The sequence below is a fragment of the Cohnella fermenti genome, assembly GCF_004801405.1.
Classification (GTDB): domain Bacteria; phylum Bacillota; class Bacilli; order Paenibacillales; family Paenibacillaceae; genus Cohnella; species Cohnella fermenti.
Genome location: NZ_SSOB01000043.1, coordinates 1 through 57,671 on the forward strand (window position 1 = coordinate 1; position 57,671 = coordinate 57,671).

Here is a 57,671-nt window from a genome sequence, read left to right on the forward strand (position 1 = left end):
ATTACAAAGGGGTACACGGTAATGAATACAGGATTGAGGATGTCCGTAGCACAACTGCAGAATAGTCTCATGGAACGCAAAACAAAGGACCGTCAGGGAATGAACTCATCCCTGACGGTTTTTCTTATTTGCCTGCTGTTCGCTATTCGTTATCGTCAGCCCTTGCGCGGGTTGTAGTACATCGTACGGCCGTTGAACAGCGTCACTTCCGCCAGAAGCTGCTTGCCGATCCACTTGCCGTATTCGTTCGCCTTGGCCTTGTCCCCGTGCGTGGCTCCGTCCGGCAGGACGATCTGGATGCAGGTTGCTTGCTGCGCGTCCGGCGCTTCGGGGATGGCGGTCGTCCCGAACAGGATGTAACGGTACTTCGGATGATTGCCCTTCAGGTAGAACCAGCGATCCTCTTCTCCCGGCCTGCTCTCGAAGGTGTAGGGGAACGCGGCTTCCGCATACGTCCAGCCGAGCTGTCGGCCGGTTAATTCGGTCTGCTCCCGGTAATGCCTCAGGCTCGTCTTGATGTCTTCCACCGTTACCGAGGAAGCGGCGGACCCTTGCACGAGCTTGATGTAAGCGCTCTGGCTCATCGGCATCTCCCTCCCTGATCCAGATCATACCATTCCGGAAGAGGACTGACAATCCGCAAGAGAGACGGGCAATGGCAACAGAGAATCAGATTGGAAAAAGAAAAGACCGCTAGGAGATAGCGGTCTCTTCGACGATGACTTTGATGTGGCGAACATTGCGGTCTTCCGGTCCCTTGACGGGCAAGCCGACCTCCAGGTGTTCGACGATGTAGTCGATGTTGTCCTGCGAGATGACTTCCCCCGGAAGCAGAATCGGAATGCCCGGCGGGTAGACGTAGATGAATTCCGCGATGATCCGGCCGGCCGATTCGGTGAGCAGAATCGTCTCCGTCTCGCCGTAGAATGCGTCCCGCGGCGTGAGGGAGAGGTGCGGAATCTCCGGAATTCGGATGTTCAGCTCCTTCACCTCGCGGGTATGGAGGAATTCGTCGGCCATCCGTGCGAGCGCGTCGACGAGAATGCCGATCGAGTCCTCGTCGTCTCCGGGAGTGACGAGGCAGAGAATGTTGTACATGTCGCTCATCTCGACCTCGATGTTGACCTTCTCCCGCAGCCAATTCTCGGCATCGTAGCCGGTCATGCCGAGGTGGCGGACGTGGATGGTCACCTTGGTCGGGTCGTAATCGTACGTCGCTTCGTCCCCGAGCAGCTCTTCGCCGAAGCAGTACAGTCCTTCGATCCTGTTGATCGCGTCGCGAGCCTGGCCCGCCAGTGCGACCGCGCGCGCGGCAAGCTCCTTGCCGTGCAGGGCGAGCTGCCGGCGGGCGGTGTCGAGCGACGCGAGCAGCGGATAAGACGTCGAGGTCGACGTCAGCATGCTGAAGATCGTCTGCGCGCGCTGAATGTTGACCAGCCCGGAGCGGATGTTCAAGATGGAGCTCTGCGTCATCGAGCCGCCGAGCTTGTGCACGCTCGTCGCGGCCATATCGGCGCCGGCCTGCATCGCCGAGAGCGGAAGCTCGTCGGAGAAGTGGATCAGGGCGCCGTGCGCTTCGTCGACGAGCACCGGAATGTCGTACTCGTGCACGAGATCGACGATCTCCTTCAGGTTGGCGCAGACGCCGAAGTACGTCGGATTGATGACGAGCACGGCGGCGGCGTCAGGGTGGCGCTCCAGGGCGCGGCGAACCGAACGCGTCGTGATGCCGTGGTCGATGCCGAGATTGCGGTCCCGCGCGGGCGACAGGAACACCGGGCGCGCGCCGGAGAAGATAATCGCCGACAAGACCGATTTATGGACGTTGCGGGGAACGATGATTTTGTCTCCTTGGCTGCACACGCTCATGATCATCGTCATAATCGCGGTGCTTGTGCCTTGAACGGAGAAGAAGGTCGCATCCGCGCCGAACGCGTCGGCGGCGAGCTGCTGCGCTTCCAGGATCACACTTACCGGCTGGTGCAGGTCGTCGAGCGGCGCGATGTTGATCAGATCGACATCGAGCACGTTCTGGCCGACGAATTCGCGGAACTCCGGGTCCATGCCTGAGCCTCTTTTGTGGCCGGGGATGTGGAACTGTATCGGATTGTGCTCCGCATGGCGACGCAATGCGTCGAATAAGGGAGTGCGGGAATGATTCAAGATTAAGCCCCTGCCTTTCCATGCCGTAACATACGGTAAACTGAACAAGCATGAGTATAGCAAAAATAGGGGGGAATGCAACAAGTTCCGCCGGACAAGCCTGCCTCGCCCCGAATTCCCCCCGCTGAACGGATTTGGAACAGGCTCGCGATTATGCTACCATATTTTATTGAACCGTATGTTAACTGGAGATCAATTAAGGAGAGAAAATTTACTTGCGCACCAAACTCGCGATCGTATCCCTTATGCTGATTACAACGTTCATCGGCTTCGGCATCATCATTCCCGTGCTGCCTCAAGCCGTATCCGACATCGATCCCGAGATGGCGAACTGGCACACCGGGCTGATGCTTGCGCTGTATTCGCTCGTCTCCTTCCTGCTCTCGCCCGTGTGGGGAGCCGTCTCCGGCAGGGTCGGCCGCCGCCCCGTCATTATGACGGGCGTTCTCGGCTTCAGCGTCAGCTTCCTGCTCTTCGGCCTGGCGGGGGACAGCCTTGTCCTGATGTATGTCTCCCGGCTGCTCGGCGGCCTGTTCTCGGGAGCGGTGACCGCTTGCATCGTCGCCTACGTGGCCGACATTACGACGAATGAAGAGAGAACGAAGGGGATGGCCGTCGTCGGCATGAGCATCGGCCTCGGCTTCACCTTCGGCCCCTTCGTGGGCGGGCTGCTCAGCGAGATCTCGCTGTCCGCGCCGTTCTATGCGGCCGCCGCGCTCTCGCTGCTCACCTTCCTCGCCGCCCTCGGCATCCTGACCGAGTCGCTGTCCCCGGAGCGCCGCGCCGAGCTGCGCGGCCAGCCGAAGACGTCGCGCTGGACCGCGTTCCAAGGGCCGCTGAAAAATCTGTATGTGCTCGCGTTCTTCGTGACGTTCTCGCTGGCCATCCTGGAGGCGACGATGCAACTGTACGGCATGAGCCGCTTCGACGTGACGCCGCGCCAGGTCGGCATGATGTTCTTCTATTGCGGTCTCGTCGGGGCTCTTATCCAAGGCGGCGTCGTTCGCCGCCAGGTGAAGAAGGGGCAGGAGACGCCGTATATCGCCGCCGGTCTGGTGATCTCGGCGGTCGGCTTCTTCCTGCTCCTGACCGCGGACAGTTGGGTGACGGCGACGATCTGCCTGTGCATCTTCGGCATCGGCAACTCGCTGATTCGCCCTTGCGTAACGTCTCTGATTACCCAGAAGACGACGGTGGAGCAAGGAATCGCGTCCGGCTTAAGCTCGTCGATGGACAGCCTGGGCCGCATCGTCGGGCCGCTGCTCGGCACCGCGCTGCTCGGCGCGGCGGCGTGGATGCCGTTCGTCCTCTCGGGGGCGCTCTCGCTGGCGGCGCTCGGCCTGCTGGCGCGGTTCCGAAGCGCGGACCGGGCATTTGCCCAGGCGCATAACGGCTGAACGGCGGCGCTCCCTGCCGCATGGCACCCAACGGCACGAATCGCCGCACAACGGCACGAACCGCCGCGTGACGGAGGTTCGTGCCGTTGTTTGTGCGCTGATCATATGTCCTCTGGTCTGATCGTTTCTCAGACTTCCGTCCAGGTCGAAGTCCGGTCCGCAGACGTTTCCCCCTTGCCAATCCCTCCCTTTATGATGAGAAGGACTCAATATAGATCATGGAGTGGAAGGGGATATCTGACGGTGAAATCATTGATTCAAGGTGCATTCCGCAACAAGGCGGCGATTATTCTTCTCGTCGTCATGGCGCTGGGGCTGGGGGTCATCAGCTACTTCAAGCTGCCGATGGAGCTGATGCCGGAGGCGGACAATCCGCAGGTGACGGTCAGCGTCATCGGCCAAGGCTACAACGCCGCGACCATGGAGGAGCAAGTGACGAATCCGCTGGAGCAGGCGCTGGCGGGCATCAAGGGCAAGAAGGGCATCTTCTCGACCTCGGGCGAGAACTTCTCGCTCATCAACCTGGACTTCGATTCCAAGACTGACATGAAGGAAGCGAAGGCGGAAGTGGAGCGGGCCGTAGCCAACATCCCGCTGCCCGAACGGGCGTCTCCGCCGTACGTCGTTCAATTCAACACATCGATGATTCCGATCGCCTACGTCGCGCTGACGTTCGACGAAGGAACGGGCCAGGCGGACCGCGAGAAGATCGAGAACCGGATCGTCGACAGCTTCCGCTCGATCGACGGAGCGGGCACCGTCCAACTGTCGGGCAAGTCGCAGCCGGTCGTTCACGTTATTCCCGATCTGGCCAAGCTCGAAGCGAAGGGCGTGCCGCTGCAGGCATTGTACGGCGTCCTGCAGGGCCGGGCCGATGCCTCCTCGGTCGGGCAGACCGCGCTGGACGGCACGATCGTGAACCTGGGGGTCGCCTCCAGCCTGTCGGATGCTCAGATGCTGAAGAAGCTTCCCGTCGCGGGAGGAGTCGCGCTCGGCGATGTCGCCGAGGTGCAAGTCGTAACCGATACGGAGAGCGTCTCGCGGATCGACGGCAAGGATGCCCTCAGCATCGTCGTCTCGAAGGCGGCGAACGCGAACGCCGTCAGCGTCGGGAAGGACATCCAGACGACGATCGACGACTGGAACAAGGAACATGCGGAGGCATCGCTGCAGATGCTGCTGAACACGTCGGATGAGATCGTCCATTCCGTGAACAGCATGATGAGAGAAGTGCTGATGGGGGCGTTGTTCGCGACGCTGGTCATCCTGCTCTTCATGCGCAACGTGCGGGCGACTCTCGTCACGATCGTCTCGATTCCGCTGTCGATGGCGATTACGCTGTACCTGCTGGACCTGTCCGGCATCTCGCTCAACATTCTGACGCTGGGCGGAGTCGCGGTCGCCGTCGGGCGGCTCGTGGACGACAGCATCGTCGTTATCGAGAATATTTTCCGCAGGCTGCAGAAGGAGACGTTCTCGGTCGGTCTCATGATCGACGCGACCCGCGAGGTGTCGAGAGCGATCACGGCATCCACGCTGACGACCGTTGCGGTGTTCCTGCCGATGGGCTTGCTGCGCGGCTCGCTGCAGGCGTTCCTCCTGCCGTTCGCGCTGACGGTGACGTATTCGCTGCTGTCTTCGCTGGCGGTCGCGCTGACGGTCATTCCGCTGATGAGCTCGGGTGTCCTGAAGGGCTCGAGAATCAAGGAGCACAAGCCGTCCGAGCGCTTCACGAGGTTCCTCGAGTGGAACCTGAAGCACAAGTGGCTCCCGCTGCTCGTCGCCCTCGCGCTGCTGGTCGGCTCGATCGGCACCTACTTCAGCCTGCCGAAGGGCGCGGTCGACAATTCGAGCGCAATGAGCATCGACGTCTCGTTGGAATACAAGCCGGATACGCCGGTAGACGACGTGTTCGAGAACGGCAAGAAGCTTGAGGAGTTCCTTCTGCAGCAGGACGGCGGGGAATGGGTGTTCATGGATATGGGCAACAGCGCCGACTCCGCCCAATACGGAAGCGTGAAGTCGCCGACCCTCGTCACCTACATGGTGAAGATTAAGAACGGAGCGGACGCGGATAAGCTCATTGAAGCCGTCGAGTCGCAGCGAACAGAGTATCCGGACGCGGAGCTGACGGTCGGAGCAAGCTCGTTCTTCGGCGGGGGCAGCCAGACCCAAGTGTTCGTCGATATTACCGGGGACAACGAGGGCGGCTTGGCTTCCGCTGCGAGCGATGCGATGGCCGCCATCCAGCCGATCAAGGGCATTCTGAAGGTCGAGAGCAACCAGGACCAGAAGACGACCGTCTACACGCTCGAAGTCGATCCGACGGCCGCGAAGTCCGCGGACATCGCTTCGCAGTTGCAAGCGATGCTGAATCCGGTGCCGATCGGCGCCATTCCGTCGGAAGGGCAAACGCTGAGCGTCGTGCTTCAGCCCGCGCTCGCCGTTGCTTCGGAGGCCGATCTGGGCAAGCTCGAGGTGATGACGGACGAAGGTGCGAAGCCGGTCTCCAGCATCGCGAAGTGGGTGAAGGAAGAGAAGCCGACGACGTTCTATCACAAGGACGGCAAGCCCTACATTCGCGTCACGGCGAGCGTAGAGCCGAGCCAGTTGTCGAAGGTCGGCTCGGAGATCTCGAAGGCGATGGATAAGGTGACGGTGCCGGACGGCGTCAAGCTGAACGTCGGAGGAGCTTCGGCGGATCAATCCGAGGACTTCGCAAGCCTGTTCCTGATGATGATCGTCTCGATCGGCATCGTCTACCTCATCATGGTGTTCACGTTCAAGACGCTGCGGGCGCCGCTCGCCATTCTCGCTTCGATCCTGTTCGTTCCGATCGGCGCCGTCCTCGGCCTGATCATCACGGGCGTCACGCCGGACTTCACCGCGATCTTCGGGGTCGTCATGCTGATCGGCATCGTCGTGACGAACGCGATCGTCCTGATCGACCGGGTGAAGCAGAACGAAGAGCGGATGACGATCCGCGAAGCGCTGCTCGAAGCGGCGGGAACCCGGATGCGGCCGATTCTGATGACGGCGATTGCGACCGTGTGCGCGATGCTGCCGCTCGTCTTCGGCACTTCGGAATCGGGAAGCATCGTCTCGCAGAGCCTTGCGATCGTCGTCATCGGCGGCCTGCTCGTCGCGACGCTGCTGACGCTCGTGCTCGTGCCGTGCCTCTATGAATTGCTGTTCTTCCGCAAGTCGAGGCGCCAGCGCATCGCCGCGGCGACCACGCAAGCCGCTTGATCGCTTAATAGGGAAGCCCCCGGAACCGCATATGCGGCCGGGGGCTTGTTGCTGCGTTGCCTATGCGTTTATACGTGTATGCTGAGCCGCTCAGGCTTGCGCCATTCGATACAAGGGAAGCAACGTCTCGAAGACGGACTTGGCCTTGCTCAGCAGGGCGTCGCCGCTGCCCAGGATCGGGTCGCCGCGCCGAATGTGGATGCCGCAGGTCAATTCGGCAGCCTTCACGCTTCCCAGCCGCTGGAACAGTTGCGCCAGCTCCTCGTCTTGCAGGTCCGCATGGACCGAACCGGTCGGCACCATATGATCCTTGGACCACACGTAAGCGGCCGGGATCGATTGCCGGACGGAAGCAAGCTCCCTCAGCGCATGCTCTGCGAACGCCGCCTTGTTCGGGCATTCATAAATAATCGCGAATTGAATGAACAGGTGTGTGGACCACAGGCCGATCTGGAAGTGCGGGAACGCTTTGTACCCCCGGGCGCTCGGCGACCACGCGACCCAGGTGTCGTCCGGCGGATTGACCGATCTTCTGGCGTGCCTGGCGACATGGGCGAACGTCTCTTCGCCGGTGAGCGCCGACAGAACCGGAACGAGCGCGTCGCCGACGGCGCGCAGCTTCGGTCTTACTTGCGAGATAATGGCTTCCATTCGGCCTTCCAGCCCCGGAACCGACATGGCGTCGAAGTCCGAGTCCGTGAAGCCGACGAAGCCCGTTGTTGCGACGTTGGTCACGATGAATCACCTCTGTTTGTTTTTGCGCGCAGTAAGCTTTTCCTATCACTATATAGGAAAATGTTCGGCAATCCAACCCGTGCGGGAGGACGCTAATTGCGCCGCTTGTCGAATAAAGAATGAACAATCATTGCGACGGTTCGGTCGTAGAGCATGGCCGCTTCCTCGCCGCTGCCCAACTGCCCGGCCAAGTGCAGATGAATGACGCCATGCAGCGCGGCCCAGATCAGCCTAGCAGTCCATTCCGGGGAATTCTCGTCCAGATCTGCGGATGCGATCAGTGCGGTGACTTGGCTCCAAGCGGTTGTCATCCCTTGCATGCTGATCTCGTCCGGCTTGAATTCGGCGAAGGCGCCGCCGAACATCACTTGATAGAAGCTTGCATGCTCTTGGCCGAAGCGCCAATACGCCTGGGCGAGTCGTTGCAGGTCGGCCTCGGGAATTCCGGTTAAGGCTGTCGCTTCGAATTCGCGGCCCAATATGCGGCAGCCTTCGAGGTAGAGCTCTTTGGCCAACCCCTCTTTTCTGTTAAACAGACTATAGATGATCTTGGTCGAGCACTCCATTCTCTCTGCGACTCGCCGCACGGTAACGGCCTCGGGACCATATTCTCGCAGCAACGAAGCCGCGACTTGGACGACGCTTTGCCGCAAGTGCTCCGAATGCTGCTGCCGAGCTTCCTGGAGGGTGGACGCCGTTGTATTTAATCCCGGATTAGTGAATTCGTTCAACGTTAATCAATCCTTTATGGTAGGAATGGAGCGAAGCGGGGAAACGGTGTTTCTATACGTATTTTACTGTTGCCGTCTGAGTCGGGTCAAATTCGGATTCGTTGCAATTGACAATCGGATATCGTTTTTGATACATTGATTCTAATTGGTAACAATGTTACCTAATTATAATGTCGTTACTGAGGAGAGGGTTTTAATGGCCAACACACTGCAGTATCGGGGAAAATGGGTTTTGATCACGGGGGCATCATCGGGAATCGGTCAAGTATTTGCGAGCGAGCTGGCCTCCAGAGGAAGCAACGTTGTCCTTGTCGCTCGTTCCGCTCAGAAGCTGCAGCAATTGGCAGAGCTTCTGAGGGAGAAGCACCAAGTGGATGCGCAGGCAATCGCAGCCGATTTATCGCAGCCCGATGCGCCAAGGCGAGTGTACGAGGAATGCCGGAAGCGGGGGCTTAGGATCGACATGCTGATCAACAATGCAGGCTTCGCTACGCACGGCTGCTTCGAACAGGTGGATGGGCAGCGCCAGCAGGAGGAGATTCTGCTGAACGTGCTTGCGGTTACGAACATGACGCATTTGTTTCTCCCGGATATGCTGGACAGGAACGACGGAGCCGTCATCAACGTCTCGTCTACGGCGGCGTTCCAGCCGGACCCTTATATGGCCGTATACGGAGCGACCAAATCGTACGTGCTGTCCTTCACGGAAGCCTTATATGAAGAGAATCGCAATCGCGGGGTGAAGTTTCTCGCGTTATGCCCGGGCGCCACGGAGACGGCATTCTTCGATGTCGTGAACGCCGAGGAGGCATCGGTCGGCCGCCGGGGAACGGCCGAGGATGTCGTTAAGGCGGCCATGAGAGCGCTGCAAGGCGGGAAGCCCTATGCAGTGCCCGGCTTGCAGAACTATCTGGGGGCGCAGCTCGCCCGGTTGCTGCCGCGCAGAAGAGTGCTGTCCATTGTCGGCGGGATGCTCAGGCCCCGTCATTCCAAGAAGGCTCCCGTCAATCCCGCCGGAGGACAGGAATTTATGTGAAAAATCACATTGGCGCAGCGCGATACCGGGCAGTTGGAGCGATTCTATGTGAAAAATAGCGTACATAGAGGAAATCCCGGTTCGAGTTGCCGTATGTATGTTAAAAACCGCATAAAACGTCCGGATTCCCGCCAATCCAAGCCAATGAATGTGAGAAAGCGCATAAAATCGCAAAGGACATCGGGGACCGATGACATCGGCGCGGAGGTGCGGCGAACATCGGGGGGCTGCGAACATCAAGGTGCGGCGAGCATCAGGTGTATGCGAACATCAGAGGCCTGTCATGCGAACGTGCGGAACGTGCGCTTGGCACATCCTCTGCAAGCAAGCTGCCGACCTGCAGCCCCTCCGGCCTCCCCAGTCCCTCCAGCCCCTCCGGCTCCGGTACGGCCCCTCCGATATTTCCCTTGTCCAATCGAGCGAAAATAGTCAAGAATCCAAGTTGCCAGAACATAAGATGGAGTATAAGATAGAGGTAAGAACAAATATTCTGAACATTCGGTCAACAACTCGAGCCGCGCGTCAAGTGCAGGATGGGGGGGATGGCCGTGAATCGGAGCCACGAGGTGGAATACTGCAACCTGGAACTTCGCTTCGATCGCAAGCAGCTTCAGAATTTGATTCGAGGGCTCATCTCTGAAGGCTACTCCTTGTACTGGAATGAGAACGATCAGCAGTTTCTCATCTCCGTTCGAACGGGACGCAAGCTGCTTAAGCTCCGATTCCAGCGGTCATCGAACCGGTACAAGATGGTCGGCGACTATGTCGTCAAGGATGAGAAGTTGTCGCTCTGGATCGAGAAGCTGATCAACGACTCCAGAGGCCATGCAATCGTCAAGAGGTTTCGCGACCGTCAGGTGCTGATCGAGAACATCATGTTCGGAGAAATTATTCGTCTCGTGGAGGTGTCAGGCATGGAACATCGGATCATTTTCCAGAAGCGTCCTCAAATTACGGTAGAAGATATGGTTCAGGCGTTCAAGTCGAAGAGAGCGGAACTTCGGGCGGGCGTTCTTCGTCTCGAGGTCGATTATGAGCTGGCTGTCCTCCATGAGGCATTGCAGCTCGGTCAGACCGAAGAAGCCGAGAAGAGCAAGGTTCGGCTGGAGGATATGCGCAAGGAGATGCTCCTGCTGGAATTGTAGCCGCACGCGCTTCCGTTACGTCCCATACAACTATTTGGCGCCCTTCGGGGCGCTTTTTCGTCGTCGTCATTTCGTTGTTGAAGAAAAAAGCGATTTCGATATAATGGTAGCAGTTGGTTAAGTGGGGGGAGAATGAGGATGAGACTGGAACAAAGGGACAAGCTGCTGTTTATCGGGGATTCCATTACGGATTGCGAACGCAGTCCGGATGGGGAAGGGTTGTTCGGCGCACTTGGGAAGGGGTACGTATCGGTCGTCGACGGCCTGCTGCAATCCGCTTACCCGGAATTGGGCATTCGGGTCGTGAACAAGGGCACCAGCGGCAACACGGTACGCGACCTGGACGCGCGCTGGCAGACGGACGTGCTGGATCAGAAGCCGGACTGGCTGTCGATCATGATCGGCACGAACGACGTGTGGCGGCAATTCGACCTGCCGTACAAGACGGAATCGCACGTGTACCTGGACGAGTACAAGGCGAAGCTGGAAGAGCTGGTCGTCCGGACGAAGGAAGGCGTCAAGGGCATCGTCTTGATGACGCCGTTCTACTTGGAGCCGAACAAGTCGGATGCGATGCGGGCGACGATGGATCTGTACGGGGAAGCGGTTCGCACCATCGCGGCCAAGCACGGAACGCTGTTCGTGGATACGCAGGCGGAGTTCGACCGGATTCTGGAGCATATCTACCCGGCGACGATCGCCTGGGACCGCGTTCACCCGAGCATGGTCGGGCACGTCGCGCTGGCGCGGGCATTCCTGAAGGCGGTCGGGTTCGACCGATAACGGGCGTTTGGTGTCGAGCGGGCGGGTTTGCTGTTGAAAAAGAAGGTTTTCATGTGTTGGCAAAATAGAGTACAATAGGCATATTGCGTGCAAAAAAGACTGTCAAAAGGATGAAGCGAAAAATGTCTAAAGCAAACATCGGAGTTGTCGGCATGGCCGTCATGGGACGGAACCTTGCCTTGAACATTGAAAGCCGCGGGTATTCGGTTGCCGTGTACAACCGTTCGCGCGAGAAGACGGACGATCTGCTGAACACGGAAGGCAAGGGCAAGAACCTCGTGCCGACCTACTCCGTAGAGGAATTCGTTCAATCGCTCGAAGTTCCGCGCAAGATTCTGATCATGGTGCAAGCCGGCTCCGGCACGGATGCGACGATTGAATCGCTGACTCCATTCCTCGACAAGGGCGACATCATTATCGACGGCGGCAACGCGTACTTCCCGGACACCCAGCGCCGCAGCCGCGAGCTGACGGAGCAGGGCTTCAACTTCATCGGAACCGGCGTATCCGGCGGCGAAGAAGGCGCGCTGAAGGGCCCCTCGATCATGCCGGGCGGACCGGAAGCGGCTTACAAGCTCGTTGAGCCGATTCTGACGGGAATCTCCGCGAAGGTGAACGGCGACCCTTGCTGCACATACATCGGACCGGACGGCGCGGGCCACTACGTCAAGATGGTCCATAACGGCATCGAATACGGCGACATGCAGCTCATCTGCGAGGCTTACCAATTGATGAAGGATGTGCTGGGCGTCTCGACGGACGAGCTGCACGAGATTTTCGGCGAATGGAACAAGGGCGAGCTCGACAGCTACCTGATCGAGATTACGACCGACATCTTCTCCAAGAAGGACCCGGAGACGGGCAAGGCGATGGTCGACGTCATCCTCGATTCCGCCGGCCAGAAGGGCACGGGCAAGTGGACGAGCCAAAGCTCGCTCGACCTGGGCGTTCCGCTGTCGATCATCACCGAGTCCGTGTTCTCCCGCTTCCTGTCCGCGATGAAGGAAGAGCGCGTCGCCGCGAGCAAGGTGCTGAAGGGGCCGAAGACGTCCGCGTTCGCAGGAGACAAGGCCGAATTCATCGAGAAGGTTCGCAAGGCGCTGTTCGCGAGCAAGATTTGCTCCTATGCTCAAGGCTTCGCACAGATGCGCGCCGCTTCCGACGAGTATAACTGGAACCTTCAATACGGCAACATCGCGATGATCTTCCGCGGCGGCTGCATCATCCGCGCCCGCTTCCTGCAGAACATCAAGGATGCGTACGATCGCGACCCGGGCCTGCGCAACCTGCTCTTGGACGAGTACTTCAAGGGCGTCGTCGAATCCTATCAGGACGCATGGCGCGACGTCGTGGCGACGGCGGTCCGTTACGGCATCCCGGTTCCGTCGTTCGCGAGCGCGCTCGCTTACTACGACAGCTATCGCTCCGAGCGTCTGCCGGCTAACCTGCTGCAAGCTCAGCGCGACTACTTCGGCGCTCATACGTTCAAGCGTCTGGACAAGGAAGGCACGTTCCATCACAACTGGATGGAAGCCTAAGCGGTTCGTTGCTTGCAGAATGCAAGACTCATTCAGGGGAGCGTGTCCCGAAGCAGGGCGCGCAAGTGCTCCGCGTCTTCGCCGCATAAGCTCTGCCGGTTGAGCAGCCGCATGGCGACCCCGGCATAGGCGGCGAAGTGCGCAAGCAGCCGTGGCCGATCGAGCCCCGACCATTCGGGCGCTCCTTCGGCCACTTTTCTTTTAATGTAGTCGAGCGCCCAGATAAGATCCCCCCGGCACACCGGATAAGACGGATCGAGCAGGCGGCTAAGCGTCGGGGGCGCGAGTGCAGGCACGGCGCCGGGATCGGAGCGGTCGGAAGAGAAGGCGGGCGGAACGTCCATCTTGTCCATCACCTCTGCAGAGAAGGGTCTGTTATCACCTTACGGGCCTCCGGGCTTTTTTATGCCAACCTCCGCCTTAGCCTTGTTGTTATATGCTATTATTATGGAATCCTTATAGAAGAAGCGGAGGACAAGCGTTGGACGCTCGCAGCAAGCGAAGGAACATTATCGTCGTGGGGTTCATGGGAACGGGCAAGTCCACCGTCAGCAAGCTGCTGGCGGAGAAGCTCGGCTGGAGCCGCTTGGATACCGACGAGGAGATTGTGAGATTGGCGGGGAAGAGCATTCCCGAGATCTTCGCCGACGAAGGGGAGGACCGCTTCCGCGACCTCGAGAGCCGAGTGCTGGAGACGGTTCTGGCCGGAGATCGGCAGATCGTCGCTACGGGGGGCGGAGCGGTGCTGCGGGAGCAGAACCGGCGTCTGATGCTGGCGGAAGGCTGGGTCGTCTCCCTGACGGCGAGCCGCCAGAGCCTGCTCGAACGAGTAACGGCAGGCGCGGCGGCGGGGACGCGTCCCTTGCTTGAGGGAGACGCCGTGGAGAGGATCGATACGCTGCTTGCCGGGCGCAAGCACGCTTACGACTTCGCGCATGCGACGATCGACACCTCCCGCAGAACTCCGGAGCAGATCGCGAGCATGCTTGTTCGCTGGGTGTGACGGCGCCGATAAGCGGCCGTTAAAGCGTTCGTTACAGCATATCCCAGGCGAGCATGCCGCCCTGCATGTTGACCAGCTTCCCGAAGCCCTGGGCGGCCAGATACTCGCACACCCTTCCGCTGCGATTGCCGCTGCGGCAGATGAAGATGACCTCTTCGTCCTTCGGAATCTCGTCCTGGCGATCGGGAATGGTGCCCATCGGGATGTGGACGGCTCCTTCGATCATGCCGTAAGCGACCTCGTCGTCTTCGCGGACGTCAATCAGATGAAGCTTCTCTCCCGCGTCGATGCGGGCCTTTAATTCGTCTACCGCAATTACTTCGTATGAATTCATGGGGCACACTCCCTTGATCGAATAAAATCATCATAATGAAACGTCGGCAGAGCTGTCAAATCACCGCTCGGGAGGGCGTTATCCCTCTATCTACACTAACTTAAGGAGCGTTAACCGCAATGGATATGATCGTAACCCCTACGGGCAAGCTTCAAGGCGAAATCCAAGCCCTCTCTTCGAAAAATTACACGACCCGCTACCTGCTCGTCGCCGCGCTCGCGGAAGGCACAAGCACCATCCGCTATCCGGCGCACAGCGAGGACAGCGACGCGATTCGCCGTTGTATTCGGGATCTCGGGGCGATCGTGGAGGAGGACGACGAGAAGATCGTCATCACCGGATTCGGGCGCCATCCGTTCCCGGCCAAGCAGCTCAACGTGGGCAATGCAGGGGCGGTGCTTCGCTTCCTGATGTCCATCGCGGCGTTCCTGCCGGAAGTGACCTTCGTCAATACGTACCCGCTCTCTCTCGGCAAGCGTCCGCACGACGATCTGATCACGGCGCTGCAGAGCATGGGAGTCGAAGTGGAGCACCATAACGGCCGCCTGCCGATCACGATTCGCGGCGGCAATCCGCGCGGCGGCAAGATCCAGGTGTCGGGCAGCGTCAGCTCGCAGTTCCTCAGCTCGCTTCTGTTCCTCGCGCCGCTCCTCGACGAGGACAGCGAGATCGAGGTGCTGAACGACCTGAAGTCGAAGGTCGTCATCGGCCAGACGCTGGAAGTGATGCGTCAAGCGGGCATCGTCGTCGAAGCTTCCGACGACCTGATGCACTACAAGGTGCCCGGACGGCAGAAGTACTTGGCGCAGACGTATACGGTGCAGGGGGACTACCCGGGCTCGGCGGCCATTCTGGCCGCGGCCGCAGTGACCGACTCGGACGTGACCGTGCATCGCCTGTACGAGGACAGCAAGCAGGGCGAGCGCGCCGTCGTCGACGTGCTCCGCGCCATGAACGTAGACCTGACCCACGAGAACGGCGTCGTTCGCGTTCGGGGCAACGGCAAGCTGACCGCCGGCGAATTCGACGGCGACGAATTCACCGACGGCGTGCTCGCGATGGTAGCGGCGGCCGTGTTCGCGGAAGGAACGTCCCGCTTCTACAACGTCGAGAACCTTCGGTACAAGGAATGCGATCGCATCACCGACTACCTGACCGAGCTTCGCAAGGCCGGGGCGAACGTGGAGGAGAAGCGCGACGAGATCATCGTCCACGGTCGTCCGGAAGGCTTGGAGGGCGGCGTCGAGATCGATGCGCACTTCGATCATCGCGTCATCATGGCGCTCACGATCGTCGGCCTGCGCTCCAAGCAGCCGATCCGCATCAAGGAAGCGCATCATGTCGCCAAGTCGTACCCGAACTACTTCGATCATCTGCTCGCGCTTGGAGCGCAGGTCGAATGGGTAAAATAAGGAATCGAATCTTAACGATGTCTTAGGAGGCTGAAGAGAATGGCATTCTCGAATCCGTCCAGGGAACAGATCAAGGACATCCTTCGGCAATCGCACACCATCGCGGTCGTCGGCCTGTCCGACGACCCGTCCAAGGTGTCGTACATGGTGTCCGAGGCGATGCAGAAGAAGGGCTACCGGATCATTCCGGTCAACCCGAAGGCGACGAGCATTCTTGGCGAGACCTGCTACGCCAGGCTGCAGGACATTCCGGAGAAGGTCGACATCGTGAACGTGTTCCGTCGTCCCGAGCACACGCCTCCTATCGCCGAGAGCGCGGTCGAGATCGGCGCGAAGACGCTGTGGCTGCAGCTTGGCATCGCGAATGACGAAGCGGCGTCGATCGCGGAGCAAGGCGGCTTGCAGGTGATCATGGACCGCTGCATCAAGGTCGAGGATTCGATCCTGCTGCCCAGCGGCAAGTAAACCAAGCGGAAGAGCGGGAAGCGCGGCCTGTTCCGGATGTTCAACGCAAGGGCGGGACCGCGCCGCTTTTTCTTTGTGCCTATAGGCGCATCCTATTAAGCGGATCGGTTTTATATATTTCCTATCCTTTCGTTCTCTTGCTACACTGAGAGAAATTCAGCGCCGGGAAGGGAAGGATAACCATGAACGACAAAGTGAAGGCTCAATTCGATGCTGCGGCACGAGAGTACGACCGCGAGCGAAGGCAACTGATTCCGTGCTTCGACGACTTCTACGGAACGGCCGTATCGCTTGTTCAATCGGATAAGGATAATCTCTCGATTCTCGATGTCGGAGCGGGCACGGGACTGCTCACCTCCTTCCTGCTGCCCCTCTATCCGAACGCGAGCTACACCTTGATCGACTTCAGCGAGAAGATGCTGGATCAAGCGAGGGAGCGCTTCGCGGGAACGGGAGCGAACATTCGTTACGCAACCGGCGACTACCTGGCTTACCCGTTCGAGGAGAAATTCGATTGGATCGTGTCTTCGCTGTCCATCCATCATCTGGCCGACGAGGAGAAGAGACGCTTGTTCGCCAAGCTTCATGCGCTGACGAACGAGGGAGGAGGGTTCGTGAACGCGGACCAGGCGGCGGGCGAGTCGCCATTCTTCGAGCGGCTGTACGACCGGCGCTGGGAAGAGAGCGTTGCGCAGAGCGGTCTCGCAACTTCGGCGATCGAGGCTTCCAAGGAGCGGAGGCTGCAGGACCGGAACGCAAGAGCGCGGGAGCAGGTTCAGTGGCTGAAGCAAGCCGGTTATTCCGAGGCGGATTGCGTGTTCCGGTTTTATCATTTTGCCGTGTTCTGCGCGCTGAAGCGGAAGGGACCGACAACGGTTTCTTTTGACAAAAAGCGGCTTTAAGTCGTACCATCGAGAGAAAGGAGGGACTGAGGTTCATGTTCGGTGTGGGCTATCTTCAACGGCTTGGCCGGGCGTTCATGCTGCCGATGACGGTGCTGCCTGCGGCCGCCATTCTCATCATGCTGTCCCGCCTGCCATGGGATTCGTTCGGAATGGGCGCAGTGCCGGACATGCTGCTGGCGGCGGGGACGCAGATTTTCCTCTACGTCCCGTACGTCTTCGCGGTCGGCATCGCGCTCAGCATGTCGAATCAATCCGTCTTCGCCGGAATGGCCTCCTTGACGGGAATGGTTATTTTCGCGGCGATTACGAAGACGTATGATCCGGACGGCGTTCAGCCCTCCATGTTCGCCGGTGCGGTCATCGGCATCGTCTCGGGTTGGGCAAGCGAGAAGTTCAAGGTGCTGAAGCTGCCCGAATCGCTGCAATTTTTCGGCGGCTCCCGCTTCGTTCCGATCTTCATGGGCGCCTTCTCCGTGATCTTCGCTTGGATCATGATCCAAGCCGGTCATTCCATCCGCGACCTGATCGCGGAATCGGGCAATGTCGTCGGCTCCGCCGGCGGCTTCGGCGTGTTCCTGTACGGCTTCCTGCACCGGATTCTGGTCGCCTTCGGCCTTCATCACCTGTTGAACCACGTCTTCTGGTTCCAGGTCGGAGAATACGAGGACCCCAGCGGGAACGTCTACTTCGGGGACCTGCCGCGCTTCTTCGCGGGAGACCCGACGGCCGGGGCCTACATGGCGGGCTTGTATCCGATCATTATGTTCGCGCTGCCGGCGATCGCCTTCGCCATCATTCACGAAGCCCGCGAGGATTTGAAGCCGAAGACGAGCAAGCAATTCCGCGTGGCGGCGCTTACCGCCTTCCTTACGGGGGTAACGGAGCCGGTCGAATTCGCCTTCCTGTTCGTGGCGCCGTACTTGTTCATTCTTCATTCCCTCATCTCGGGAGGAATCATGTGGCTGACCTACGAGCTCGGCATCCGGGACGGCTTCAGCTTCTCGGCCGGCGCGCTCGAATACGTCATCAACCTCCCGTTGTCGCAGAAGGGTTGGCTGATCATCCCGCTCGGTCTCGCGGTCGGCGTTTTGTACTATGTGCTTTTCCGCTGGTGCATTCGCAAGTTCCAGTTGTCCACTCCGGGACGCGAGGATGCGACCCGGCTCGACGATTGGGCGGGGGACATTCCGTACCGCGCGCCGCTCATTCTTCAGGCGCTCGGCGGCAAGGAGAACATCGTGCGTCTCGAGGCCTGCATCACGAGGCTGCGCCTGACGCTGGCGGAGGATCGGCGGGTCGACGCGAAGTCGCTTCGCCACCTGGGCGCGGCGGGCGTCATCCACTTGGGCGGGGGCAATGTACAGGTCGTGTTCGGCACGTTCTCGGAGCTGATTCGCGAAGAGATCTCCAAGCTGATGCAGCTCGACGTCCATCAGGTTCAATTCCACGCGCCGGTCCAGGGTCGAATGATTCCGCTCGAGGATGTGGACGATCCGATCTTCGCGCAGCGGCTCGTCGGCCGAGGGGTCGCCTTCATCCCGGATCGCGGGGAGCTGGTCGCTCCCGTCGCCGGGAAGGTGATCCATCTCTATCCGACGAAGCATGCGATCGGCATTCAGACGAAGGAGGGCCTGGAGGTGCTTCTGCATATCGGCATCGACACCTCCGGGCTGAAGGACACGTTCACCGCGCTCGTGCAAGAGGGGGACGAAGTCAATCCGGGGCAGCCGCTTATCCGCTTCCATCTGGCTACGCTCAAGAGCAAAGCCAAGTCGCTCGCGACACCGATGGTCATCACCAACTCGGATATCGTACGCTCCTGGCGCTTCGCTCCTTTCGCGGCGGTCAAGAAGGGGCAAGCCGCGGTCATGTCGGTCGTCGTTAAAGAGAGAGAGGACAAGGGGGGAGAACAATGATTCAAGGATTGCCCGCATCGGATGGCATTGCGATCGGGAAGGCGTTCGTTCTTCCGAATTGGGAATGGGAGATGCCCGAGCAGCTCATCGGAGTCGGCGATCTCGCGCTGGAGTTCGAGCGGCTGTATGAAGGCGTCAAGCGCTCGAAGCACGAGATCCATAAGCTGAAGACCGAGATGGACGAGACGGTCGGAGCGGAAGAGTCGGGAATCTTCGCGGCGCATCTCGCCATTCTCGACGACCCGGTGTTCATGAACGAGATCAAGGGGATCATCCAGCGCCAATACAAGGCGGCGGAAGTGGCGGTCAAGGAAGCGATCGATCACTTCGTCACGATGTTCGACCTGCTCGACGACGAATATATGAAGGAGCGCGCTCTCGACATCAAGGACGTCGGCAATCGGCTGCTCAAGCATCTGCTCGGCGTGCCGGAGATCTCGCTGCCGCTGGATGCGCAGCCGTTTATTCTCGTCGTTCGGGAGCTCACGCCTTCCCAACTCATTCACCTCAAGCCGGAGATGGTGCTCGGAATCGTGACGATGGTCGGAAGCCCGACCTCGCATTCCGCGATCATGTCCCGGGCATTCGGCATCCCGCTCGTGATGGGCGTCGAAGGCAAGCTGCCGGCCCCGATCGAGACCGGAGACCTGCTCATCGTCGACGGGCGCAGCGGCTACGTTCACATCAATCCGAGCGCGGAGACCGTCATCCGGTATTCCGAGCTTCGCCAGCGCGAGACGGAGACGAGAGAACGGCTGCAGCAGCTTGCGCTCGTTCCGTCGGTCACGCCGGACGGAATGACGATCGAGCTGGCCGCCAACATCAGCTCGATCAAGGAGCTCGACGCCGCAATCGGCAATGGCGCGCACGGGGTCGGCCTGTTCCGCACCGAATTCCTGTACATGGACCGCAGCCGCTTCCCTTCGGAGGAGGAGCAATTCGAGGTGTACCGCCAAGCGGCGGAGAAGCTGCAAGGCAAGCCGCTCACCATCCGGACGCTCGATATCGGAGGGGATAAGCAGCTCGACTACTTCGACCTCCCGGAAGAGGATAATCCCTTCCTCGGCTACCGGGCGATCCGCTTCAGCCTGAACCGCAAGGACTTGTTCAAGGTGCAGTTGCGGGCAATCCTGCGGGCGTCTGTCTTCGGGAACGTGCAGCTCATGTACCCGCTGATCGCATCCGTGGAAGAGGTGAGGGAAGCGAATGCGCTGCTCGAGGAGGCGCGGCTGGAGCTGGTCGCCGAAGGCGTTGCCTGCCAGGAGAAGATTCGGACCGGCATCATGATCGAGGTGCCCGCCGCGGTGGCGATCGCGGAGCTGCTGGCGGAGGAAGTGAGCTTCTTCAGCATCGGCACGAACGACCTGATCCAGTTCACGCTTGCGGTCGATCGGATGAACGAGCACATCGGCCACATGTACGAACCGTTCCATCCGGCCGTGCTGCGCATGCTGAAGACCGTCGTCGCCGCCGCGAAGCGGCACGGGGTGCAGGTGAACATCTGCGGCGAGATGGCCGGCGACGTTCGCTCCATGCCGATCTGGCTCGGCCTCGGCATCCACGAGCTGAGCATCTCGGCGCAGTCGATCCTCTCCGTCAAGGAGACGATGCTGCGGACGAATGCGCAGGAGAGCCGTTTCCTGATGGATGAGCTCTTCGCCTACCGCACCGCGAAGGAGATCCGGGAACGGCTGGAACGCTTCCACGCCGAGGAAGCGATCGCCCAAGGCCATATCCGGCCGGGGATCTAGACAGGCGATTCCGCCAGACGAAGGGGCGCCGTGCAAGTCCGGGTTGGGGACTTGCACGGCGCCCCTTTGCCTTCTCCGCGAGAGCCGAGCGGAGCCGAGCGGAGCCGAGCCGAGCGGATCGGAGTGAATGGGATCGGATTGGATCGAATGGCGATTGTTCACAAAATGTCGCGCGTATTCGCGCAATTGCATATACCCCGCATATACCCGCATATAGCCGCATATACCCCGTGTATATCCCGCGTACGCCTCGTTGCCGTCTCGCGGGCGGAATCCGCCCGACTGCGATTTATGTGGTTTTTCACATATATTCCGCGATTCCACATGTGTATTGGCGCGATTTATGTGGTTTTTCACCTATAATTTGCGATTTCGTCTCCGCCCGGCGCGATGTGCGTGGTTTTCCACATACATTCTGCGATTTCGCCTCTGTCCGGCGTGTTTTATGTGATTTTTCACATATATCCGGCGCCTCCCCCGATTGTCCGCCGCTCCGCCCAGCCCCGGCCAATGCTACCGTCTGCCGTAGAGAACGTCGCAGAACGCCTTCGCGTATTCCGGCAGGTCCGGCGGTCTGCGGGCGGAGATCAGGTTGCCGTCCACGACGACGGCTTCGTCGAACCATTCCGCACCCGCGTTCTCCATGTCGTCCCGGATGCCCGGGGTCGACGTCACCTTGCGGCCTTCCAGGATTTTGGCCGAGATCAGCACCCACCCGGCGTGGCAGATCTGCCCGATCGGCTTGCCGGCCTCGTTCATGCGGCGGACGAACTGCTGCACGCGGGCGTCGCGCCGGATTTTGTCCGGCGCCCAGCCTCCCGGCACGAGCAGCCCGTCGCAGGCCGCCTCGTCCAGTTCCTCATAAGACATATCGGCCACGGCGGGGACGCCGTACTTGCCGATGTGCTTGCGGCCCTTCTCAGGCCCTGCGTATACAACCTCGGCGCCTTCTTCGCGGGCGCGATAAACCGGATACCACAGCTCCAAATCCTCGAATTCGTCGTCGATCAGGCAGACGACTTTCTTCGTTTGTCCCATCTCTTCGCCTCCCAGCGCGCATAACCTAATAGTCGCGGCATAGTCGCGGCATAGTCGCGGCACGCGAACGCAAGCCGCATGCTGCCTATTTTAGAATAGCAGATCCGTTAAGGTTCGGCTGTTCTTATTCTTGTCTTACCCAATCCGGCGAATCCCTACGACCATCCCCACGACCATCCTCGCGACGAATCCCCGCAGATACCATAATTTACAGTGGCTTCTAAAGAAGGAATCGGAGGCGAGGAGGGCGAATACAATGGTCGAAGCGGTGCCGTCCCGCATCCCAGGACTGGCGCCGCCCAACAGGCTGGCACCCGTCTGCGGCGCTGTCGCTTTTTTTTCCAGTTCTGCCGCCATCTCTGTTGCCATAATTGTCGAATGAGGAGAGAGTCCGTTGCACAAACGTTGTTCTTGCGGTCACACCATGACTTTGATTCTTCGCACCTTGATCTACGTCCACAAGGTCAGCATTGCCAATGTTCCCGTCTACTCTTGCGAATTCTGCTCGCGCAACGAAGTGTTTCCCGGAGTGAAGGAAGATCTGGGGCAACTCGTCGGAAGGATGGGCTCGAAGCCTCAGCCGCAGACGATCCCGTTCGAGGAGCAGCACGAGTGGGCGGCGGTTCTTAGAGATATGGCGGCCAATCGGCAGCCTCTGGATGCGGCGGCGGTCGCCCGGAGCATCGAGAACAGGACAAACGAGCTGCTCGACCTTCTGCTCGTCGCCTCATCCCTGCGAGACGAGAAGTGGCAGAAGGAGCTGCGCGGCAGGTTGTCCCAGCTTAGCGCGCAATACATATCGTAATTTGACGCAGACGGGGCGAATGCCCCGTTATTTGTTTTGCGTAACGTGGACATTTCTGCTACCATGAAAACAAACGATATTATTTTCATGGAGGTGATCACCTGGCTGCGATAACGCAACTAACCAGCATCGACCAATGGAAGGCGGCGCTTCGGCAATCGAGCGAGAAGCCGCTGCTTGTGTTTAAGCATAGCACGCAATGCCCGGTTAGCGCGGGAGCGCATGAGGCCCTGACGAATTACCTGGCCGATGCCGCTCCGCCCTCCGTCGAATTCGCGATCGTTCATGTAATCGAAGACCGTCCCGTCAGCAACGACATCGCAGAGACGCTCGGGGTAACCCACAAGTCCCCGCAAGCGATTCTGATCAAGAACGGCGAGCCCGTCTGGGATGAATCCCACTGGAGAATCACCGAACAATTCCTTGCGGAACGGCTTCAGGAAGCCTAAGAGAAGGAGTCCGACCGGGAAAAACGGGTGAATCGTCGATATTTCGGCGATAAAGCGGGCTAAACGTTGCGGAATCAGCAAATTTGTCGTATCATTACCTTAATATCCCATGGACAAGCCGGGCAATGGTTGTTCATAGCATTGGAGCGAGTAACGTGACGGTAACCATATATGATGTGGCTCGCGAGGCCGGCGTGTCGATGGCAACGGTATCCCGTGTCGTCAACAACAACCCGAACGTGAAGCCTCAGACACGGAAGAAAGTATTCGAAGCAATCGAACGGCTGGGCTATCGCCCGAACGCCGTTGCGCGCGGATTGGCCAGCAAGAAGACGACGACGGTCGGCGTCGTGATCCCCGATATCTCGAACGCGATCTTCGCCGAAGTCGCCAGAGGGATCGAAGACATCGCCAACATGTATCACTACAACATCATCCTCTGTAACGCGGATAAGCGCAAGGACAAGGAGATTCGCGTCATCAACACGCTTCTCGAGAAGCAGGTCGACGGTCTTCTCTTCATGGGCGGCGCAGTAACCGACGAACACATTCAAGCGTTCAACACGTCGAATGTGCCGATTGTTCTGTGCGCGACGACCGATGAGAAGGGAACGATTCCTTCCGTCGACATCGACCATGAGCTGGCCGCTTACGACGCGGCGAAGCGATTGCTCTCCGAAGGCCATCGCCGCATCGCGATGATCAGCGGAACGCTGCAGGACCCCGCGAACGGCTTCGCCCGTTATCAGGGCTACAAGCGTGCGCTCGAGGAAGCCGGTCTGTCGGTTGACGAAGAGCTTGTTCGCATCGGCAACTACAAGTACGAAGCGGGAATGGAAGCGGCCCACCACTTCATCGGGCTCTCCGAGCGCCCGACCGCAATCTTCGCCGCGAACGACGAGATGGCGATCGGCGCCATCCACGCGATCCAAGATGCGGGGCTGAAGGTTCCGGAAGACATCTCGGTCATCTCTGTGGACAACATCCGCATGGCTTCGATGGTTCGTCCGCAACTGACGACGGTCGCGCAGCCGATGTACGACATCGGAGCGGTTGCCATGCGTCTGCTGACGAAGCTGATGAAGAAGGAATCCGTCGAGAACGCGAAGGTTGTTCTTCCGCATGAATTGATTATTCGCCAATCCGTCGCATCGGTTTAAATGTTTGACATACTCATGATAGAAGAAGGTGCCCTGTACAGGAAGCTTGCCCGCCTGTGACGGGGCATTTTCTTCCCTTTAGGAGAAGGAGGTTTTCCATGTTTGGAATTATCGGAGCGATGCAGGAGGAGATCGACCTGCTCCACAGCCAGATGGATGATCGGGTCGAGATGAACCGTTCCGGCATCGTCTTCTACACGGGCTCCTTGAACGAGAAGCCTGTTGTGCTCTGCAAGTGCGGTGTCGGCAAGGTCAATGCGGCCGTCTACACGCAGGTGCTGATCGACCGCTTCAACGTGAAGCAGGTGATCTTCACCGGCGTAGCCGGAGCGGTCGACCCGGAGCTGAACATCGGGGACGTCGTCATCTCCACGAGCTGCCTTCAGCATGACATCGACGTGACGGCGCTTGGCTTCGCCCGCGGCGTTATTCCATACCAGCCATCCTCGGAGTGGAAGGCAGACGAGCAGCTCGTCGCAATGGCGAAGGAAGCGGGCGAGATCGTGCTGCCGGGACGCGTGAAGCTCGGCAAGGTGCTGTCCGGCGATCAGTTTATCGCCGATCGCAACCAGGTGCAGGAGCTGTTCGAGGTGTTCGGAGGAGCTTGCACCGAGATGGAGGGCGCGGCTGTCGCGCAGGTGTGCGCGATGAACGATGTCGGCTATGTCGTCATCCGTTCCATGTCGGACAAGGCGGATGGTTCGGCTTCCGTGAACTTCGCGGAATTCACCATCGAGGCGTCCAACAACTCGTATCGGATCGTCAACGAGATGCTGAAGCGGATATAATCGTAATCGCTAACGAAGAGAAGGGCCGCAATCCTGATGACAGGACGGCGGCCCTTGCTGCTATGTTCAAGCTGTCCAAGCTTTATCCCAAGTGCTGGAGTGCGATATCGAGCACTTCTTTGTTCTTCGCCGCAATCTCCGATCGACGGGGCATCGGCGTCCATAGGCCGGTGTCGTCCAGCCAATTGCCAGGCAGCTCGGATGGCCGGCGCGGCGAATCGAGCTTGGGCCAGTCGGCCGGCAGCGGGCCGCCCGAAGGGGAGGAGTCGATCTCGGCGAGCAGCGGGTGGTCGCACATCTCCAGCCAGAGCAGCGCCCAGGCGCGAGGCACGACTTGCCAATGCTCGTAGCCGCCGCCTCCGAGCGCGACCCAGCGTCCATCGGCGTATTCGTGCGCGAGGCGGTGAATGATTCGCGGAATCTCCCGGTAGATCTTCATGCTGCAATGAATGTGTGCGAGCGGGTCCAGCGCATGGGCATCGCAGCCGTGCTGACTGACGATAACGTCCGGCTTGAACGATCTCATGACGACCTCGAGCGCCTCGCTGAAGCAAGCGAGCCAGGAGTCATCCTCGGTGTACGGCTCGAGCGGAACGTTCAGGCAAGCCCCATAGCCGGAGTTCACGCCGCGTTCGTTCGCGAAGCCGGTTCCGGGGAACAGGAATTTGCCGGTCTCGTGGATCGAGAATGTGAACACGTCCGGGTCGGTGTAGAAGCACCATTGCACGCCGTCCCCGTGATGCACGTCCGTATCGATGTAGAGCACTTTGGCTCCGTATTCCTTGTTCATCCAGCGAATCGCGGCCGCCGCGTCGTTGTAGACGCAGAAGCCGGACGCCCGGTCCGGGAAGGAGTGGTGAAGCCCGCCTCCGAGATGCAAGGCGTGCAGTGCCCGCCCCGTCATGACGGCTTCCGCCGCTGCGAGCGAGCCTTGAACGACCGCTGCCGACGCTTCATGCATCCCTGGAAAATAAGGCGTGTCCCCGTCCGCTTCGAGGCCGTATCTCGGAGCCTGGTCGATGGCTTCCTGCGACGGATTCGGCTTGCTGAGCTCCCTGACGGCTCTGAGGTAATCCGAACGGTGGATCTCTTCCAACTGCTCGTGCGGAATGGACGTGTCCGGCTTCCACAGCCGGCTCTCGTCCCACGCGCCGGAGGCGGCAAGAAGCTCTTCGGTCAGGCGAAGCCGGATCGGGTGGAACGGATGGTCGTCGTTAAAGCGATAACGCTTCGAGCTGGAGCAATCGATCCATAACGGATCGGATGCGGGCAATGTCAAAGCCATCTCTTCCTTTCGGTTAGTACATGAATCGCTGCCTGAACCGGACCTTGTCGAACTTCTCCGCGGAGGCCAAGGGAACCTCGGGGCCGATGCGAACCATCAGGCAGTTCGCAGGGTGCGCGCAGATCTCGGGATCGTCTGTGGCGAACCAAACCATGCCGACTATTTTCATCAAATTTTCCATAACCTCGCGATATTGCCATACCGACAGGCCGCTGTTCTCCAGGTCCCAATGCCAGTAGTACTCGGTCGTGTAGACGATGGCGTTGTCGAGCTGGCCCTCTTCGAACGCCGTCGTCAGAAGCGCCTTGCTGATGCCTTGCGCGCGGTATTCGTCGGCGACCTCGATGGCGCCAAGCTCGACCAGGTCGTCCATGCCGCCTTCGGACCAACGTTCAAGCTCGTCCGGGTAGTGGAACGTTACGTATCCGACGACGGTCTCCCCGTCCACGGCTGCGATGATCCGCCCCTCGGGCAGCTCTGCGATCTCAACAAGCGCTTCGTGCTGCTCCTTCGGCCGGCGGAAGGCATCCAGGTCGCGATGGAGGGTGTATGTGCGCAATTGCTCGGGAGGGATGGGGCCTTCGATGATGATCGGTCCTGCACGTCCTTGGCGAACGTGCCGATGATAGCGCTTCCTATGCTCCATGGCGATCTCTCCTTTTGAATGATGTCATTATACACCATGCGAGGGAATAGGGGGAGAGGAGACCTGGACGAAGCATTGGAAAAAACGGCTTGAAGCGGAAATGTCGCCCTGTTCGGAGGATTATCCTCGCGGGAATGGAGTGCCGTATGTGACGAATCTGTGATATAATGACGGAGTCAAGCCATTCTTAGTATGTTGTAAGCGTATACTCGGCAGGACGATTCTGCCTATCGAACGGGAAGGTGAAGGTCATGACATTGCAGCATGAAGAGAAGCTTGCGGTAACGGCATCGACATCCAACATGGGGTCATACGAGGAAGCGTTGCAGAGCTTCAAGTGGGAAGACGTGGAAGCGAATTTCTCTTGGTCGCAGACCGGCAAGGTCAATATGGCCTACGAGGCGATCGATCGCCATGTCGAGAATGGCAAGGGCGACCGGATCGCTCTGCATTACAGCGACAGCCAGCGGGACGAGAGCTACACGTACGCGCAGATGGCGGAACAATCCAACCGCTTCGCGAACGTTCTGCGCAAGCTGGGCGTAGGCAAAGGCGATCGAATCTTCATCTTCATGGCCCGTTCTCCGGAGTTGTACTTCGGACTTCTCGGCGCTCTGAAGGTCGGCGCGGTCGTCGGACCGTTGTTCGAAGCGTTTATGGAGACTGCGGTCCGGGATCGGCTTCAGGACAGCGGGGCGGTCGCGATTCTGACGTCGACGGCGCTGCTGCCGCGCATTCAGAGATCGGAGCTTCCGGAGCTGAAGCATCTGATCGTGTTCGGCGACGACGTGCAGGAAGGCGACGGAATCGTCGATTACAAGCAAGCGATGGCGGAAGCCTCGAACGAAGCCGAGATCGAGTGGCTGACCCGCGAGGACGGCCTGATCCTTCACTATACGTCCGGTTCGACGGGCAAGCCGAAGGGCGTCTATCACGTTCAGAACGCGATGATCCAGCACTACTACACCGGGCGCGTTGTGCTCGATCTCCGGGAAGGCGACGTGTACTGGTGTACGGCCGATCCGGGCTGGGTGACGGGAACGTCGTACGGCATCTTCGCTCCGTGGCTTAACTGCGTGACGAACGTCGTCCGCGGCGGCCGCTTCAGCCCGCAGGACTGGTACGCCACGCTGCAGAAGTACAAGGTGACGGTCTGGTACAGCGCTCCGACGGCGTTCCGGATGCTGATGGGCGCCGGAGACGATGCCGTGAAGCCGTTCGACCTGTCGAATGTGCGCCATGTGCTCAGCGTTGGCGAGCCGCTGAACCCGGAAGTTGTTCGCTGGGGCATGAAGGTATACGGCCAACGCATCCACGATACGTGGTGGATGACCGAGACCGGCGGCCAGCTCATCTGCAACTACCCGGGCATGGAGATCAAGCCCGGGTCGATGGGACGTCCGGTGCCGGGAGTCGAAGCATCGATCATCGACGACCAGGGCAACGAGCTGCCGCCGTATCGGATGGGCAATCTTGCGGTGAAGACGCCGTGGCCTTCGATGATGCGGAAGATCTGGAACAATCCGGCCAAGTACGAGGAATACTTCCGGATTCCGGGCTGGTACGTCTCCGGAGACTCCGCTTACAAGGACGAAGAAGGCTACTTCTGGTTCCAAGGCCGTATCGACGACGTCATCAACACGTCGGGCGAGCGCGTCGGCCCGTTCGAGGTCGAGAGCAAGCTCGTCGAGCACCCCGCGGTCGCCGAAGCCGGCGTCATCGGCAAGCCGGACCCGCTTCGCGGCGAGATCATCAAGGCGTTCATCTCCTTGCGCGAAGGCTTCGAGCCTTCCGACGAGCTGAAGGCGGACATCTCCAAGTTCGTCAAGGTGGGCTTGTCCGCCCATGCGGCCCCGCGCGAGATCGAGTTCCGCGACAAGCTGCCGAAGACTCGCTCCGGGAAGATCATGCGTCGCGTGCTCAAGGCATGGGAGCTGAATCTTCCGACGGGCGACCTGTCGACGATCGAAGACTAAGCGCAAGTCCAAGCAACGGAGGCATCCGGTCACCCGACCGGGCGCCTCCGTTGTTCATTGTGGATTGTGCATCTAGCAAGCCGAACCTGCAGAACCCGCAGAACCTGCAGAACCCGCAGAACCCGCAGAACCCGCAGAACCTGCAGAACCCGCAGAACCTGCAGAACTACCGTTGCAACTTTTTGAACCCTCAGAACTCATCTAGCCGATCTAAATTGCTTAGACCGCTTAGACCACCTAAACCGTCGAATCTGCTGCACCCGTCTAGCCCGTCTAACTCCTCTAACTTATCTAATCCGATCAGCCTGCTGAAATCACCTAAACCACCGTACACCGCACCTGCTGCACCAGTCTAACTCATCTAACTTATCTAACTTATCTAACCTGCTGAAACCACCTAAACCGCTAAACCTACCGAACTCATCGAACCCACTGAACCCGCTGAGCCCACTGCACTTGCCGAACCCACCGAACCCGCCGCACTCGCCGAACCTACCGAATCCGCTGAACCCGCTGAACCCGCTGAACCCGCAGAAACCAATTTTATGTGAAAAATCACATTCGTGCTGCACGAAAGCGGGTGCTTTGTCCGATTCTATGTGAAAAATCACATTCGTGGGGGGATTTCCGGCTCGAGATCCCGTATATATGCGAAAAACCACATAAAACACCGCGATTCCCCCGAATCCACGGTCGATGAATGTGAAAATTCATATAAAATCGCGAAAGCTCCCTCCCTCTCGGACCAAGGGAGGGAGCGAATACCGGCATTCCGGACGCCCCCTAGCCCAAAAAGAACCGCCAGGGAGCAGCTTCCCTGACGGTTCTTCCTAGCTTATTGCGCCTCCGCGCGCGCCCGGCGGTTACTGAACCGCGACGGCTGCGGACGGATCGGACGTTCCCGCGCTGCTGATCGCTGTGACCCGGTACCAGCCGGTCGGCGACAGCGTGACGTATTCGAAGTGGTTCTGCGCGGTCGAGCCCAGCAGCTTGTAGCGGCCGTTCTCGGTGGCGGTGTACCACACTTCGTACTGCGTAACCTTATCGTTGTCCGCGTTCGCGCTCCAGTCGAGCGTAATGCCGAGCTCCGTCTTCTGGGCTTGCAGGCCCGCCGGAGCGGAAGGAAGGGCGGGGGTGCCCTCCGTCGTCGTCTGGCCCCCGGACGTCTCGCCGCCGGTAGTCTGCTCGCTTGAGCCGTTATCGCCCTGGTACGGGAAGTTCGGGTCCAGCGGATCTCCGCTGGACGTGCTGCCTTCGCTCCCGGCCGAGACGACCGCGCTGCGCGGGGACTCCTTGCCCGCGACGTCGACGGCTGTGACATAGTAATCGTACGTGTTGCTCGAAGAGGTGTAGTTGATGAACTTCGCTTCGTCCCCGGCGAAGATCGAAGCTTCCACCTTCTGGAACGATCCCCCGTTCACGGAACGGTACAGCCGGTAGCCGGCTACGTCGGCTTGCGGGCTGGGAGCGAAGGTGATGCGAACCTTGGTGCTGTCGAGCGTCTCCGCCACGACATTGGCCGGCGCCGACGGGATCGCGCCGTCTTCGACGCGAGGGTCCACCTTCGAAGGAGCGCTGTCCTTGGCGTCCTGCGGCAGGTAGAACGAGAGCGCCTTGCGCTTGTCCGCGGCGACGCTGCCGAGCGCGTTCTGGATGTCTTCCATCAACTGATCGAGCGGGGCTTCCCGCTTGATCATGACGGATTCCCGCAGCAGGTCTTCCGGCGTGCCGTCCTGCGGCAAGTAATTGACGCCGTTGTACGTAATGTACTTGACCTTCACGAGGGAGTCGTCCGCTTCCGTCGGAATGAACTTCTTGTTGAACAGGTCCGTCGTCAGCTTGCCGGCTTGCTTCGTCAGGTCGGTCGGAAGCTTGCCGCTGACGCTCGAGACAGTCATCGAGACGAGGCCGTCCGGCTTCTCGAACGACTCGGTCGGGAACAGCTCCGGCTTCGCGTCGGTGACGGCGTTCATGACCTTGGCCCAGATTTGCTTCGCGCGGTTGCGACCGTCTCCCGAGAGCGTGTGGATCGGCTTCTCGTAGCCGGCCCATACGCCGAGGGTAATGTCCGGCGTGAAGCCTTCGAACCAGACATCGGAGTAGTTCGACGTTGTGCCCGTCTTGCCGACGATCGGAATCTTGCCGTAATTCTTGAACGCCGACTTCACCGAAGTCGCGGTGCCTTCCGTCACGACGGTCCGCAGCATGTCGGTCATCAGGTAGGCGGACTGCTCGGAGACGACGCGCGTCGGCGCCGCTTCGTGCTTGTAGACGATGTTGTTGTTCGCGTCGCGAATCTCCTCGATCATGTAGGAGTCGTTGAACACTCCCTTGTTCGCGATCGCGCTGTATGCGTTCGTCAGCTCTTCGACGCTTGTGCCGTACGTAAGGCCGCCGATAACGCCCGTTTGCGCTTGATTGTCTTCGTCGACCAGCGTGGTGATCCCAAGCTCGCGGGCGAAGCTCCAGGCTTCCTGGATGGTTACCTTGTCCAGGAAAATCTTGATCGCCGGAATGTTGAGCGACTTGTTGAGCGCCGTTCTCGCCGTAACGAGCCCTGCGTACTTGTCGTTCGAATTCTTCGGGATATGTTTGCTTGTGCCGCCGTTGTTCAGAATGATCGGAGAATCGTCCAGCACGGAGGCCGGCTGGATGAGCCCCTTCTCGATCGCTGGCAGATAGGCGGCGATCGGCTTCATCGCGGAGCCAGGCTGCCGCGTCATCTGCGTCGCGAAGTTCATCTGCTCGATATGGAAGTCGCGGCCTTCGATCATGCCGAGAATCGCGCCCGTCTTGTTGTCGATCATGACGGAAGCGATCTGCTCGACGCCCTTCGTCGAGCTGTCGGGGGAGAAGTTGTCCGCATCCTCGGACACCCCGTGCATCAAGTCGTACACCTGCTTGTCGATGGTCGTCGTGACCTTGTAGCCGCCCCGCAGGAGCTGCGCCCGCGCGTCCTCGACCAGCGCACTGTTCTCGCTCTTGTTCAGATCCGCTTGCGTAAGCTCCGGATTGTCCTTCAGCACGAGCAGGCGCGCCGCTTGCCGCTCGGCTTCGAGCATCAGGTAAGGATACGTATTGTATGCCTTCTCCGTGGGCTTGGCCAAGGAGGAGTATACATCGAATGCCGAGGCTTCGGCGTATTGTTGCTGCGTGATGTTGCCGTACTCCAGCATCTTCTCGAGAATGAGCTTCTGCCGGTTCAGCGCCCGGTTGAAGTTGGTCTCGTTGAACTCGCCCTTGCTCGTGAACGCAGAGTAGGCGGAGGGACGCTGCGGCAAGCCGGCCAGGTAGGCGGCCTGCGCCAGGTTGATCTGGTTCAGCTCGAGGCCGAAGATTCCCTTGGCGGCGGACTTGATGCCGTACAGGTTATAGCCGGAGCTTCCGTTGCCGTAATTGATCTTGTTCAGATAGGCGGTAATGATCTGCTCCTTGGACAGGAACTGCTCAAGGCGGAGGGAGAGGAAGATCTCCTTGGCCTTGCGGCTGTTCGTCTTGTCGAGGGTCAGGAACACCTGCCGGGCAAGCTGCTGGGTCAGCGTGCTGCCTCCGGTCTGAACCTCCTCGTTCAGGAGCTGCTGCTTGACCGCCCGCAGCAACGCGTTGGCATCGATGCCGGGATGCGTGAAGAAGTTGCGGTCCTCGATCGACACAACGGCATTGATGATCGACTCCGGGATCTCGCTGTACGTGACAGGGCGGCGATCCTCTTCCGTTCGCAGTTGCCCGACGAGCGTGTTGTCCCGGAAGTACACGAATCCCGTGATGGAATTCTCATTGATTTTTTCTTCGATCAAGCTTTGCGGGCGTATCGGGTCGTCCTTGACCAGCGCCGCAATGTATCCTCCCGCCGCGCCCACGGCCACCAAGCCTGACAGCAAGCCGAACAGCAGCAGCCACAGGATGGTGTAGATGAATAGCCGAGCCGCGAACCATCCGGCGGAGAGCCATCTCCGGGAAGGTTTGGGAGTTGAATTTGTTTCGCTCATATGAGGCCTCCTTCGCAAACAGAATCATTATAGCATATTTGCCCAACGTTTGACTCGTCCGAATGGCTCCGCGACAGACGCGCGAAGGTCTAGCTCTGTTAAAAATCCCCTAAAATGTCGAGTTCCAAGAAACTTCCACCCCAAACTAATCGTATTAATTAGTGAGACGTCGACTGCAGCCGGAAAGTTGCTCGAAGGGGGGATACCGATGGATGTTTTGTTCTGGTGCTGCTTGCTGTTCGGCGCGCTGATGGCTCTTGTGACGCTCGTGTTCGGAGACGGCTTGGGGGATGCATTGGGCGGCTTGTTCTCGATCGATCTTCACGACGTATTCCAGCCGGTCGTTCTGTCGGGCGGAATTACGGTGTTCGGAGGTCTTGGCCTGCTGCTTCATCACTACTCGTCGCTGCCCGGCTATTCGGTTCTCGTTCTTGCCGTGCTCGGCGCCATCCTGGTCGGAGCGGGCATGTACTTCGTCTACGTCAAGCCGATGAAGAACAGCGAGAATTCGACGGGCTACTCGATGAACGAATTGGCCGGGAAGCTCGCGGAGGTGCTGACGCCGGTGCCGGCTGTCGGCTACGGAGAGGTGCTGGTGAAGACGGTGGGCGGACTCTCGAACCATGTGGCCGCGAGCTTCGACAAGGAAGAGGTTCCCGCAGGAGCGAAGGTCGTCATCGTCGAGGTGAAGGAAGGAACGCTGTACGTCTCCAGAATGGAGTAGCAAGGAATCGTTCTCCTACTAAACTTTAAGAGAGGCAGGGAGGAAGCTTGGACAATATTCCGGAATATTTGTACATACCCGTCGGAGTCGTTGCGATTCTTCTTGTGTTCGCGCTCGCTTTCTGGGCTCGCTACAAGACCGTATCGCCGGATGAGGCGATGATCGTGACGGGATCGTTCCTGGGCAGCAAGAACGTATCGGTGGACGACACCGGTCGGAAAATCAAAATCGTAAGAGGCGGAGGAGCGTTCATTCTGCCGATCTTCCAGCAGGCGGAGCGCTTGTCGCTGCTCTCCCACAAGCTGGACGTGACGACGCCGGAGGTATACACCGAACAGGGCGTTCCGGTGTTGACGGATGCGGTTGCCATCATCAAGATCGGCGGGGCCGTCGAAGACGTCGCTACGGCGGCGGAGCAATTCCTCGGCAAGCCGACCGAAGCGCTGAAGAGCGAAGCCCAGGAAGTGCTCGAAGGCCATCTGCGGGCGATTCTCGGGACGATGACGGTGGAGGAAGTGTACCGGAACCGCGACAAGTTCGCGCAGGAGGTTCAAGGCGTCGCCGCCAGAGACCTGAAGAAGATGGGCTTGCTGATCGTCTCCTTCACGATCAAGGACGTTCGCGACAAGCACGGCTACCTCGAAGCGCTCGGCAAGCCGCGCATCGCTGCGGTCAAGAGAGACGCGGAGATCGCGGAAGCCCAGGCGATCCGGGATTCGCGGATTCAGAAGGCGCTCGCGGAGGAAGAAGGCCAGAAGGCGGAGCTGCTGCGCGACACGAACATCGCGGAAGCGACCAAAGCGAAGGAACTGAAGGTTGCATCCTTCAAGAAGGAACAGGACATGGCGAAGGCGGAAGCCGACCAATCCTATGCGATTCAGGAAGCGCGTTCGAAGCAGAGCGTCGTCGAGGAGCAGATGCAGGTCGAACTCGTCCGCAAGGAGCGCGAGATCGATCTCGAGGGCAAGGAGATTCTTCGCCGCGAGAAGCAGTACGACGCGGAAGTGAAGAAGAAGGCGGACGCGGATCGCTATGCCGTCGAGCAGGCGGCGGAAGCCGATCGGGTGAAGCGGATGCGCGAGGCGGACGCGATGCAGTACAAGATCGAAGCGGAAGCGAAGGCCGTGGCCGAGCAGAAGCGCCTCGAAGGTCTTGCGATCGCGGACGCGGAGCGGGCGAAGGGGACAGCGGAGGCGGAAGTTATCCGGCTGCGGGGGCTCGCGGAAGCGGAAGCGAAGGAGAAGCTGGCGCAAGCGTTCGAGAGCTTCGGCGAAGCGGCCGTCCTCGACATCGTCGCGAAGATGCTGCCGGAGCTGGCGGGCAAGGTGGCGGAGCCGATCTCGGCCATCGACAAGCTGACCGTCGTCGACACGGGACACGGCGAAGGCGCCGCCCGCGTCAGCAACTATGTCGCCTCGCTTATGGCTACCGCTCCGGAGATGCTGAAGAGCGTATCCGGCATCGACCTGAACAAGCTGGTGCAAGGGCTGACGAACCGGTCGCCGCTCCTGAAGGGGCAGGCCAAGGCGGAGCCGCTCGTCGCCGAACCGCTCGGCAAGCCGGTCGTTGAGCCGGCCGAATAGATCGCGCCGAACGAATAGAATAGGCGTATAGCACAAAAAAACCGGGCCGCCAGTTGGCGATCCGGTTTTTTTACGCTTGACGATGCGATTAACGGCTGTAGAATTCGACGATTTGTTGTTCGTCGATCTCTTGGGACAGCTCGTCGCGGCCAGGCAGGCGGGTGTACTTGCCTTCCAGCGTCGTTGCGTTGTAGTCCAGGTAAGTCGGGATGTGGTGACGGCCTTCGGACGCTTCCTTGATCGTCTTGAGGGCGCGGCTGCGCTCGCGCAGGCCGATAACGTCGCCGACTTGAACCGTGTAGGACGCGATGTTGACCTTGTGGCCGTTGACCGTCACGTGGCCGTGGGAGACCAATTGACGAGCGCCCGGGCGGGAATTCGCCCAGCCGAGACGGTACACGAGGTTGTCCAGACGGCTCTCGAGCAGGAACATGAAGTTCTCGCCGGACTTACCCTTGAGCTTGGATGCGCGGTCGAACAAGTTGCGGAATTGCTTCTCGTTCAAGCCGTACATGTGGCGAAGCTTCTGCTTCTCGAGGAGCTGTTGGCCGTAACCGCTCACCTTGCGGCGTTGGTTCGCGCCATGCTGTCCCGGAGGGAACGGACGCTTCAGATCTTTGCCGTTGCCGGTCAGGGAAATGCCGAGACGGCGGGAAAGCTTAAACTTGGGTCCTGTATAACGTGCCATGAGTGTGCAAACTCCTTTTTCAAAAAAAGTGATTTTTGAAAATGGGGGATCGTTGCGCCGAATGGTCCGAATCGCGAAGACGTCTGGTCTTCCATCGATTCCGGCAGGGATGTTCAGCCGCAGCCCGCCGGTGGATCATTCGTGAGGGTGACACAAGCTCTTAGCCCAATATTCAATAATCTATATTATACGATCCCGGGTAGTGAAGTCAAGGCGAAGTTGCTGACGGAAGATCGGCGGAAGAGGGACGGACGCGCACGGAGTCGACTGAACACAAGGAACCGCTTACATGATTACAGACAGTTTACAAGTGTTGCAATTACGCCTCTGGTCCTGCTATTTTCACGGAGAAATAGTGCAAAAATCCTGCATTCATTGTATAGTAAAGTTATTATGCAGCGAGAAGTTTGTAGGAGGTGCCGAGCGATGGTTTATTCAGCGAACAAGAACGAATCCGTTCAACATCATCATGCAAGCCATCCCTCATCCAGAACTCCTAACGATCTTCCGCTATGGATACAGAGGCAGGATCTGTCGGAATCGGATCTTCCTTATATCCATTCCTTGCTCGCGCTAAGCTTCGGTGATTGGCAGGAGCTGATCGAAGGCTTCCCTTGGCCGACAGGGCATCCGTTCCTCCTGATTCATCCGGACGGAACGAAGGTGGCCAAGCAGAAGAGCGAGGAGGCCGGCTTCTTCCCTGCCGCCTGGAACGAAGCTTCGATCGGCGTGAATGCGGTCAGCGAAGCGATCCGGTCCTGCAGGCCGATGCTGCTTAAGGCGGAAGAGCACAGCTCGCCCCAGCTTCGCGGCTACGATTCGTTGGCCGTTCCGATCTTCACGCGCTCGACCGGGCTGCCGTGCGCGGTGCTGGCCGGCTTGCTGCCGTCGGGCATGGCGCAGGCGGGGGAGCTTAAGCTGCTGCAGGCGGCGGCGCTCCATTACCGAAGCTGCCTGTACCGCCGCTTCGAGCTTCTGTTCGTGAAGGATCTGCTGCAAGGAAGCGAATCCGTGAACAAGGAAGACCATCGCAGGGAGATTCTCTCCGATGTGCTGCGGCGCATGTACGATCACATCGACGTCGAGAGCGTGCTCTCCGAGGTTATCGATATATTGGAACAAGTTTATCCCTTAAGTCGGACGGACCTGTTCCTCTCTCAGGATTACAGCAGCTCGAACGAGAAGGTCAAGCCGCTCGCGTTCCACCAGCAGGAGATGGATATCTGCTGGAAGGCTTTCATGGAAGGCGAGATCCGCGAGGAGACGGAAGGTCCACGCCGCCGGCTGGCGCTGCCGCTGACGGGCAAGCAGGGCGTGTACGGCGTGCTCCTGCTGGATGTGTCCCGCAGCACCTTCGACGACATCGATCTGCGCTTCGTGAAGATGCTGTCCGAAGGGGCCGGCAGCGCCTTCGAGAAGGCCAAGCTGCATGAGCAGGCGAACACGCTGATCGGCGAGCTTCGGCTCATCAACGAGCTGACGCAGCGGCTCAACAGCAGCCTGAAGCTGTCCGACACGATGCAATTCGCCACTTCCGAGCTGCTCTCCATCTTCAAGGCGGATTATTGCTTTATTCTCCAACTCGACCGGGTTAACGGGAACTTCATTGTCATGTCGACGAACGTGCCGGATATGATGAACGAACTGTTCGACCGGGATTACGGCTTCTGCGGCGTCATGCTGTCGACCAAGGAGCCGATCATTCTATCGGATTACTCCTCCGCGACGCCGGTCTCTTCCCAACTGATGGACGTGACGAATTCGCGGTCGCTGCTCGCGGCTCCGCTTCTCCTGAACGGGGAAGTGACCGGCGCCGTCATGGTCGCCCATACGTTGCCGAACCACTTCTCCTACGACAACTACAAGCTGCTGCAAGTGCTGTCCGCCCATCTCGGGCTGGCGGTGTCGAATTCCTCGCTTCACGCGGAAGTGCGACGCATGGTCATCACCGATAATCTCACCGGCCTGTTCGCGCGGCATTACCTGAACGAGCGAATTCACCGCAAGCAATTGAAGGATGCTTACGGCTCGCTGATTCTGGTCGACATCGACCACTTCAAGAAGGTCAACGACACGTTCGGGCACCAGATCGGGGACGCGATTCTGATCCAGGTCAGCTCGATCATCCGTTCCGCGATCCGCGACAGCGATATCGCCGCCCGCTGGGGCGGGGAAGAGCTGGCCATCTACCTGCCGAGGCTGACGATGGAGCAGGCGATTCGCGTGGCCGAACGAATTCGCCTTCGGGTGGAGGAAGAGACGAGTCCGAAGGTGACCGTAAGCTGCGGGCTGTCCGAATGGACGGCGGCGGACGAGAAGATCAGCGTGGAGACGCTGTTCTACCGGGCGGACATGGCGTTGTACGAGGCGAAGCACCAAGGCCGCAATACGGTAGCCGTCGGATAATGGCAGACGGAGCCGATCGGACCGACAAGAAGCTTGCTGCGGGAGAGGTCCTGCGCAGGCTTCTTTGTTCGTGGACAAGAGGCGTCGGGCCGACCCTGCATAGCGGCGTGCCTGCCTGCGGAGGCTAAGGGGTAAAAAAAGGGTGACAGCAATGGCAACGGCACGGGACAGCTCGGCGGCGAGACGCAAGGCGGCGATAGGCCTCCTGGCGGCGATGCTTGGGCTTGCAGGCTGCGCGGCAGGGACGCCCCCTGCTCCCAACGCGGCCTTCGCGCTGTCCGCCTCTGCGCTGTCGGGGAAGGACAGCTACGCCTTCAGCGGGCAATTGTCCGTCTACGACCCCGCAGGCAAGCTGGCGGACCAATCGAGCTTCGACGGGGAGATCGACGGGCATCGGCTGGCAGCGCTGTCCTCCGCTGCGGCTTGGAGCCGCCCGCTCGCTATTATCGCTTATTTGGAAGCGCGAGGAACCGATGTCAAGTATGTCAAGGTCGACTCGGACGAGGTCGAGCTGGAGCTGAGGCTGGACGGCGAAGCGGCAAAGCGGAGAATGGCGGAAGAGCTTCGCGCCCGGATGAACGCCGTGGAGCAGGAGACGCTGGACACGCTGAGCGTCGCAACGGTGTGCCGCTGGACGGCGGACAGGCGCACCTGGTTCCCGAAGAAGCTGCGCGAGCAGACGGAGCTGAGCTATTCGCAGGACGGCCGGCGTTACTCGGAGAAGCGTATATCGGAGACGATTTTCCAACCGAAGGCTTAGAATGCTACAATGGACAGTGTGCCGCGGCCAAGCGCCATCCATAGGCGGCAGAGGAGCAAGGAGGAATAACGATGCGCGATCCGCGCCTGCAGAAACTGGCGGCCAATCTGGCCGGCTATTCGGTTAACGTTCAACCCGGAGACAACGTCCTGATCGAGATGATCGGCTCGGAGCGGGAGCTGCTGAAGGCGCTCATCGAGGAAGTCGCCCGCAGAGGCGGCCATCCGTTCGTCGAGATCGAAGACAAGTCGGTCACCCGAACCTTGCTGATGCATGCGACGGAGGACCAGCTCCGGACGTGGGCGGAATACGACTTGAACCGCATGAAACGCATGCAGGGCTACATAGGAATTCGCGCCGGCGGCAACGTCAACGACCTTAGCGACGTTCCCGCAGAGAAGCTGAAGCTGTACGATCGCTTGCACCGCCATCCGGTCCACATGGAGCAGAGGGTGAAGAAGACGAAGTGGGTTGTGCTCCGCTATCCGAACGATTCGATGGCGCAGCTTGCGAACCGAAGCACGGAAGCGTTCGAGGACTTCTACTTCGATGTCTGCAACCTCGATTACGCCAAGATGGACAAGGCGATGGACCCGCTGTACGATCTGATGAGGAGAACGGACAAGGTGCGCATCGTTGCCCCGGGAACCGATCTGACCTTCTCGATCAAGGGGGTCGGCGCCAAGAAGTGCTCCGGCGAACGCAACATTCCGGACGGCGAGGTGTACTCCTGCCCGGTTCGCGATTCCGTGAACGGCACGATCGCCTACAATACGCCGAGTGTCTACAACGGATTCACGTTCGAGAATATCAAATTCCGCTTCGAGCACGGCAAGATCGTAGAGGCGACGGCCAACGATACGGAGCGTCTGAACGCCGTTCTGGACAGCGACGATGGCGCACGCTATATCGGGGAATTCAGCCTCGGCTTCAATCCGTACATTCTGCATCCGATGAAGGACATTCTGTTCGATGAGAAAATCGCGGGCAGCCTGCACTTCACGCCGGGGCAGGCCTACGAGGATTGCGACAATGGCAACCGTTCGTCCGTTCACTGGGATCTCGTGCTGATCCAACGTCCGGACTATGGCGGGGGCGCCGTTTATTTCGATGATGCGCTTATTCGCAGGGACGGTCTTTTTGTTCTTCCAGAATTGGAAGGACTTAATCCGGAGGCTTTGAAATAAAGCGTTTTCCCCACTTGCGCGGGTCCGCAAGTCAAGGTATGATGAGGGAAGTAATTGACCACTCTAATATCTGGGGGGATTTCCATGTCCAATAATAACGCTGCAATCGTGGAATTGTCTCAAACGGCTAACAAATACCGTTCTTCCATCGTTCTTCAAGCCGAGAACAAGTATATCGACGTGAAGAGCATCCTCGGCCTGTTCACGACGCTGGTCGGCGGACATGCTTACGAGCTGCACGTTCACGGACCGGACGCCGATGAAGCGAAGGCAGAGCTGGCTACCGTATTCGCGAAGCACAACCTGAACGTCACGGTCGTCGACTAAGCGAACGCAGGCTATCTGCACATCGGCATTCACGGAACCGAATAATAAAGCGGCATGATCCGAACGCCCCCGTCCGTCATGGACGGGGGTTTTTGTCCATCAGGCGATTACCGGATTGAACCAGACTGTTCGAGCGGGGGCATCCATGCTATGACCGATCCATTGCTTCATCTCGTATTCGAATACTCGTATGCGGGCCTGTTCCTGGCGATGTCTCTCGGCATCCTGGGCGTGCCGTTCCCGGACGAGCTGCTGCTTACCGCCTCGGGTTATATGATCTCGCAGGGCAAGATGCCGCTGCTCATGACGATGCTCGCCGCGATCGGCGGCAGCGTCGCCGGGATGTCGATCAGCTACCTCATCGGCCGCAAGATCGGGCGGAGGCTGTTCGAGGGGCGGCTTGGCCGGCTGTTCGGCGCGGAACGTCTGGGCAGGCATGGGAGCCTGCTGGAGAGCTGGGGAGAGCCTCTGCTGCTCGTGGGCTTCTTCATTCCCGGAGTGCGGCACGCGACGGCGCTCTTGTACGGCGCCAGCCGCAAGCCGTACGGCTCGTTCCTGTTCTTCACGTCCGTCGGAGCGCTGCTCTGGACAAGCGTCTTCCTGCTTGTCGGTTCGCTGCTCGGCGAGCATTGGCGGGATATCTCGACGCTGATCAGCAAGGACGGGGCAGTTGCGGCCGGCGCGCTTGCGGCGATCGTCCTCGTCTGGCTGGCGGTAAGGCGGCTCCTCTCGCTCAGGAGAATGTAAAATTCAGACAATGCCGAAGCAAAACGATCGGTTTTCTTCGCGAATATCGCCTTGAACCGGGAAGATCGGGGTTCCTGTCCTTGTGCTCAGAGCTATTTTCGTCTAATATGAAAGAGATAGCTATACTTAGCGAGTTAGGGCACAGGGGGAGTTGGAATGGCTTCATCGGATGTCATGGTGCATCTGAATCAGAAGGCGCTTCGTCTTCTGCAGGAAGATGCGGACAAAATCGAGAAACTGATCGCCATTCAGATGGAGAATCTGGCGACCCGCAAATGCCCGCTATATGAAGAGGTGCTGGACACGCAGATGTACGGCTTCTCAAGAGCGGTTGATTTTGCGGTGCGAGCGGGGCTTGTGGACGAGAGCGAAGGCAAGAATCTCGTCATGCAGTTGGAGCGCAACTTGGCGTTGCTCTACGAAGCGATGGCTCAATAAATAAAGTTTCGTCCTCTCGATACAGAAGTACGGGTACAATGGGAAAAGCCTTGGCCGCAATCATGCGGCCAAGGCTTTTTTGTAGAGGCTCCGCCGCACCGACTCCCGCGATGTCCACCGACTCCCCTTGATGCCGCGCCTGTCAGTGCCGCCTCCCCGATGCCGCGTCTGCCGGCCAGCAGGAATTTATGCGAAATTTCACATTCGCACAGCCCGGCGGCGGGCGGACGATTATATGTGAAAAATAGCATACATAGAGGAAATTCCGCCTCGAGTTGCCGTATGTATGCTAAAAATCGCATAAAACGCCTCGATTCACCCCGATCCCAGGCCTACGAATGTGATAATTCACATAATCGCATGAATCGTGAATCGTGATTCGTGAACCGTGAGTCGTGAATCGCGAGTCATCGTCGGATCAGCGGCGATGGGACGGACGCGCGGATATGGCCCCGCAGCCTCCCGTCCTAGACGAAGAAGAACGCGACTCCGAGCACGATGTAGACGAGCAAGAGCAGCTTGCCCTCGTACCACGTCGTCTGGCCGTCCCGCGAGACGGATGATGTGATGAGCACCGCCGCCGCGATGGCCGCGATCTCAATTGTGGAGAACAGGATATTCATGTGATGATCGAACAAGAGACTGACGAAGATAAGCACCGGCGCGACGAACAGAGCGATCTGCAAGCTGCTTCCGACCGCGATCTCGACGGCGGCGCCGATCTTGTTCTTCATGGCGAGCATAATCGCGGCGCTGTGCTCCGCGGCGTTGCCGATGATGGCGACGATGAAGGCGCCGACGAACAGCTCGGAGAAGCCGAACTTCTCGGACACGACTTCGACGGAGCCGACAAGCCATTCGCTCACGAAGGCGACCATGACCGTCGCAACGACGAGGAACAGAATGGAGAGCTTCTTGGACCACTTCGGCTCCTCGCCGTGGCCGGAGCTTGTCTCGGCATGATCTTCAAGCATGCTCTTGTGGGTGATCATGGAGTAGATCAGCCAACCGACATAAGCGACGATCAGCACTCCGGCAATCGTGACGCTCAGCGTCATCGTGTCGTGGTCGGAGAGATGCTCGGACTTGACGAACACCGCCGGAATGAACAGGGCGACGACGGCAAGGAGCATCAGCGTCGCATTCTGACCGGCCAGATGAACGTTGAATCGCTGTTCCTTGAATTTGATTCCCCCCGCCAGGGCGCTGGCGCCGAGCACGAGCAGCAGGTTGCCGATGATCGAGCCGGTGATGCTCGCCTTGACCATGTCGAACAAGCCTTCCTTCACGAGGAAGATCGCGATGATCAATTCGGCCGCATTGCCGAAGGTTGCGTTCAGGAAGCCGCCCAGCCGCTGGCCCGCATAGTGGGCGACCGATTCCGTAGCTTGTCCGAGGAAGCCGGCCACGAAGATGACGCAGATGGCGGCGATGACGAATTGGAACGTCGTGTTCCAGTTCGCGTAATGCGCGATGGCGCTGAGAATAAAAGTGGCTCCCAGAACCGGGAAAAAGAGCTTCTTCAACATGCGTGCACCTCGATCGGGAATGGGTTGTTCATTATTCTGGTTAATATTACTATATCTTATTCGAATCGCCAAGCCTCCCGAGCAGGATTCTCTTCCATTACAAACCGGTTACGATGCCGTCCCATTGTTGCTTGCGGAACCCGATTCTATTACAATAAGATCATCCAATATTCGGGAGAGTGAGCCGCCAATGACAGATGAGCTGCAGCAAGGTTTGGTACGGATCTCCGACGATGTCGTCGCCACCATAGCAGGCTTAGCCGCGCTGGAAACGCCAGGAGTCGCCGCCATGTCGGGCGGGATCTCGGAAGGCTTGGCCAAGCGCCTCAGCGGCCGCAACGTTCAGAAGGGAGTCTCGGTCGAAGTCGGACAGGTCGAGGCCGCAATCGATCTTCGCATCGTTGTCCAATACGGCATTCCGATCCAGGAGGTCGGAGTCCGGCTGCAGGATAACGTTCGGGAAGCCGTTCAGAACATGACGGGTCTTCGGGTCGTCGAAGTGAACGTGAAGGTCGAAGGAGTTGCGTTCAAGGACGAAGTGGAGCCGGATGAAGCTCTGCGAGTCAAGTGAATGAACAGCCACTCGGCAAACTGAACGCCCAATCAGAACACAACGCCTTCCGATGCCGTCGCCGGCGCCGGAAGGCGTTGTTGTTCGTCGGGGAGCTGTCCGCTCCGTACGGCATATCTCCGCTGCTCTTATCTTCGCACGGTCTGGTAGCGCGTCGGGCGAGTGTCCGCGGATTGGCGGCCCGGCTCCCGGGCGGTCTCGCGGTTGTACTCCCGCGAGATGCTGAGCAGCACGCCCATGCCGATCATCAGCGCGAGCAGGGAAGACCCTCCGTAGCTGATGAAGGGAAGCGTGACGCCGGTCAGAGGAATCGCTCCGCTGACCCCGCCCATGTTGATCAGCCCCTGGGACGCGATAAGCGACACCATTCCCAGCCCGACGAGCGTTCCGAAGTTGTCCGTGCAACGCAGCGCCACGATAAGCGCTCGCCACAGGAACAACACGAAGAACAGCAGGAAGAGGGAGGTCCCGACGAACCCGAGCTCTTCGGCGATGATCGCGAAGATGAAGTCGTTGTAGGAATAAGTCAGGTAGAACAGCTTCTGGACGCTGTTGCCCAGTCCGGCGCCCGTCCATCCGCCGTGGCCGAACGCTTCGAGCGAACGAAGCAGTTGGTAGCCGTTGCCGTCCTTGTCCGCCATCGGATCGAGGAACGCGGTGAAGCGGCCCAGCCGGTAGCCGCCGTTGAATTCCGGATGCGTCAGCAGGTAGACGCTGAACCCGAGGGCGAAGATGCCGAGCAGGATAGCCCCGGACATGGCGAGCTGCTTCAGGTTGGCCCCGCCGCCGACCATGATGCTGACCGCGCACACAATAAGGACAACGCAGGAGCCGAGATCGGGCTGCAACATGATAAGGCCGCAGATGAACCCGATCACAATCATGACCGGAAGCAGCCCTCGCTTGAACTCGCGGAACTTGTCGTCCTTCTTCGTGATGATGGCGGACAGGTACAGGATGATCGCGATCTTGGCGAATTCGGTCGGCTGGATGCCGAGTCCTCCGATGCCGAGCCAACTTCGGGCTCCGTTGATGTCCGAGGCGACGAACGGAACGATCATCAACATAAGCGTCGTCAAGAACAGGAACGGGGCGAACCACTTCTTGTACTTCGTGTACGGAATATTCATCAGGACGAGCATCACGAACGTTCCAAGTCCGGCCCACATGATCTGCCGCTTGGTGAAGTACAAAGCGTCGTATCCGAACTTCTTGGATACGCTGGCCATGCTGGAGCTGGCGCTGAACACCATGACGAGTCCGAAGCCGACCAGCAGGAGCGTCAGGATCAGCAGCAGGAAGTCCGGGGCGCCTCGATGGCTTGTCTCGGGATTTCTCATTCGCGCAGCCGCGTCGCTTAGCTCAGAAGCTGCTTCAGGGCTTGGACGCGTTGGTTCGCAACGTCAAGAATGGCGGACGGCACCGGGCTCTCGTACTCGAGGCTGTGCGGGAACGTGGCGCGTCCGATGTAGACATGCTCGATCTCGAGGATCGCGTCCGGATTCTCCAGCTTGCCGTCGACGGCGCGTGTGTTGATCCGAAGGAAGTATTCATTGCTGCTGGCGGAATCGACAAGCTTCAAGTCATATGTAGCGCGGCGATATTCCCATTGCCAGCGGATAAAGCCCAACTTCTCCCCGGATTCGTCCAAGTGAGCGAGATCGCTCTTCAATCCTTGCAGTCCCGTATTCTCGAGAATCATTAAGGTTCCTCCTTTGGAAAATGCAAACAAGCATATGTATCCTCCATCATAGACGGTTTAAGGGGCTTCTGCAAGCCTCGATCGGCTTCCGAATCGGAGTCCGGATCGCAGCTTTAAGCGGAGCGCTTGTTCAGGGCGCGGCGATTTTCTGCTACAATAGGATTCAAATAGCTATGCGAGAGAGGTGCGACGCCGTGATGACAACAGAAGACACGATGCAGTCGCTGCAAGGCGAGATGATTCAGTGGCGCCGGTACTTGCATCGCCACCCGGAATTGTCGTTCCAGGAGCATCGGACATCCGACTGGTTGGCGAATAAGCTGGAGGCTTGGGGACTGGAGGTAAGGCGGGGAGTCGCCGGCACGGGAATCGTGGCCCGGCTGGTCGGCGGCCTGCCGGGAAGGACGATCGCGCTGCGCACGGACATCGATGCGCTCGCGATTCAGGACGAGAAGGACGTCGAATACGCGTCGACGGTGCCTGGGGTCATGCACGCTTGCGGCCACGACGGGCATATGGCGGAGATGCTCGGCGTCGCTTATTATTACAGCAGACATCGGGAAGAGACGGCGGGAACGCGCGTATTCCTGTTCCAGCCGGGCGAAGAGGTGCTTCCCGGCGGGGCGCTCGGAATGATCGCGGACGGAGCGCTGGACGGCGTCGACGCGATCTACGGGGTGCACCTCTGGTCGCCGCTCCCTTACGGGGTCGTCGCCACAAGGCCGGGGCCGTTCATGGCGTCGCCGGACGAGTTCGAGATCGTTGTGACCGGCAAGGGAGGGCATGGCGGGCTTCCGCACCAGAGCGCCGACGCGATCGTGGCGGGCGCCCATATCGTGACGGCGCTGCAGACGATCGTCTCCCGCAACGTCGATCCGCTGCAGTCTGCGGTCGTCTCCGTCGGGCGGCTGCAAGGGGGAACGGCCAACAACGTCATCACCGAGCGCTGCCTGCTGGCGGGTACGGTGCGCTCCTTCAACGAGGAGACGAGGCAGCTTGTCCGGCGCCGCCTCGAGGAAGTCGCGAGCCACGTCTCCGCCATGCATGGAACGAAGGCGAGCTTTAACTTTTTCCTCGGCTACCCTCCGGTCGTCAACGACGATGCGGAAGCGGAGCGGGTGCTGAAGGTTGCCGGGGAGCTCGAAGGGATCGAAGAGGCGAGGAGAAGCGAGCCCGTCATGGCGGGAGAAGACTTCGCTTATTATCTGAAGCAAGTGCCGGGCTGCTTCTTCTTCGTTGGAGCGGGAGCGGCGGACGGCGGCTCGTACCCGCATCACCATCCGAAGTTCGACATTGACGAACGCGCTCTGCTGACCGCTGCCCGCCTGCTCGTCGCCGTCGCCGACGATGCCGCCGCGGAGATCGGCCGCGCATAACGCCGATTCCCCCCTGCCATACTAAGCCCATTGCGATTCCAGCAAGGGGGAGAGAGCAGCGCATGAGGAAGGTTGCCGATATCATGAGCCGGGATTGCCGGTGCGTCGCTCCGGATGACAGTCTGTACGAGTGCGCGATCCTGATGCGGGACTACGACATCGGCTTCGTGCCGGTGCTGGACGGGCGCAAGCTTCTCGGCGTCGTGACCGACCGGGATCTTGTCATCCGCGGCTATGCGGGCAAGCACTCCGGCTCGGAGAAGGTCGCGAAGACGATGACGGAGAAGGCAGAGACGATATCGCCCCATCTCTCCGTCGACGAAGCGGCCGCCCTCATGGCCTCGCGGCAGATTCGCCGGCTTCCGGTCGTGGAGAACGGCGAGCTTGTCGGCATCGTCTCGCTCGGCGATCTGGCGAAGCGGGACATCTTCGCAAGCGAGGCCGGCGTCGCGCTCGGCGCGATTGCCGGCTCGAACGAACATTTTGTGCCCTACCAATGAGATTTCCCCCAGATCGTCCGCTTCTCGGGCGGATGGGGGATTTTTTTGCGCTATTCTCGTTGTTGCTTCGCAGTTGGACGGCCGTATTTTCCGCTGTGGGGAGCTTAAGCCGATTGGAAAATGGACATCATGGGGACAGAACGGGCGTTATGAAGGAGGAGATCCGTTATGTCGACGGCAAAGCTGCCGCTGCTTATCCAGTCGGACGGCACGATTATGCTTGAGGACGGCCATCCCGGAGCGGAATCGGCCCGCGAGCTGCTTCGGGAGATCGCCGAATTGAAGAAGCGGCCGGGGGATTGGCACACGTATCGGGTTACTCCCGTCTCTCTATGGAACGCCGCTGCGGCGGGCTGGACGGGGGAGACGATGATGGAGCGGCTGAACGAGCTGGCCCGCTACGGGGTGCCGGCCGCGCTCGAGAAGGAGATTCGCGACGTCGCGGGGAGGTACGGCAGCTTGAGGCTGAAGGATCGGGGCTCGGAGCTGGAGCTTAAGGTTCGGGATTCGCTCCTGTTGGAGGAATTGCTCGCTTGCCGCGGCTTGGACGCTTGCTGGCTGGGCGCCCCGGACGGGCTGTCCGTCGGCGTGCGCAAGGAGGCGAGAGGCTGGCTGAAGCGCGAGCTGATCGCGCTCGGCTATCCGGTGGTGGACGAGGCGGGCTACCGCTCGGGCGAAGCGCTTCCGGTCCGGCTGCTTGCCGAGGACGGAACGGGAAGGCGGATTCGCCTGCGGGATTATCAGGAGGAAGCGGTGGAAGCGTTCGCCTCCGGGCGAACCGGAGCGGGCGGAAGCGGAGTCGTTGTGCTGCCGTGCGGCGCGGGCAAAACATGGGTAGGCATGGGGGCGCTCGCCCGGCTTCAATGCGAGACGCTTATTCTGACCTCCAGCACGGTGTCCGTGTCCCAGTGGATACGCGAGCTTAGGCGCAGCACGTCGCTGGACGAGGACGCAATCGGCGAATACACGGGCGACCGGAAGGAAGTGAAGCCCGTGACGGTGGCGACGTATCAGCTTCTTACCCATCGCAAGTCCAAGGGGGGCTCCTACCCTCATTGGAAGCTGCTCAGCGACCGGAATTGGGGGCTCATTATTTATGACGAGGTGCACCTGCTGCCGGCGCCCGTCTTCCGGATGACGGCGGATCTGCAAGCGACCCGCCGCCTGGGGCTGACCGCCACCCTCGTCCGTGAGGACGGCCGGGAGGGGGACGTCTTCGCGCTGATCGGCCCCAAGCGCTACGATGCGCCTTGGCGCAGCATGGAGCTGATGGGCTGGATTGCGAAGCCCTCCTGCACGGAGGTCCGCGTTCCGCTGACGCCGCACGGGGTGGCGAGATACCGGGAAGCGCCGAAGCGGCAGAAGCATCGCATCGCGGGAGAGAATCCGCTGAAGCTCGCGGCGGTGCGCAGGCTGCTCTCCCGGCATCCGAAGCAGCCGACATTGATCATCGGACAGTATCTCGACCAATTGAACGAGGTGGCGCAAGGGCTAAGCTTGCCGGTGATCACGGGGAATACGCCGCAGACGGAGAGACAGAGGCTGTTCGACCGGTTCAATCGGGGGGAGATCAGCGTGCTCGCCGTGTCGAAGGTAGCCAACTTCGCGATCGACCTGCCGGATGCGTCCATCGCGATCCAGATCTCCGGCAGCTTCGGTTCCCGGCAGGAGGAAGCGCAGCGGCTCGGCCGCATCCTTCGGCCGAAGCAGAGCGGAGCGGGCGTATACTTCTATACGCTGATCAGCGACGAGACGGACGAGGTCGAGTTCGCCAGGAAGCGGCAGCGCTTCCTGCTTGAGCAGGGATATGAGTACGAGGTCGATTGGCTCAAGGAGGAAGCGCTGGCGGCGGAGGAGGCGGGAACGTGACGGGCGGCGACGGCGGGCGGTCTCGCGGGATGGAGATGCTGCGCTGGCTTCTCCGCCGCTACGGGGCGATGCCGTTCGCGGAAGCGGAAGCGGCCGTGCTCGCCTCCGAGGAGCTCTCGCCTCTCCGGACGCCGGCCGAGCTGCGCGTTGCCATGCTCGGATTGAGGCGGGACGGAGTGCTGCTCGCGGCGCGCAATAGATGGGGGGATCGGACGCTCTATCTGCCCGCCGAAGAGCTTGCCGCTTGGCATTCGCTCTTGTTCGCTGCGGTGCCGGAACCGCTGCCGTTCGGCGAGCGCATCGTGACGGCGGAAGGGCCGGCGCGCTGCCCGGGGCCGCGCGGCCGTGCGCCGCTCTCCCGCCAACTGCTCCGGACGTGGGCCGATCTGCGGCGTCGCGGCGGTCTGCCGCTGACGGCGAACGGAGCTCTCCATCGGGCGCGGGCGGCGAAGCTGGCGGAGGCCATGGAGCTGGCTCCACAAGAGCTGGCCCCGCTTCTGGGAGCCGCTGCCGCGGACGATGCGGCGATTCAGGCCGCGCTCTTCTTGGCGATCGAACTCGGCAGCGAGCTGGGGGTTCTGGGGCGCACGGTCGGGGCGATCGAAGCGGGAAGCGGAGACGGATGGAGCGGGTTCGACGGGACGATGGAGGAGCTTGATGCCCTTCTGCATTCGCTCCTCGTGCGCCATTACGCGCCGGGAGATCCGGGCCTTCACTTCGCGGCACTCTCGCTTGGCCGCTTGGAACCGAATCGCTGGTATCTCGAGCGCGAGACGAGGGAAGCGTTCGGCATGACCGAGCGCCAGCCGGGGCGCGCGGGCTGGGATGCCTGGCTGCGCGCGGCAGCTTGCTTCGGCTGGATGGAGTTCGGGCGGCGCGGGGAGGAGGAGACGATTCGGTGGACGGTCCGGCCGCACGTCGGCGTGCCGGGGAAGCCGGGTGAGCTGAGCGTGCCGAGCGGGTCAAGCGTGCCCGGTGTGGCGGACGTGCCGGAACGTCCGGTCGTCTACGTTCAGTCCGACCTGGAGATCATCGTGCCGCCCGAGGTCGGCTTCGGGATGCGCTGGCGATTGGAGGAGATCGCGGAGAGAATCGCACTCGACCACGTGAGCACGTACCGACTCACGCGGGCCTCCTGCGAGAACGCCGTTCGCCTTGGCCTTCGCCCGGAGCGGATCGCAGAGACGCTGCGGGAAGCCGCGGGCCATGCGCTGCCCGCTGCTGCGACCGGAGCCATCGAGGATTGGCTGCGGGATGTGCGAACGGGCGAACAGGCGGAGGCCGCGGGCCACACGCTGCGAAGAAGCGCATGGCTGGCGGGACCGCTCCTTCTGCTGCCCCGACCCGAGCCGCTGCGGGACTGCGAGCCGGATGGGAGCGTACCTTCGCGCGACGAGCTGTTCCCCGGCCTTGCGGCCGTGCCGCCGGCTTGGCTTGCGCAGACGAGGCGCTATCACGCTTCGACGCGCAAGGATATGGCGGAGCTTGCGCTGGCCTGGCGAACGTCGCTGCGGATCGAGCCGGACGGGGGCGGCGGGTACTCGTTCATTCCGGAGAGTCTCGAACGCTTAGGCGAGAGCTGGTCGCTGGTCGGCCGGGTTCGGGATGCGGCGAACGGGGACGTCGCGGCGGAAGCTGTCGCGGCCGATTCCGTGATGTCCGCGCGCGGGACTGACCGGGTCGCGCTGTCCGTGGACAGCCTTGGCGCGATAAGGCTGGAACTGCCTCCCGAGCCAAGGCGGGAACTTTAACCGTTGACCGAGGCGCCCATTATGGTATGATGAGAATGGAGTATCGCATATAAGGCGAGGTGCAACCATGATCGGAGTATCCGATAACCTCCCCGAAGCCGCGGCGACAGACGGCTTCCATGCAGGCGAATCCGTCGACATGGCGACGCTCTTGTCCCGGGCTTACGAGCTGGGAGAATTGATCAAGCAATCCGCTCTCACGGCGGAATACGTTTATTACAAGGAGCAGGTCGATCGCGACGAGAGCGTCAAGTCGCTGTCTCGCGAATTCGCCAAGGCGAAGGAGCTGTTCGCGGAATGCGAGCGGTTCGGCAGGTTCCACCCGAGCTACAACGAAGCGTTGGAGCGGGTATATGAAGTTCAGGCCAGGCTCGACGGAATCGAGCCGGTCCGTAAGTTCAAGGAAGCGGAGCAATCGGTGGACAGCCTGCTGCACGAAGTGGCGCTGCTCATCGCCCGATCCGTCTCCGACAGCATCAAGGTGCCGGACAACGATCCGAATCCGAAGGGCTGCGGAAGCGGAGGGAGCTGTTCCTGCGGCGGAGGCGGATGCGGATGACGGAAGAAGAGAGCAGGGAGCTGGATCAGGCGCAGGAGCCCGAAGGGCAGCCCGCGCAGGAGCCGGAGATCGGCGTGACGAGAATGTTCGGCGACCGTACGGGCTTCATCGTCTGGTACAGCGATTGGAAGGCGGCGAGAGGCCTCGATAAGTACGGCACGCTGCACTATCTCTCGCGCAAGATGCATTACGCGGTGCTCTACGTCAACTCGGACGTGGCGGAAGAGACGCTGAAGAATCTGCAGCGCCTGCCCTACGTCAAGCGGATTGAGCACTCGTATCGGAACGAGATCAAGACCGAATACGAGCGCAACGTCCCGGATAAGACCCGGTTTTACGGATTGTAAGCCGATATTATGCTACCGAATGAGCACGACCGCAGCTCGCCTGGAGACAGGCGAGTTTTTTTGTGCCTGATGTACCTAATGTGCCTGATATACCTAATGTGCGTGTTATGTGCCTGATGTACCTGATGTGCGTGTTGTGTGCCTGATGTACCTGATGTGCGTGTTATGTGCCTAATGTACGTGTTATGCGTCTAATGTGTGTGTTGTGTGCTTATTGCATCTGTTGCGCCTATTGCGTTGCGACTATTGTGTTGTGGTTGGTGCGTTGGGCCTGTTGATTGGATCGCCCTCACGGCGCGCACTCTCTCTGTTGCCGACGAATGCTATTTTTCACACTTATTCCGCCCATTTCCCCTCGTTCCGCAGCATTCTATGTGGTTTTTCACATATATTCCGCGAATTCACCTTCGTCCATACGGATTTTATGTGGTTTTTCACATAAAACCCTTTTATTAGAGGCCAAATCCAGAAATGAATGTGATTTTTCACATTCGTTGCGCCGTTTAAGGAGAGAATGCTGGCCGAACGGGAGGAAAGAAGGGGCAACGATGGAGAGCGCCGAGGTCGAGTGCCGGCTCCAAGCGTTGGGTACTGAGCGTCCGCGTTCGAGTGTTGCGTTCGAGTGTTGCGTTCGAGTGTTGCGTTCGAGTATTGCGTTCAAGTATTGCGTTCAAGTGTTGCGTTCGAGTGTTGCGTTCAAGTGTTGGGTTCGAGTGTTGAGTCCCAGTGTTGGGTTCGAGTATTGAATGTCGAGCGGCATGTGGCGGGGGGATCTATATGTGTTGCAGTATCGTCCGCTTACTTCCCTTGAGTCGCAGCACCCTCCCCGCCGTCCACCGAACGAATTCGACTCCTCTGCCGGCCGCCCCCTTTTCCCCATTCCACTCACCATTCATTTATCGTTCCTTCCCCATTCATTTACCGTTCCATCCCCCCATTCCATCTGTCATGCCATTCACCGTTCGTTTACCATTCCAACCATCATTCCATTCATCGTTCCATCCACTATGCCATTCTCCGTACCATTCCCCATGCCATTCCCCGTTCCATACTGCGGCCGAGTGTCGGGCATGAAGACGAAGCGGGGAAGCGGTTTCTCCAATCAACACCCAATTTATCTTCACAAATTATTAACATTTATGGCCCTGTGTCCTGATTTTCTCAGCAAAATACATAATTCGAGTAATATAGACATCATTTTCCGCTGCCGATATAATAAATATGAGTCAAATGTTAGCGAAGTTTTAAGAATCGAAACAATTTCATAATGGGGTGCTACCTTGACCAAAATTCTTGTCATTGAAGATGAGAAGATCATCGGAGAGATGATATCCATGTATTTGACGGATGAGGAATTCTCCGTGTATCGCGTAGAGAACGGTCAAGCAGGGATCGAGGCTATTCGCAGTTACGTTCCTGATGTCATCTTGTTGGATTTAATGCTCCCCGATATCGATGGAATAGAGTTGTGCGAGCAAGTGAGGAAGTCCTCCGACACGCCCATTATCATCATTTCGATGAATTCCAAAGTAAACGAGAGAGTTCGCGCTCTGAACGCCGGCGCGGACGATTACCTGGTGAAGCCGTTCAGCATGCAAGAGCTCAAAGCGAGAATAGGAGTAGCGCTTCGCCGCTATCGGCCTTCGGTGGCGGAAGCGGACACCCGCAGCTATATCGCGGCCGCCGCCGCCCCGGAGATGGCGGTGCCGGACCACGGCATTACGCTCGACCTGCAGAAGCGTCTTCTGATCGTGCACAGCCAGCCGGTCGAGACGACGTTCTCGGAGTTCGAACTGATGAAGCTGCTCTTCCAATATCCCGGACGGGTGTTTACGCGGGACGAGCTGATCAATACGCTCAGAGGGATTGATTCGTATGTGAACGATCGCGCCATCGACGTTCACATTACGAACCTTCGCAAGAAGCTGGAGCACAATCCGAAGGAGCCCCGCTTCATCAAGACGGTGTGGGGCGTCGGTTACAAGCTGAATCTTGAGTAGCACATCGGACAGCCCCTTCGTTCTATGGGAACGGCCGTACGCGCAAGGAGCGCGGCCCGTAGCCGCGAAGGGGCTCTTCGTCATATCCGATGCCCCCGATCTTCCCGTTCTGGCCGAGCGGTCCCGATCATCGCTGCGCTGCAGCGCGGCAACAATCGAAGGGAGAGCCCGCGATGCTACAATCCTTGCGAATTCGAACCTGGCTCCTGCTCCTGGCGACGACGCTTGTTACTTCGCTTGCGTGCGGGCTTGTCTACTATCAGACCGCGCAGTCGACCGTCCGCTCGAACCTGATCGACAACGCGGCGATGCGCGCGGCTGCCCAAGCGGACTCCCTCGGCATGCTCGTCCGCTCGTTCCTTAAGCTGACGCAGGCCGAAGCCGAGAGCAGCTCCGTGCGCTTCGGCGACAGCTTCAACCGGATGCTCTTCCTGCGCGAAGAGGCGAACCGGATGGGGCAATCGATCGAGTCGATCGGATACGTCGAATTGACGGGACGGTTCACGCTGTCCAGCGGCAAGGTTGTCGATCTGTCCGCCGATCCGAACTTTGCAAGCGCCGTCGCCGGGCAGACGAGCCTGACCGAATCCCTCTCGGAAGCGGGGGAGGGAGAGGAGCGGCTGATCGACATCTATCATCCCGTCAGGGACGTCAAGAACCAGGTGCAAGGCGTGCTCCGGGTGTCCTTCCGCCTGGAGACGCTATTCTCCGAGCTGACGGAGGGGAGCCTGCTCGCGAGCACGGAAGGCGCCTTCTTCGAGGAATTCAGCCTGCTTGGCGGAGCGGGAGACGTCCTTAATCCGTCCGAAGTCGCCTATCCGCTCTCGATCGAGGAGAAGCGGCGCATAGCCGTCGCGCTAAGCGGAGCGGACAGCGTCCGGCTGGACGTGCAATCGGGCATGCTCTTCGCCTGTCAAGTCCCGGGGACCTCCTGGAGCCTGGTGCATTACGCGTCTACGGACGAGCTTTTTCAACCGTTGCATGCTCTCCTGATCAAGTCGATCGTCATCAGCCTGCTTATGGAGCTGGCGTTGTCGCTGCTGCTGTTGCTGCTGATCAGTCCGCCGTTCAAGCGGATCGAGGAGATCGTCCGGACAACCGAAGAGGTCGCGGCGGGCAATCTGCACGCTCCTCCGCTGCCGATCCACGTGCAGGACGAGATCGGGGCGTTGTCCGTATCCGTCAATACGATGGTGAGCCGGCTGCGAAGCTCGTTCGATCCGCTTAAGGCGCTGACGCAGCAGACCGAGTACGGGATTATCGTCACGGATGCCGACTATCGGATTACCGAGTTCAGCGCGTCCGCGCGCAGGATGCTCGGGTATTCGGTCGAGGAGGTCGTGGGCAAGCTGACCCCGCTCGACTTCTCCGATCCGGACGACATCGAGGCGAAGGCGAAGCGGCTGTCGGGCAAGCTGGGGCGGTCGATCGCGCCGGGCATCGATTACCTGAACGCCGCGATCGGCGATCGGAATTCGTATACCGACGAGCGGGTATATGTACATAAGAGCGGCAAGCCGTTCCCGATTCTGATCAGCATCAGCAAGATTATGGACAACTCCGGAAGCGTCACGGGGTACATCGGCTTGTTCCGCGACATCAGCCACGAGAAGCGAATCCAGTCCGAGATGCTGCGCGCGAAGGAGCAAGCCGAGGAGGCGAACGCCTCGAAGGGGCTGTTCCTGGCCCGGATGAGCCACGAGATCCGCACCCCGATCAACGGGATTGTCGGCTTGGCCCAGCTTATGAAGCGAACGTCGCTTACGGATGCCCAGCGCGACTACATGAACAAGATCGCCAGCTCCTCCGAAGTGCTTCTGGGCATCGTCAACGACATTCTGGATTACTCCAAGATCGAGGCGGGCAAGTTCGAGCTGGATCGGATCGCCTTCGAGCCCGACGAGCTGTTCCGCAAGCTGGGAGACACGCTGAGCTTCTTCCTTGGCAAGGCGCAACTGGAGATGATCTTCGATATCCCGGAGACGCTGCCGGAGAGAATCGTCGGGGACCCGTTCCGCTTGGAGCAGGTGCTGCTCAATCTGCTTAACAACGCGATCAAGTTTACGCCCAAGGGGTATATTCACTTCCAGGTTGAACTTCTGGAGGCTCTGGATCGTCGAGTATTATTGGAGTTCTCCATCAAGGATACGGGCATCGGCATCTCGGAGGAGCAGCTCGAGAATCTGTTCCAGCCGTTCGTTCAGGCGGACGGCTCGATCAGCCGCAAGTACGGCGGAACCGGCCTCGGTCTCGTCATCGCCGACGAGATCATCACGCTTATGGGCGGCCGCCTCAATGTGGAGAGCAAGCTCGGAGCGGGCAGCCGCTTCACCTTTGTCCTGTCGTTCCCCCTTGCGAGCGAGCAGGAGAGAACCGAGATTCCCGCGGAGAATGCGGAAGCGGTTGTCGCCGAGCCGCTGCGGATTCTGTGCATCGAACGGCCGGGCTTGCCGCAGGATACGCTGCGGGCGATGCTGCTTCCTTACCGGGTCGAGCTCGAATGCGCAGATTGTTGGAAAATCGCCCTGGAAGCGATGGAAGGAAACGAGGGAGGAGGGAGCGGTTACGATTATATTTTCTGCAATATGGAGATGTCCGACATGTACGGGGAAGAGACGTGGCTGCGGCTTAGAAGGCTTGCCGGTTCGGCCCGAATCATCTCGATGACGACGCCTCTCGGCCGCAACGAGTGGCTTCGCATGGACGAGCGGGATCGGCCGGAGCGCACCTTGATCAAGCCGATCAATCGCCGCGCGCTTCGGGACGTGATGGACAGCTTCGCGACCGAGGAGGAGACGAAGCGGATTCGGAGGGAGAGCGGGAAGACGGAGCCCGTGCGACGAAGCGGCGAAGCGGGCAACCCCCGGGTCCTGCTCGTCGAGGACCATCTGATCAATCAGCAGATCGCCTGCGAGCTTCTTCAGGAAGCGGGCTGCGAGGTCGATGTCGCGCCGGACGGCATCGAGGCATTGGAGAAGGTGAGCGGGCGCGCGTACGATGTCGTTCTCATGGACATTCACATGCCGGGGCTCGACGGCTACGAAGCGACGATGCGCCTCCGCAGCTCGTTCAACACCTGGAGGCTTCCGATCGTTGCGATGACGGCGAACGCGCGGCTCGAGGACCGGCAACGCTGCCTGAACGTCGGAATGAACGACGTGCTGACGAAGCCGATCCAGTCCGATCTGCTCTTCTCGGTCGTCAGCCGGTGGACGCGGCATGCCAGACAGATCGATTGGCCGGATGCGCTGAATCGCGTCAATGGCAAAGAACAAATTTTAAGGCATATGTTGCGCTCCTTCGGCATGGAATATAATGGGTTCCCCTCTCAATTGGAGGGCAAGCTCCTGGAGAAGGATTGGAAGGCGGCCGCGAGGCTGCTCCATACGCTCAAGGGAATCTCCGGCAACCTGTCCGCCGCCGCCGTCTTCGTCGCCGCGGAGAAGCTGGAAGCCGTCGTTCTCGGAGACCGGCCGGAGGACGATTGGAAGACGGCCTTCGATACGCTCAGCCATGCGCTCGAGGAACTGTTGGAAGCGATTGAATGGGAACAGAGCAATACGAGTAACTTCCAGAATATAACATGATTGGGCTCTATTTATTTTTTTGTTGAACCGGCGGGAATTCGTGATGTAGAATGTACGTATATTCCTATATTTTTCATTTCGAACCAGGCCTTTAGTCCTATCTTCGGGAGGCGGTGACCCGGTGAAAGACAAACAAACGGAGCGTTGGAGCACGTACGAGCCTTTCCACATTCCTCTTGGAGACAAGAAGATCGTAGACATTATCATCACGAACCATGCCCGCTCCCGCTGGACGGACCGGGTGGAATCCTTGAAGACGGGATATGCGGACATCGCCCAGTATTTGTGGGAATGTCTGAAGGAAGGCAGAATCGTCTCCTA

Annotated in this window: 49 protein-coding genes (1 of these 49 running past the window's edge); 35 read left to right on the top strand and 14 right to left on the bottom strand. The window is 59.8% G+C overall.

Annotated features, from left to right (window positions below; all coding sequences use genetic code 11):
• Window positions 1–155 precede the first annotated feature (155 nt).
• Both E6C55_RS25870 and E6C55_RS25875 read right to left on the bottom strand, forming a co-directional pair.
• The gene (locus tag E6C55_RS25870) at window positions 156–584 is read right to left on the bottom strand and encodes a DUF1885 family protein (RefSeq protein WP_136372731.1); all 429 of its coding nucleotides are present in this window, start codon (window positions 582–584) and stop codon (window positions 156–158) included.
• A 109-nt stretch (window positions 585–693) separates the two neighbouring features.
• A complete protein-coding gene (locus tag E6C55_RS25875) occupies window positions 694–2,163 on the bottom strand; it encodes an aminotransferase class I/II-fold pyridoxal phosphate-dependent enzyme (protein ID WP_136372732.1) in 1,470 nt (489 codons plus the stop codon).
• Between the two features lie 215 nt (window positions 2,164–2,378).
• Between E6C55_RS25875 and E6C55_RS25880 the strand changes: the two genes are divergently transcribed.
• On the top strand, window positions 2,379–3,560 hold the full coding sequence (locus E6C55_RS25880; protein ID WP_136372733.1) for an MFS transporter: 1,182 nt from the start codon (window positions 2,379–2,381) through the stop codon (window positions 3,558–3,560).
• A gap of 243 nt (window positions 3,561–3,803) precedes the next feature.
• On the top strand, window positions 3,804–6,809 hold the full coding sequence (locus tag E6C55_RS25885) for an efflux RND transporter permease subunit (RefSeq protein ID WP_136372734.1): 3,006 nt from the start codon (window positions 3,804–3,806) through the stop codon (window positions 6,807–6,809).
• Window positions 6,810–6,899: 90 nt separating this feature from the next.
• Here the strand turns inward: E6C55_RS25885 and E6C55_RS25890 are convergent, their stop codons facing one another.
• The gene (locus tag E6C55_RS25890) at window positions 6,900–7,544 is read right to left on the bottom strand and encodes a YktB family protein (RefSeq protein WP_136372735.1); all 645 of its coding nucleotides are present in this window, start codon (window positions 7,542–7,544) and stop codon (window positions 6,900–6,902) included.
• A gap of 92 nt (window positions 7,545–7,636) precedes the next feature.
• Complete coding sequence (locus E6C55_RS25895) at window positions 7,637–8,275, bottom strand: TetR/AcrR family transcriptional regulator (protein WP_136372736.1); 639 nt, start codon at window positions 8,273–8,275, stop codon at window positions 7,637–7,639.
• 196 nt (window positions 8,276–8,471) lie between these two features.
• On the opposite strand from E6C55_RS25895, the gene E6C55_RS25900 reads away from it, so the two are divergent.
• The 4 genes from E6C55_RS25900 (at window position 8,472) to gndA (ending at window position 12,777) form a co-directional block, all read left to right on the top strand.
• The gene (locus E6C55_RS25900) at window positions 8,472–9,311 is read left to right on the top strand and encodes an SDR family NAD(P)-dependent oxidoreductase (RefSeq protein ID WP_136372737.1); all 840 of its coding nucleotides are present in this window, start codon (window positions 8,472–8,474) and stop codon (window positions 9,309–9,311) included.
• A 548-nt stretch (window positions 9,312–9,859) separates the two neighbouring features.
• Window positions 9,860–10,456, top strand: a complete 597-nt coding sequence (locus tag E6C55_RS25905; protein ID WP_136372788.1) for a hypothetical protein — start codon at window positions 9,860–9,862, stop codon at window positions 10,454–10,456.
• 138 nt (window positions 10,457–10,594) lie between these two features.
• A complete protein-coding gene (locus tag E6C55_RS25910) occupies window positions 10,595–11,239 on the top strand; it encodes an SGNH/GDSL hydrolase family protein (protein WP_136372738.1) in 645 nt (214 codons plus the stop codon).
• A 122-nt stretch (window positions 11,240–11,361) separates the two neighbouring features.
• Entirely contained in the window at window positions 11,362–12,777 is a 1,416-nt protein-coding gene (gene gndA, locus E6C55_RS25915; RefSeq protein ID WP_136372739.1) for an NADP-dependent phosphogluconate dehydrogenase, read from the top strand.
• Window positions 12,778–12,809: 32 nt separating this feature from the next.
• Here the strand turns inward: gndA and E6C55_RS25920 are convergent, their stop codons facing one another.
• A complete protein-coding gene (locus E6C55_RS25920) occupies window positions 12,810–13,121 on the bottom strand; it encodes a hypothetical protein (RefSeq protein ID WP_136372740.1) in 312 nt (103 codons plus the stop codon).
• A gap of 137 nt (window positions 13,122–13,258) precedes the next feature.
• On the opposite strand from E6C55_RS25920, the gene E6C55_RS25925 reads away from it, so the two are divergent.
• Window positions 13,259–13,780 carry a shikimate kinase gene (locus tag E6C55_RS25925; RefSeq protein ID WP_269145562.1) on the top strand — a complete coding sequence of 174 codons (522 nt, stop codon included), beginning with the start codon at window positions 13,259–13,261 and terminating at the stop codon, window positions 13,778–13,780.
• Between the two features lie 31 nt (window positions 13,781–13,811).
• Here E6C55_RS25925 and E6C55_RS25930 read toward each other — a convergent pair whose 3' ends face one another.
• A complete protein-coding gene (locus tag E6C55_RS25930) occupies window positions 13,812–14,114 on the bottom strand; it encodes a rhodanese-like domain-containing protein (RefSeq protein WP_136372742.1) in 303 nt (100 codons plus the stop codon).
• Window positions 14,115–14,233: 119 nt separating this feature from the next.
• Between E6C55_RS25930 and aroA the strand changes: the two genes are divergently transcribed.
• From aroA to ptsP, 5 genes are all read left to right on the top strand, one after another.
• The gene (gene aroA, locus E6C55_RS25935) at window positions 14,234–15,526 is read left to right on the top strand and encodes a 3-phosphoshikimate 1-carboxyvinyltransferase (protein WP_136372743.1); all 1,293 of its coding nucleotides are present in this window, start codon (window positions 14,234–14,236) and stop codon (window positions 15,524–15,526) included.
• A gap of 39 nt (window positions 15,527–15,565) precedes the next feature.
• Complete coding sequence (locus E6C55_RS25940; protein ID WP_136372744.1) at window positions 15,566–15,991, top strand: CoA-binding protein; 426 nt, start codon at window positions 15,566–15,568, stop codon at window positions 15,989–15,991.
• Between the two features lie 182 nt (window positions 15,992–16,173).
• Window positions 16,174–16,893, top strand: coding sequence for a class I SAM-dependent methyltransferase (locus E6C55_RS25945; RefSeq protein ID WP_136372745.1), 720 nt, complete (start codon window positions 16,174–16,176; stop codon window positions 16,891–16,893).
• A 35-nt stretch (window positions 16,894–16,928) separates the two neighbouring features.
• The gene (locus tag E6C55_RS25950) at window positions 16,929–18,812 is read left to right on the top strand and encodes a glucose PTS transporter subunit IIA (protein ID WP_136372746.1); all 1,884 of its coding nucleotides are present in this window, start codon (window positions 16,929–16,931) and stop codon (window positions 18,810–18,812) included.
• The gene (gene ptsP / locus E6C55_RS25955; protein WP_136372747.1) at window positions 18,809–20,563 is read left to right on the top strand and encodes a phosphoenolpyruvate--protein phosphotransferase; all 1,755 of its coding nucleotides are present in this window, start codon (window positions 18,809–18,811) and stop codon (window positions 20,561–20,563) included. Before E6C55_RS25950 ends, ptsP begins: the two co-directional genes overlap by 4 nt.
• A 513-nt stretch (window positions 20,564–21,076) precedes the next feature.
• On the opposite strand, the gene E6C55_RS25960 is transcribed toward ptsP, so the two are convergent.
• The gene (locus E6C55_RS25960; protein ID WP_136372748.1) at window positions 21,077–21,601 is read right to left on the bottom strand and encodes a type 1 glutamine amidotransferase domain-containing protein; all 525 of its coding nucleotides are present in this window, start codon (window positions 21,599–21,601) and stop codon (window positions 21,077–21,079) included.
• A 424-nt stretch (window positions 21,602–22,025) separates the two neighbouring features.
• On the opposite strand from E6C55_RS25960, the gene E6C55_RS25965 reads away from it, so the two are divergent.
• From E6C55_RS25965 to E6C55_RS25980, 4 genes are all read left to right on the top strand, one after another.
• Window positions 22,026–22,406, top strand: coding sequence for a hypothetical protein (locus E6C55_RS25965; RefSeq protein WP_136372749.1), 381 nt, complete (start codon window positions 22,026–22,028; stop codon window positions 22,404–22,406).
• Between the two features lie 128 nt (window positions 22,407–22,534).
• Window positions 22,535–22,855, top strand: a complete 321-nt coding sequence (gene ytxJ, locus E6C55_RS25970; protein WP_330999663.1) for a bacillithiol system redox-active protein YtxJ — start codon at window positions 22,535–22,537, stop codon at window positions 22,853–22,855.
• Between the two features lie 155 nt (window positions 22,856–23,010).
• The gene (gene ccpA / locus E6C55_RS25975) at window positions 23,011–24,015 is read left to right on the top strand and encodes a catabolite control protein A (protein WP_136372751.1); all 1,005 of its coding nucleotides are present in this window, start codon (window positions 23,011–23,013) and stop codon (window positions 24,013–24,015) included.
• Between the two features lie 98 nt (window positions 24,016–24,113).
• The gene (locus E6C55_RS25980; protein ID WP_136372752.1) at window positions 24,114–24,803 is read left to right on the top strand and encodes a 5'-methylthioadenosine/adenosylhomocysteine nucleosidase; all 690 of its coding nucleotides are present in this window, start codon (window positions 24,114–24,116) and stop codon (window positions 24,801–24,803) included.
• 82 nt (window positions 24,804–24,885) lie between these two features.
• Here the strand turns inward: E6C55_RS25980 and E6C55_RS25985 are convergent, their stop codons facing one another.
• Together E6C55_RS25985 and E6C55_RS25990 are read right to left on the bottom strand one after the other, a co-directional pair.
• Window positions 24,886–26,082: an acetoin utilization protein AcuC gene (locus E6C55_RS25985; RefSeq protein ID WP_230986868.1), complete on the bottom strand. Its 1,197-nt coding sequence runs from the start codon at window positions 26,080–26,082 to the stop codon at window positions 24,886–24,888.
• A 19-nt stretch (window positions 26,083–26,101) separates the two neighbouring features.
• Window positions 26,102–26,734: a GNAT family N-acetyltransferase gene (locus E6C55_RS25990; RefSeq protein ID WP_136372754.1), complete on the bottom strand. Its 633-nt coding sequence runs from the start codon at window positions 26,732–26,734 to the stop codon at window positions 26,102–26,104.
• Between the two features lie 251 nt (window positions 26,735–26,985).
• Between E6C55_RS25990 and acsA the strand changes: the two genes are divergently transcribed.
• Complete coding sequence (gene acsA, locus E6C55_RS25995) at window positions 26,986–28,710, top strand: acetate--CoA ligase (RefSeq protein ID WP_136372755.1); 1,725 nt, start codon at window positions 26,986–26,988, stop codon at window positions 28,708–28,710.
• Between the two features lie 863 nt (window positions 28,711–29,573).
• Here acsA and E6C55_RS26000 read toward each other — a convergent pair.
• On the bottom strand, window positions 29,574–32,699 hold the full coding sequence (locus E6C55_RS26000; protein WP_136372756.1) for a penicillin-binding protein 1A: 3,126 nt from the start codon (window positions 32,697–32,699) through the stop codon (window positions 29,574–29,576).
• A gap of 208 nt (window positions 32,700–32,907) precedes the next feature.
• Here E6C55_RS26000 and E6C55_RS26005 point away from each other — a divergent pair, with 208 nt between their 5' ends.
• Both E6C55_RS26005 and E6C55_RS26010 read left to right on the top strand, forming a co-directional pair.
• The gene (locus E6C55_RS26005; RefSeq protein ID WP_136372757.1) at window positions 32,908–33,423 is read left to right on the top strand and encodes an NfeD family protein; all 516 of its coding nucleotides are present in this window, start codon (window positions 32,908–32,910) and stop codon (window positions 33,421–33,423) included.
• 56 nt (window positions 33,424–33,479) lie between these two features.
• Window positions 33,480–35,006 (top strand): flotillin family protein, encoded by a 1,527-nt coding sequence (locus tag E6C55_RS26010; protein ID WP_136372789.1) that lies wholly within the window; start codon window positions 33,480–33,482, stop codon window positions 35,004–35,006.
• Between the two features lie 88 nt (window positions 35,007–35,094).
• Here the strand turns inward: E6C55_RS26010 and rpsD are convergent, their stop codons facing one another.
• Window positions 35,095–35,694, bottom strand: a complete 600-nt coding sequence (rpsD, locus tag E6C55_RS26015; protein WP_136372758.1) for a 30S ribosomal protein S4 — start codon at window positions 35,692–35,694, stop codon at window positions 35,095–35,097.
• Window positions 35,695–36,120: 426 nt separating this feature from the next.
• Between rpsD and E6C55_RS26020 the strand changes: the two genes are divergently transcribed.
• The 6 genes from E6C55_RS26020 (at window position 36,121) to E6C55_RS26045 (ending at window position 41,559) form a co-directional block, all read left to right on the top strand.
• Window positions 36,121–38,100: a sensor domain-containing diguanylate cyclase gene (locus tag E6C55_RS26020; RefSeq protein WP_136372759.1), complete on the top strand. Its 1,980-nt coding sequence runs from the start codon at window positions 36,121–36,123 to the stop codon at window positions 38,098–38,100.
• Between the two features lie 142 nt (window positions 38,101–38,242).
• Window positions 38,243–38,860 carry a hypothetical protein gene (locus tag E6C55_RS26025; RefSeq protein WP_136372760.1) on the top strand — a complete coding sequence of 206 codons (618 nt, stop codon included), beginning with the start codon at window positions 38,243–38,245 and terminating at the stop codon, window positions 38,858–38,860.
• Window positions 38,861–38,931: 71 nt separating this feature from the next.
• Window positions 38,932–40,047, top strand: coding sequence for an aminopeptidase (locus E6C55_RS26030; protein ID WP_136372761.1), 1,116 nt, complete (start codon window positions 38,932–38,934; stop codon window positions 40,045–40,047).
• Window positions 40,048–40,131: 84 nt separating this feature from the next.
• On the top strand, window positions 40,132–40,374 hold the full coding sequence (locus tag E6C55_RS26035; RefSeq protein WP_136372762.1) for an HPr family phosphocarrier protein: 243 nt from the start codon (window positions 40,132–40,134) through the stop codon (window positions 40,372–40,374).
• 150 nt (window positions 40,375–40,524) lie between these two features.
• Window positions 40,525–41,121: a DedA family protein gene (locus E6C55_RS26040; protein WP_168735884.1), complete on the top strand. Its 597-nt coding sequence runs from the start codon at window positions 40,525–40,527 to the stop codon at window positions 41,119–41,121.
• Between the two features lie 156 nt (window positions 41,122–41,277).
• The gene (locus tag E6C55_RS26045; RefSeq protein ID WP_136372764.1) at window positions 41,278–41,559 is read left to right on the top strand and encodes a YlaN family protein; all 282 of its coding nucleotides are present in this window, start codon (window positions 41,278–41,280) and stop codon (window positions 41,557–41,559) included.
• 467 nt (window positions 41,560–42,026) lie between these two features.
• Here E6C55_RS26045 and cax read toward each other — a convergent pair whose 3' ends face one another.
• A complete protein-coding gene (cax, locus tag E6C55_RS26050; RefSeq protein ID WP_407923768.1) occupies window positions 42,027–43,088 on the bottom strand; it encodes a calcium/proton exchanger in 1,062 nt (353 codons plus the stop codon).
• Window positions 43,089–43,278: 190 nt separating this feature from the next.
• On the opposite strand from cax, the gene E6C55_RS26055 reads away from it, so the two are divergent.
• Window positions 43,279–43,659 (top strand): Asp23/Gls24 family envelope stress response protein, encoded by a 381-nt coding sequence (locus E6C55_RS26055; RefSeq protein ID WP_136372765.1) that lies wholly within the window; start codon window positions 43,279–43,281, stop codon window positions 43,657–43,659.
• 128 nt (window positions 43,660–43,787) lie between these two features.
• On the opposite strand, the gene ftsW is transcribed toward E6C55_RS26055, so the two are convergent.
• Together ftsW and E6C55_RS26065 are read right to left on the bottom strand one after the other, a co-directional pair.
• Window positions 43,788–44,999: a putative lipid II flippase FtsW gene (ftsW, locus tag E6C55_RS26060; protein WP_136372766.1), complete on the bottom strand. Its 1,212-nt coding sequence runs from the start codon at window positions 44,997–44,999 to the stop codon at window positions 43,788–43,790.
• A gap of 17 nt (window positions 45,000–45,016) precedes the next feature.
• Window positions 45,017–45,361, bottom strand: a complete 345-nt coding sequence (locus tag E6C55_RS26065; protein ID WP_136372767.1) for a YugN family protein — start codon at window positions 45,359–45,361, stop codon at window positions 45,017–45,019.
• A gap of 197 nt (window positions 45,362–45,558) precedes the next feature.
• On the opposite strand from E6C55_RS26065, the gene E6C55_RS26070 reads away from it, so the two are divergent.
• From E6C55_RS26070 to E6C55_RS26110, 9 genes are all read left to right on the top strand, one after another.
• Window positions 45,559–46,737: a M20 metallopeptidase family protein gene (locus E6C55_RS26070; protein WP_136372791.1), complete on the top strand. Its 1,179-nt coding sequence runs from the start codon at window positions 45,559–45,561 to the stop codon at window positions 46,735–46,737.
• Between the two features lie 62 nt (window positions 46,738–46,799).
• The gene (locus tag E6C55_RS26075; RefSeq protein ID WP_136372768.1) at window positions 46,800–47,237 is read left to right on the top strand and encodes a CBS domain-containing protein; all 438 of its coding nucleotides are present in this window, start codon (window positions 46,800–46,802) and stop codon (window positions 47,235–47,237) included.
• Between the two features lie 168 nt (window positions 47,238–47,405).
• Window positions 47,406–49,106 carry a DNA repair helicase XPB gene (locus E6C55_RS26080; RefSeq protein WP_136372769.1) on the top strand — a complete coding sequence of 567 codons (1,701 nt, stop codon included), beginning with the start codon at window positions 47,406–47,408 and terminating at the stop codon, window positions 49,104–49,106.
• Window positions 49,103–50,857 carry a helicase-associated domain-containing protein gene (locus tag E6C55_RS26085; protein WP_136372770.1) on the top strand — a complete coding sequence of 585 codons (1,755 nt, stop codon included), beginning with the start codon at window positions 49,103–49,105 and terminating at the stop codon, window positions 50,855–50,857. Before E6C55_RS26080 ends, E6C55_RS26085 begins: the two co-directional genes overlap by 4 nt.
• A gap of 67 nt (window positions 50,858–50,924) precedes the next feature.
• Complete coding sequence (locus E6C55_RS26090; RefSeq protein WP_136372771.1) at window positions 50,925–51,416, top strand: YlbF family regulator; 492 nt, start codon at window positions 50,925–50,927, stop codon at window positions 51,414–51,416.
• Between the two features lie 83 nt (window positions 51,417–51,499).
• Complete coding sequence (locus E6C55_RS26095; protein WP_136372792.1) at window positions 51,500–51,763, top strand: YlbG family protein; 264 nt, start codon at window positions 51,500–51,502, stop codon at window positions 51,761–51,763.
• A 1,280-nt stretch (window positions 51,764–53,043) separates the two neighbouring features.
• On the top strand, window positions 53,044–53,763 hold the full coding sequence (locus E6C55_RS26100) for a response regulator transcription factor (protein WP_136372772.1): 720 nt from the start codon (window positions 53,044–53,046) through the stop codon (window positions 53,761–53,763).
• A gap of 173 nt (window positions 53,764–53,936) precedes the next feature.
• On the top strand, window positions 53,937–57,350 hold the full coding sequence (locus E6C55_RS26105) for a response regulator (protein WP_168735885.1): 3,414 nt from the start codon (window positions 53,937–53,939) through the stop codon (window positions 57,348–57,350).
• A gap of 121 nt (window positions 57,351–57,471) precedes the next feature.
• Window positions 57,472–57,671, top strand: the beginning of a protein-coding gene (locus tag E6C55_RS26110) for a hypothetical protein (RefSeq protein ID WP_136372774.1). The gene runs 238 nt beyond the window's last position; the window shows 200 of its 438 coding nt (coding positions 1–200); it begins with the start codon at window positions 57,472–57,474; its stop codon lies off the right edge, out of view.

Bases quoted from the DNA above. Each gene is read 5' to 3' on its own strand.
- E6C55_RS25870 (WP_136372731.1), bottom strand. From the start codon at position 584: ATGAGCCAGAGCGCTTACATCAAGCTCGTGCAAGGGTCCGCCGCTTCC.
- E6C55_RS25900 (WP_136372737.1), top strand. From the start codon at position 8,472: ATGGCCAACACACTGCAGTATCGGGGAAAATGGGTTTTGATCACGGGG.
- E6C55_RS25910 (WP_136372738.1), top strand. From the start codon at position 10,595: ATGAGACTGGAACAAAGGGACAAGCTGCTGTTTATCGGGGATTCCATT.
- gndA (WP_136372739.1), top strand. From the start codon at position 11,362: ATGTCTAAAGCAAACATCGGAGTTGTCGGCATGGCCGTCATGGGACGG.
- E6C55_RS25920 (WP_136372740.1), bottom strand. From the start codon at position 13,121: ATGGACGTTCCGCCCGCCTTCTCTTCCGACCGCTCCGATCCCGGCGCC.
- E6C55_RS25930 (WP_136372742.1), bottom strand. From the start codon at position 14,114: ATGAATTCATACGAAGTAATTGCGGTAGACGAATTAAAGGCCCGCATC.
- aroA (WP_136372743.1), top strand. From the start codon at position 14,234: ATGGATATGATCGTAACCCCTACGGGCAAGCTTCAAGGCGAAATCCAA.
- E6C55_RS25940 (WP_136372744.1), top strand. From the start codon at position 15,566: ATGGCATTCTCGAATCCGTCCAGGGAACAGATCAAGGACATCCTTCGG.
- E6C55_RS25945 (WP_136372745.1), top strand. From the start codon at position 16,174: ATGAACGACAAAGTGAAGGCTCAATTCGATGCTGCGGCACGAGAGTAC.
- E6C55_RS25950 (WP_136372746.1), top strand. From the start codon at position 16,929: ATGTTCGGTGTGGGCTATCTTCAACGGCTTGGCCGGGCGTTCATGCTG.
- ptsP (WP_136372747.1), top strand. From the start codon at position 18,809: ATGATTCAAGGATTGCCCGCATCGGATGGCATTGCGATCGGGAAGGCG.
- E6C55_RS25960 (WP_136372748.1), bottom strand. From the start codon at position 21,601: ATGGGACAAACGAAGAAAGTCGTCTGCCTGATCGACGACGAATTCGAG.
- E6C55_RS25965 (WP_136372749.1), top strand. From the start codon at position 22,026: ATGACTTTGATTCTTCGCACCTTGATCTACGTCCACAAGGTCAGCATT.
- E6C55_RS25980 (WP_136372752.1), top strand. From the start codon at position 24,114: ATGTTTGGAATTATCGGAGCGATGCAGGAGGAGATCGACCTGCTCCAC.
- E6C55_RS25990 (WP_136372754.1), bottom strand. From the start codon at position 26,734: ATGGAGCATAGGAAGCGCTATCATCGGCACGTTCGCCAAGGACGTGCA.
- acsA (WP_136372755.1), top strand. From the start codon at position 26,986: ATGACATTGCAGCATGAAGAGAAGCTTGCGGTAACGGCATCGACATCC.
- E6C55_RS26000 (WP_136372756.1), bottom strand. From the start codon at position 32,699: ATGAGCGAAACAAATTCAACTCCCAAACCTTCCCGGAGATGGCTCTCC.
- E6C55_RS26005 (WP_136372757.1), top strand. From the start codon at position 32,908: ATGGATGTTTTGTTCTGGTGCTGCTTGCTGTTCGGCGCGCTGATGGCT.
- rpsD (WP_136372758.1), bottom strand. From the start codon at position 35,694: ATGGCACGTTATACAGGACCCAAGTTTAAGCTTTCCCGCCGTCTCGGC.
- E6C55_RS26020 (WP_136372759.1), top strand. From the start codon at position 36,121: ATGGTTTATTCAGCGAACAAGAACGAATCCGTTCAACATCATCATGCA.
- E6C55_RS26030 (WP_136372761.1), top strand. From the start codon at position 38,932: ATGCGCGATCCGCGCCTGCAGAAACTGGCGGCCAATCTGGCCGGCTAT.
- E6C55_RS26035 (WP_136372762.1), top strand. From the start codon at position 40,132: ATGTCCAATAATAACGCTGCAATCGTGGAATTGTCTCAAACGGCTAAC.
- E6C55_RS26040 (WP_168735884.1), top strand. From the start codon at position 40,525: ATGACCGATCCATTGCTTCATCTCGTATTCGAATACTCGTATGCGGGC.
- E6C55_RS26045 (WP_136372764.1), top strand. From the start codon at position 41,278: ATGGCTTCATCGGATGTCATGGTGCATCTGAATCAGAAGGCGCTTCGT.
- cax (WP_407923768.1), bottom strand. From the start codon at position 43,088: ATGTTGAAGAAGCTCTTTTTCCCGGTTCTGGGAGCCACTTTTATTCTC.
- E6C55_RS26055 (WP_136372765.1), top strand. From the start codon at position 43,279: ATGACAGATGAGCTGCAGCAAGGTTTGGTACGGATCTCCGACGATGTC.
- ftsW (WP_136372766.1), bottom strand. From the start codon at position 44,999: ATGAGAAATCCCGAGACAAGCCATCGAGGCGCCCCGGACTTCCTGCTG.
- E6C55_RS26065 (WP_136372767.1), bottom strand. From the start codon at position 45,361: ATGATTCTCGAGAATACGGGACTGCAAGGATTGAAGAGCGATCTCGCT.
- E6C55_RS26070 (WP_136372791.1), top strand. From the start codon at position 45,559: ATGACAACAGAAGACACGATGCAGTCGCTGCAAGGCGAGATGATTCAG.
- E6C55_RS26075 (WP_136372768.1), top strand. From the start codon at position 46,800: ATGAGGAAGGTTGCCGATATCATGAGCCGGGATTGCCGGTGCGTCGCT.
- E6C55_RS26080 (WP_136372769.1), top strand. From the start codon at position 47,406: ATGTCGACGGCAAAGCTGCCGCTGCTTATCCAGTCGGACGGCACGATT.
- E6C55_RS26090 (WP_136372771.1), top strand. From the start codon at position 50,925: ATGATCGGAGTATCCGATAACCTCCCCGAAGCCGCGGCGACAGACGGC.
- E6C55_RS26095 (WP_136372792.1), top strand. From the start codon at position 51,500: ATGTTCGGCGACCGTACGGGCTTCATCGTCTGGTACAGCGATTGGAAG.
- E6C55_RS26105 (WP_168735885.1), top strand. From the start codon at position 53,937: ATGCTACAATCCTTGCGAATTCGAACCTGGCTCCTGCTCCTGGCGACG.